The 57,671-nt window shown below is 33.1% G+C and carries 57 protein-coding genes (2 of these 57 cut by a window edge); 18 read left to right on the plus strand and 39 right to left on the minus strand.

Features of this window, described 5'->3' with window-relative positions; translation table 11 throughout:
• Positions 1-1,401 carry the 5' portion of a DASS family sodium-coupled anion symporter gene (locus DUZ96_RS03645; protein ID WP_258774307.1) on the minus strand. The gene continues 51 nt to the left of window position 1, outside the view, so the window shows 1,401 of its 1,452 coding nt (coding positions 1-1,401); its start codon is at positions 1,399-1,401; the stop codon falls past the left edge of the window.
• A gap of 472 nt (positions 1,402-1,873) precedes the next feature.
• On the opposite strand from DUZ96_RS03645, the gene DUZ96_RS03650 reads away from it, so the two are divergent.
• On the plus strand, positions 1,874-2,248 hold the full coding sequence (locus DUZ96_RS03650; protein WP_258774308.1) for a Na(+)-translocating NADH-quinone reductase subunit F: 375 nt from the start codon (positions 1,874-1,876) through the stop codon (positions 2,246-2,248).
• A 32-nt stretch (positions 2,249-2,280) separates the two neighbouring features.
• Positions 2,281-3,261, plus strand: a complete 981-nt coding sequence (locus DUZ96_RS03655; protein ID WP_114300605.1) for an FAD:protein FMN transferase — start codon at positions 2,281-2,283, stop codon at positions 3,259-3,261.
• Here the strand turns inward: DUZ96_RS03655 and DUZ96_RS03660 are convergent, their stop codons facing one another.
• From DUZ96_RS03660 to map, 3 genes are read right to left on the minus strand one after another with little or no spacing between them, the layout of a single operon-like run.
• Positions 3,262-4,026, minus strand: a complete 765-nt coding sequence (locus DUZ96_RS03660) for a class I SAM-dependent methyltransferase (RefSeq protein ID WP_114300755.1) — start codon at positions 4,024-4,026, stop codon at positions 3,262-3,264.
• A gap of 6 nt (positions 4,027-4,032) precedes the next feature.
• On the minus strand, positions 4,033-4,356 hold the full coding sequence (locus DUZ96_RS03665) for a cupin domain-containing protein (protein WP_114300606.1): 324 nt from the start codon (positions 4,354-4,356) through the stop codon (positions 4,033-4,035).
• On the minus strand, positions 4,353-5,171 hold the full coding sequence (gene map / locus DUZ96_RS03670) for a type I methionyl aminopeptidase (protein WP_114300607.1): 819 nt from the start codon (positions 5,169-5,171) through the stop codon (positions 4,353-4,355). Before map ends, DUZ96_RS03665 begins: the two co-directional genes overlap by 4 nt.
• Positions 5,172-5,295: 124 nt before the next feature.
• Between map and DUZ96_RS03675 the strand changes: the two genes are divergently transcribed.
• A complete protein-coding gene (locus DUZ96_RS03675; protein WP_114300608.1) occupies positions 5,296-6,561 on the plus strand; it encodes an acetyl-CoA hydrolase/transferase family protein in 1,266 nt (421 codons plus the stop codon).
• On the opposite strand, the gene DUZ96_RS03680 is transcribed toward DUZ96_RS03675, so the two are convergent.
• The 3 genes from DUZ96_RS03680 to DUZ96_RS03690 all read right to left on the minus strand — a co-directional run bounded on the left by DUZ96_RS03680 (position 6,562) and on the right by DUZ96_RS03690 (position 9,664).
• Positions 6,562-6,972: a BT0820 family HAD-type phosphatase gene (locus DUZ96_RS03680; RefSeq protein ID WP_114300609.1), complete on the minus strand. Its 411-nt coding sequence runs from the start codon at positions 6,970-6,972 to the stop codon at positions 6,562-6,564. It lies immediately after the preceding gene.
• A 41-nt stretch (positions 6,973-7,013) separates the two neighbouring features.
• Entirely contained in the window at positions 7,014-8,531 is a 1,518-nt protein-coding gene (gene gpmI / locus DUZ96_RS03685; RefSeq protein ID WP_114300610.1) for a 2,3-bisphosphoglycerate-independent phosphoglycerate mutase, read from the minus strand.
• 365 nt (positions 8,532-8,896) lie between these two features.
• Positions 8,897-9,664, minus strand: coding sequence for a M48 family metalloprotease (locus DUZ96_RS03690; RefSeq protein ID WP_114300611.1), 768 nt, complete (start codon positions 9,662-9,664; stop codon positions 8,897-8,899).
• A gap of 137 nt (positions 9,665-9,801) precedes the next feature.
• Here DUZ96_RS03690 and DUZ96_RS03695 point away from each other — a divergent pair, with 137 nt between their 5' ends.
• The gene (locus DUZ96_RS03695; protein WP_114300612.1) at positions 9,802-10,227 is read left to right on the plus strand and encodes a GNAT family N-acetyltransferase; all 426 of its coding nucleotides are present in this window, start codon (positions 9,802-9,804) and stop codon (positions 10,225-10,227) included.
• A gap of 2 nt (positions 10,228-10,229) precedes the next feature.
• Here DUZ96_RS03695 and pepE read toward each other — a convergent pair whose 3' ends face one another.
• On the minus strand, positions 10,230-10,937 hold the full coding sequence (gene pepE / locus DUZ96_RS03700) for a dipeptidase PepE (RefSeq protein WP_114300613.1): 708 nt from the start codon (positions 10,935-10,937) through the stop codon (positions 10,230-10,232).
• Positions 10,938-11,074: 137 nt separating this feature from the next.
• Between pepE and DUZ96_RS03705 the strand changes: the two genes are divergently transcribed.
• The 5 genes from DUZ96_RS03705 to DUZ96_RS03725 all read left to right on the plus strand — a co-directional run bounded on the left by DUZ96_RS03705 (position 11,075) and on the right by DUZ96_RS03725 (position 15,952).
• A complete protein-coding gene (locus DUZ96_RS03705) occupies positions 11,075-11,890 on the plus strand; it encodes a hypothetical protein (RefSeq protein WP_114300614.1) in 816 nt (271 codons plus the stop codon).
• A complete protein-coding gene (locus DUZ96_RS03710) occupies positions 11,877-12,674 on the plus strand; it encodes a hypothetical protein (protein ID WP_114300615.1) in 798 nt (265 codons plus the stop codon). The genes DUZ96_RS03705 and DUZ96_RS03710 overlap by 14 nt, the downstream gene beginning before the upstream one ends.
• A 43-nt stretch (positions 12,675-12,717) precedes the next feature.
• Entirely contained in the window at positions 12,718-13,224 is a 507-nt protein-coding gene (locus tag DUZ96_RS03715; RefSeq protein WP_258774309.1) for a DUF6702 family protein, read from the plus strand.
• 66 nt (positions 13,225-13,290) lie between these two features.
• Positions 13,291-15,585 (plus strand): M1 family metallopeptidase, encoded by a 2,295-nt coding sequence (locus DUZ96_RS03720; protein ID WP_114300616.1) that lies wholly within the window; start codon positions 13,291-13,293, stop codon positions 15,583-15,585.
• 76 nt (positions 15,586-15,661) lie between these two features.
• Positions 15,662-15,952, plus strand: coding sequence for a twin-arginine translocase TatA/TatE family subunit (locus tag DUZ96_RS03725; protein WP_114300617.1), 291 nt, complete (start codon positions 15,662-15,664; stop codon positions 15,950-15,952).
• Here the strand turns inward: DUZ96_RS03725 and DUZ96_RS03730 are convergent, their stop codons facing one another.
• From DUZ96_RS03730 to kynU, 9 genes are all read right to left on the minus strand, one after another.
• Positions 15,953-16,594 (minus strand): O-methyltransferase, encoded by a 642-nt coding sequence (locus DUZ96_RS03730; RefSeq protein ID WP_114300618.1) that lies wholly within the window; start codon positions 16,592-16,594, stop codon positions 15,953-15,955.
• The gene (locus DUZ96_RS03735) at positions 16,594-17,679 is read right to left on the minus strand and encodes an amidohydrolase family protein (protein WP_114300619.1); all 1,086 of its coding nucleotides are present in this window, start codon (positions 17,677-17,679) and stop codon (positions 16,594-16,596) included. Before DUZ96_RS03735 ends, DUZ96_RS03730 begins: the two co-directional genes overlap by 1 nt.
• Positions 17,672-18,208 carry a 3-hydroxyanthranilate 3,4-dioxygenase gene (locus tag DUZ96_RS03740; RefSeq protein ID WP_114300620.1) on the minus strand — a complete coding sequence of 179 codons (537 nt, stop codon included), beginning with the start codon at positions 18,206-18,208 and terminating at the stop codon, positions 17,672-17,674. Before DUZ96_RS03740 ends, DUZ96_RS03735 begins: the two co-directional genes overlap by 8 nt.
• A gap of 33 nt (positions 18,209-18,241) precedes the next feature.
• A complete protein-coding gene (locus DUZ96_RS03745; RefSeq protein WP_114300621.1) occupies positions 18,242-19,024 on the minus strand; it encodes an SDR family oxidoreductase in 783 nt (260 codons plus the stop codon).
• Between the two features lie 81 nt (positions 19,025-19,105).
• The gene (locus DUZ96_RS03750) at positions 19,106-20,548 is read right to left on the minus strand and encodes an aldehyde dehydrogenase (RefSeq protein WP_114300622.1); all 1,443 of its coding nucleotides are present in this window, start codon (positions 20,546-20,548) and stop codon (positions 19,106-19,108) included.
• 16 nt (positions 20,549-20,564) lie between these two features.
• The gene (locus DUZ96_RS03755; RefSeq protein WP_114300623.1) at positions 20,565-22,073 is read right to left on the minus strand and encodes a M20/M25/M40 family metallo-hydrolase; all 1,509 of its coding nucleotides are present in this window, start codon (positions 22,071-22,073) and stop codon (positions 20,565-20,567) included.
• Positions 22,074-22,093: 20 nt separating this feature from the next.
• Positions 22,094-22,498, minus strand: a complete 405-nt coding sequence (locus tag DUZ96_RS03760) for a RidA family protein (protein ID WP_114300624.1) — start codon at positions 22,496-22,498, stop codon at positions 22,094-22,096.
• A gap of 5 nt (positions 22,499-22,503) precedes the next feature.
• A complete protein-coding gene (locus tag DUZ96_RS03765; protein WP_114300625.1) occupies positions 22,504-23,922 on the minus strand; it encodes an NAD(P)/FAD-dependent oxidoreductase in 1,419 nt (472 codons plus the stop codon).
• The gene (kynU, locus tag DUZ96_RS03770) at positions 23,912-25,186 is read right to left on the minus strand and encodes a kynureninase (RefSeq protein WP_114300626.1); all 1,275 of its coding nucleotides are present in this window, start codon (positions 25,184-25,186) and stop codon (positions 23,912-23,914) included. Before kynU ends, DUZ96_RS03765 begins: the two co-directional genes overlap by 11 nt.
• Positions 25,187-25,293: 107 nt before the next feature.
• On the opposite strand from kynU, the gene DUZ96_RS03775 reads away from it, so the two are divergent.
• Positions 25,294-25,713 (plus strand): (4Fe-4S)-binding protein, encoded by a 420-nt coding sequence (locus DUZ96_RS03775; protein WP_114300627.1) that lies wholly within the window; start codon positions 25,294-25,296, stop codon positions 25,711-25,713.
• 143 nt (positions 25,714-25,856) lie between these two features.
• Here DUZ96_RS03775 and DUZ96_RS13050 read toward each other — a convergent pair whose 3' ends face one another.
• Entirely contained in the window at positions 25,857-26,285 is a 429-nt protein-coding gene (locus DUZ96_RS13050; RefSeq protein WP_258774310.1) for a hypothetical protein, read from the minus strand.
• 289 nt (positions 26,286-26,574) lie between these two features.
• Here DUZ96_RS13050 and DUZ96_RS03785 point away from each other — a divergent pair, with 289 nt between their 5' ends.
• On the plus strand, positions 26,575-27,375 hold the full coding sequence (locus DUZ96_RS03785) for a class I SAM-dependent methyltransferase (RefSeq protein ID WP_114300757.1): 801 nt from the start codon (positions 26,575-26,577) through the stop codon (positions 27,373-27,375).
• Between the two features lie 26 nt (positions 27,376-27,401).
• Here DUZ96_RS03785 and msrA read toward each other — a convergent pair whose 3' ends face one another.
• From msrA to DUZ96_RS03800, 3 genes are all read right to left on the minus strand, one after another.
• Positions 27,402-28,064 (minus strand): peptide-methionine (S)-S-oxide reductase MsrA, encoded by a 663-nt coding sequence (msrA, locus tag DUZ96_RS03790; RefSeq protein ID WP_114300628.1) that lies wholly within the window; start codon positions 28,062-28,064, stop codon positions 27,402-27,404.
• 131 nt (positions 28,065-28,195) lie between these two features.
• On the minus strand, positions 28,196-28,981 hold the full coding sequence (locus DUZ96_RS03795) for a zinc ribbon domain-containing protein (RefSeq protein WP_114300629.1): 786 nt from the start codon (positions 28,979-28,981) through the stop codon (positions 28,196-28,198).
• Positions 28,982-28,983: 2 nt separating this feature from the next.
• Positions 28,984-30,078, minus strand: coding sequence for a Nif3-like dinuclear metal center hexameric protein (locus DUZ96_RS03800; protein WP_114300630.1), 1,095 nt, complete (start codon positions 30,076-30,078; stop codon positions 28,984-28,986).
• A 40-nt stretch (positions 30,079-30,118) separates the two neighbouring features.
• Between DUZ96_RS03800 and lpxK the strand changes: the two genes are divergently transcribed.
• A complete protein-coding gene (lpxK, locus tag DUZ96_RS03805; RefSeq protein WP_114300631.1) occupies positions 30,119-31,117 on the plus strand; it encodes a tetraacyldisaccharide 4'-kinase in 999 nt (332 codons plus the stop codon).
• On the opposite strand, the gene DUZ96_RS03810 is transcribed toward lpxK, so the two are convergent.
• From DUZ96_RS03810 to DUZ96_RS03840, 7 genes are read right to left on the minus strand one after another with little or no spacing between them, the layout of a single operon-like run.
• Positions 31,114-33,351: an ATP-binding protein gene (locus tag DUZ96_RS03810; protein WP_114300632.1), complete on the minus strand. Its 2,238-nt coding sequence runs from the start codon at positions 33,349-33,351 to the stop codon at positions 31,114-31,116. The two genes, lpxK and DUZ96_RS03810, sit on opposite strands and share 4 nt — an antisense overlap.
• A gap of 28 nt (positions 33,352-33,379) precedes the next feature.
• Positions 33,380-34,396, minus strand: coding sequence for a type I glyceraldehyde-3-phosphate dehydrogenase (gap, locus tag DUZ96_RS03815; RefSeq protein WP_114300633.1), 1,017 nt, complete (start codon positions 34,394-34,396; stop codon positions 33,380-33,382).
• The gene (gene lipA, locus DUZ96_RS03820; RefSeq protein WP_114300634.1) at positions 34,396-35,268 is read right to left on the minus strand and encodes a lipoyl synthase; all 873 of its coding nucleotides are present in this window, start codon (positions 35,266-35,268) and stop codon (positions 34,396-34,398) included. Before lipA ends, gap begins: the two co-directional genes overlap by 1 nt.
• Before the next feature lie 51 nt (positions 35,269-35,319).
• Positions 35,320-36,564, minus strand: a complete 1,245-nt coding sequence (locus DUZ96_RS03825) for an Nramp family divalent metal transporter (RefSeq protein ID WP_114300635.1) — start codon at positions 36,562-36,564, stop codon at positions 35,320-35,322.
• Positions 36,564-37,109, minus strand: coding sequence for an RNA polymerase sigma factor (locus tag DUZ96_RS03830; protein WP_114300636.1), 546 nt, complete (start codon positions 37,107-37,109; stop codon positions 36,564-36,566). The genes DUZ96_RS03825 and DUZ96_RS03830 overlap by 1 nt, the downstream gene beginning before the upstream one ends.
• A complete protein-coding gene (locus DUZ96_RS03835; protein ID WP_114300637.1) occupies positions 37,100-38,209 on the minus strand; it encodes a glycosyltransferase in 1,110 nt (369 codons plus the stop codon). The genes DUZ96_RS03830 and DUZ96_RS03835 overlap by 10 nt, the downstream gene beginning before the upstream one ends.
• 6 nt (positions 38,210-38,215) lie before the next feature.
• Positions 38,216-38,419, minus strand: a complete 204-nt coding sequence (locus DUZ96_RS03840; RefSeq protein ID WP_114300638.1) for a membrane or secreted protein — start codon at positions 38,417-38,419, stop codon at positions 38,216-38,218.
• Positions 38,420-38,543: 124 nt separating this feature from the next.
• On the opposite strand from DUZ96_RS03840, the gene aqpZ reads away from it, so the two are divergent.
• Positions 38,544-39,230 (plus strand): aquaporin Z, encoded by a 687-nt coding sequence (gene aqpZ, locus DUZ96_RS03845; protein ID WP_114300639.1) that lies wholly within the window; start codon positions 38,544-38,546, stop codon positions 39,228-39,230.
• A 50-nt stretch (positions 39,231-39,280) separates the two neighbouring features.
• Here the strand turns inward: aqpZ and DUZ96_RS03850 are convergent, their stop codons facing one another.
• The 4 genes from DUZ96_RS03850 to DUZ96_RS03865 form a co-directional block, all read right to left on the minus strand.
• Positions 39,281-40,072: an anti-sigma factor gene (locus DUZ96_RS03850; protein ID WP_114300640.1), complete on the minus strand. Its 792-nt coding sequence runs from the start codon at positions 40,070-40,072 to the stop codon at positions 39,281-39,283.
• 11 nt (positions 40,073-40,083) lie between these two features.
• Positions 40,084-40,617: an RNA polymerase sigma factor gene (locus DUZ96_RS03855; RefSeq protein ID WP_114300641.1), complete on the minus strand. Its 534-nt coding sequence runs from the start codon at positions 40,615-40,617 to the stop codon at positions 40,084-40,086.
• A 176-nt stretch (positions 40,618-40,793) separates the two neighbouring features.
• A complete protein-coding gene (murB, locus tag DUZ96_RS03860; RefSeq protein ID WP_114300642.1) occupies positions 40,794-41,807 on the minus strand; it encodes a UDP-N-acetylmuramate dehydrogenase in 1,014 nt (337 codons plus the stop codon).
• Positions 41,807-42,997, minus strand: coding sequence for a pyridoxal phosphate-dependent aminotransferase (locus DUZ96_RS03865; RefSeq protein WP_114300643.1), 1,191 nt, complete (start codon positions 42,995-42,997; stop codon positions 41,807-41,809). The genes murB and DUZ96_RS03865 overlap by 1 nt, the downstream gene beginning before the upstream one ends.
• A 115-nt stretch (positions 42,998-43,112) precedes the next feature.
• Here DUZ96_RS03865 and DUZ96_RS03870 point away from each other — a divergent pair, with 115 nt between their 5' ends.
• A complete protein-coding gene (locus tag DUZ96_RS03870) occupies positions 43,113-44,468 on the plus strand; it encodes a pepsin/retropepsin-like aspartic protease family protein (RefSeq protein WP_181855221.1) in 1,356 nt (451 codons plus the stop codon).
• Between the two features lie 32 nt (positions 44,469-44,500).
• Here DUZ96_RS03870 and DUZ96_RS03875 read toward each other — a convergent pair whose 3' ends face one another.
• Positions 44,501-44,929 (minus strand): DUF1573 domain-containing protein, encoded by a 429-nt coding sequence (locus DUZ96_RS03875; protein WP_114300645.1) that lies wholly within the window; start codon positions 44,927-44,929, stop codon positions 44,501-44,503.
• 185 nt (positions 44,930-45,114) lie between these two features.
• Between DUZ96_RS03875 and DUZ96_RS03880 the strand changes: the two genes are divergently transcribed.
• Genes DUZ96_RS03880 through DUZ96_RS03895 form a run of 4 tightly spaced genes read left to right on the plus strand, consistent with a single transcriptional unit; the run spans position 45,115 to position 50,976 of the window.
• Positions 45,115-47,745 carry a valine--tRNA ligase gene (locus tag DUZ96_RS03880; RefSeq protein ID WP_114300646.1) on the plus strand — a complete coding sequence of 877 codons (2,631 nt, stop codon included), beginning with the start codon at positions 45,115-45,117 and terminating at the stop codon, positions 47,743-47,745.
• A gap of 9 nt (positions 47,746-47,754) precedes the next feature.
• Positions 47,755-48,234 carry a gluconokinase gene (locus DUZ96_RS03885; protein WP_114300647.1) on the plus strand — a complete coding sequence of 160 codons (480 nt, stop codon included), beginning with the start codon at positions 47,755-47,757 and terminating at the stop codon, positions 48,232-48,234.
• A gap of 2 nt (positions 48,235-48,236) precedes the next feature.
• Positions 48,237-49,640 (plus strand): decarboxylating NADP(+)-dependent phosphogluconate dehydrogenase, encoded by a 1,404-nt coding sequence (gene gnd, locus DUZ96_RS03890; RefSeq protein ID WP_114300648.1) that lies wholly within the window; start codon positions 48,237-48,239, stop codon positions 49,638-49,640.
• Positions 49,633-50,976: a GntP family permease gene (locus DUZ96_RS03895; protein ID WP_114300758.1), complete on the plus strand. Its 1,344-nt coding sequence runs from the start codon at positions 49,633-49,635 to the stop codon at positions 50,974-50,976. The genes gnd and DUZ96_RS03895 overlap by 8 nt, the downstream gene beginning before the upstream one ends.
• A gap of 41 nt (positions 50,977-51,017) precedes the next feature.
• Here DUZ96_RS03895 and rodA read toward each other — a convergent pair whose 3' ends face one another.
• The 6 genes from rodA to purH all read right to left on the minus strand — a co-directional run.
• Positions 51,018-52,298, minus strand: coding sequence for a rod shape-determining protein RodA (rodA, locus tag DUZ96_RS03900; RefSeq protein ID WP_114300649.1), 1,281 nt, complete (start codon positions 52,296-52,298; stop codon positions 51,018-51,020).
• 3 nt (positions 52,299-52,301) lie between these two features.
• Positions 52,302-54,242, minus strand: coding sequence for a penicillin-binding protein 2 (gene mrdA / locus DUZ96_RS03905; RefSeq protein ID WP_114300650.1), 1,941 nt, complete (start codon positions 54,240-54,242; stop codon positions 52,302-52,304).
• Positions 54,239-54,745 (minus strand): rod shape-determining protein MreD, encoded by a 507-nt coding sequence (locus DUZ96_RS03910; RefSeq protein WP_114300651.1) that lies wholly within the window; start codon positions 54,743-54,745, stop codon positions 54,239-54,241. The genes mrdA and DUZ96_RS03910 overlap by 4 nt, the downstream gene beginning before the upstream one ends.
• Positions 54,738-55,559 (minus strand): rod shape-determining protein MreC, encoded by an 822-nt coding sequence (mreC, locus tag DUZ96_RS03915; protein WP_114300652.1) that lies wholly within the window; start codon positions 55,557-55,559, stop codon positions 54,738-54,740. The genes DUZ96_RS03910 and mreC overlap by 8 nt, the downstream gene beginning before the upstream one ends.
• Positions 55,560-55,569: 10 nt before the next feature.
• A complete protein-coding gene (locus tag DUZ96_RS03920) occupies positions 55,570-56,598 on the minus strand; it encodes a rod shape-determining protein (protein WP_114300653.1) in 1,029 nt (342 codons plus the stop codon).
• A gap of 111 nt (positions 56,599-56,709) precedes the next feature.
• Positions 56,710-57,671: the 3' portion of a bifunctional phosphoribosylaminoimidazolecarboxamide formyltransferase/IMP cyclohydrolase gene (purH, locus tag DUZ96_RS03925; protein WP_114300654.1), read on the minus strand. Its footprint extends 568 nt past the window's final position; the window shows 962 of its 1,530 coding nt (coding positions 569-1,530); its start codon lies beyond the right edge, outside the window — the gene reads right to left on this strand; the stop codon is at positions 56,710-56,712.

Below are 57,671 nucleotides of genomic sequence, written 5' to 3' on the forward strand. Positions count from 1 at the left end.
AGAAATGACATTCAGAAAAAAACCAACCCTAGCCATATCCTTTACTTTTATATAACCACTTGCAAATACTATTGCATTAGGAGGTGTTGCCATGGGGAGCATAAATGCACAACTACTGGCAATTGTTACAGGAATGAGTAAATGTAACATCGGAATATCTAGTCCAATTGCAATACCTGCAACCACAGGAGCTAGTACTGCCGTTAGGGCAACATTACTCATAAGTTCGGTCATGAATAACATTAAAATTATCAGGAAACTTGCTGTGAGTAAAATGCTTATATCGCTATTAGAAATTGAAGATGCAACTAAATCAACTATTCCCGTAGTAGACATACCTTGAGCTAATGCTAATCCGCCACCAAAGAGTATTAATATGCCCCAAGCAAGTCTACTTGTGTCTTTCCATTCTAAAATAAATTCACCACCTTTTAAATTGAATGGGATGGTGAACAAGGCTAATGCTCCAAAAATACTAATCATCGTATCGTTAAGCTTAAGTAGTGGGAAAATTGAATTAATTAGAGTGCGAAATACCCATAGCGAAACAATAATTGCGAAAGTGATAAGTACTTGTCTTTCTCTTGGTGTTACTTTTCCTAAAGATTGTAGTTCATTCTTTATGATACCATGTGTAGCTTTAAACAATAATCCTTTATTAGGAAATAAATTGATAAGAACCACATATATAATCCCAATTAATAGCATTGAAAAGGGAAGGCCAAGCATCATCCAGTTTACAAAGGATATTTCCGTATTATATTCATTTTCTAAAAGTCCAATAAGAACAGAATTTGGTGGTGTTCCTATTACCGTGGCTATACCACCAGCGTTCGCTGAAAAGGCAATACCCAACATAACACTCAAAGCAAAATTGCGATCTTTTTTGGTAAATCCGTCTTCATCATCAATAAGCATTTTAATTACTGACATAGCAATTGGTAACATTACAACGGTACTTGCCGTATTGCTAATCCACATACTCATAAAGCCCGTAGCAATCATAAACCCTAAGATTACACGATTTGGAGATGTTCCGGTTTTACTAATTATTGTCAATGCAATTCGTTTATGAAGATTTACTTTCTCCAAGGCTAATGCTAATACGAAACCACCGAAAAATAAAAATACAATTGGGCTTCCATAGTTTGCTCCCACATCACCCATAGGCATAATTTTAAGTAGTGGGAATAAAAGAAGTGGTAAGAGTGATGTAACTGAAATTGAAACAGCTTCGGTAATCCACCAAATTACCATCCAAGCGGCTATTGCGATAACACTATCTGCTTGAGAATTTATAATCTCTAAATTTGAAAAAGTTAGAATTAAAAATAAAATTGGACCAATTAGTAGCCCAACACGTTTAGACGGAGTGTAAGAATTCATCGCATTAAATGTCATACTACTTATTATTGAATTGCATCAAGTTCTTTTTTAATATTAGAAAGAAGTCTTTTTTACATCTTTTATGACTAATAAATTATTAGAAAGCGATTCGTTAATCCAATAGTGGCCAGCTACATTTCGCTATAATAAGTCCTTGTTATCCAATATGCCCTTAATTGCACTCTCTAGGTTTTTATGTGTAAATAATTGCCTAGTATTTGGGTCTAACCGAAAGGCTGGCGTTTCTTGTACCACTTCGATATCTATTGATGTAATCCAATCTTTATTAACGCTATCTGATTTTTCTATTATATCAATGTAGCCAATAATTGTTTTGTACTTCTAAGTTATGTTTTAAAATTAGGTATTTTTTATTTATAAAGGCTAATTAATCAGTATTAAGAAGTTGTTATTTTGCAATTGAGTCTTCGTACAGTACCCTGATATTTAAGATAATTTTAAGTAGTCAACTTTGTATCTTTACAAAATGAAAGCACTAACAACACAAGAATTACATAACCTTGCAATGAATCACGTGGGTAAGGACTTGGAATCTCGTGGTTTTGAATTTGTGGCTGTTAATAGCAAATTAAAAAAACACCCACAATTTGTTTGTATAGACAAGAATAAGGAGTGGTTTTTTGTAATTGTCAGAGCAGTGATGTTACCTGAAAACCCAAATAATTATGATGTTGTTTGGATGGAAACCTTCAAGAAACATGCTTTTGATAAAAATGCAAAGGTGCTATATGCAGGTGTTGGCTTGGGTAATCCTAATGGTGAGGATTTACCAATTTACCTTAATGAAGAGTATCTAATAGAATACAATGGAATTCAGGTAATTGAAATGAATTTAAATTAGGAGATGCATTAGCTGACCCTCAAAATTAAAATATGAAAAATATATCGTTTGCCTTATTTTTTTTAATGGTCATTTGTTGTAAAACGAAGCCTCAAGAAAATATTAAACTATCTGGTCCTGTTTTTGGTACAGCATTTAATATTCAATATCTGTCAGATGACAATACAAACTATATTAATGAAATAGATAGCTTGTTTAGTGTTGTTAATCAATCGCTTTCCACTTATGTTTCAGATTCTGATATTTCAAAAATAAACAGAGGTGAACTGGATAATGTGGATTTACATTTTATAAATATTTTTAAAGCTTCAAAAGAAATATATGAAAAAACCAATGGAGTTTTTGACCCAACAATTGGTAATGTTGTTAATGCGTGGAATTTTGGTGCTGAACAAAACAAGTTTCTTACTGATAGTACAACTATAGACAGTTTAATGGCATTTGTTGGTTTCAATAAATTGTCGCTTTATAAAAACAAAATTGTTAAACCAAAGGAGACTTATTTAGAATTTAATGCCATTGCAAAGGGTTATGGTATAGATATAATTGCTAATTTTTTAGAATCAAAAGGAATTGAAAATTATCTTGTTGATATTGGTGGTGATATGCGTGTTTCTGGATTAAATGTAGAACGGAATAAACAATGGCAAGTAGGCATTGACGATCCAAATTTTGATGGGACACAGTCTTATTCTAAGGTTATTGCTTTAAAAGACCAAGCAATGGCAACTTCTGGTACATACCGTAAATTTAAAGTTGACGAAGATGGGAATAGATATGCGCATATAATTAATACCAAAACCGGTTATCCTACCAAAACAAATATTCTGAGTAGTTCAGTAATTGCTGGAGATTGCATGACGGCAGATGGTTATGCAACGGCATTTCAGGCTATGGGAGTTGAAGGCGTAAAACAGTTTGTAGAATCAAACCTAGAGTTAAAAGCTTATCTCATTTATCTTAATGATAAGAACGAATTACAAACACTTGCTTTAAATGGGTTTCCGGAATAGTTATTTTCTAACCAAAGGAATTAACTCACCTTTAGCCAATCTGTATATATCAATTTCAGATTCAGACAATTTAGATGTATAATCTATAACCTCTACCGTAAAACCAATAGATCTTAGCTTATCAAAATAATCTCGACCGTACACCCTAACGTGGTCGTATTGCCCAAATATTTCTGTGCGTTCTTTCTTATCAGTTATTGAGTCGTCTTCAAAGGTTATTTCTCTATTTAAATCTTGAGGAATTTGAAATATTCCCCAGCCTCCTGGTTTTAGCACACGATAAAGTTCTTGCATGGCTCTAGTGTCATCATTAATATGTTCTAAAACATGATTACATAAAATAACCTCGTAACTATTGTCTTCAAAAGGGAGATTGCAGATGTCTGCTTTAATATCAGCGATTGGCGATAAAAGATCTGTGGTTGTATATTCTATATTGCTAAGTGACCTGAATCGTTTTAAAAAACATTGCTCTGGTGCAAAATGTAAAACTTTATGTTTCGAGCTAAAAAATGTTGTTTCATTTTTAAGGTAGAGCCATAAAAGCCTGTGGCGTTCTAAAGACAGAGTTGATGGTGATAAAACGTTAGGTCGTTGTTCTCCATAGCCATAAGGTAAAAATCGTTTAAATGATTTTCCATCAATTGGATCTATAAAATTATTACCTTTTAAAATCCAAGCTAAAACGGGACGAATGGCATAACTCATCCTAATGAGAAATGGTCTAGGAAATACGTTTAAGAAAAATTTGAAAACTGATTTCAAAATCAATTATTTATAATCTTCTCTTACAGGATTGAAGATGTCTAATATTTTACAAGGTGTTATTGCTTTACCTGAATGCTCAACATTTGATGGAATTACAAGAACCGAACCTGGTTTGTGAATTTTGATTTCACCTCCAATATTCATTTCAAATTCACCGTCTATAATTTGTGAAACTTGCTCATGAATATGATTATGTAGCGGTATTTCTGAACCAGCCTCAACTTCCCAAAAAGCAATGGTCATGTTCTCTGTATGAACAAATCTTCCTTTGTATCCTTTAATAATTTCTTTTGGTTCAATTTCAGAAATTAGTTGATTAACCATCATAGAACTAGAGATTTTTGTCTAAATTCATCTTCTTCGTTAGTAGTTATACCCAATACTTCATGTACATACGCAAACGTAGATAAGATTTCCGGCTTTCCATCAATAATCGCAACATCATGCTCAAAATGAACGCTTGGCTTGCCATCTTGGGTTACTATTGTCCACCCATCTTTTAATTGCTTGACTTTATGTGTGCCCATATTTATCATAGGTTCTATAGCAACGACCATTCCTTCAATGAATTTTTTTCCCCGGCCTCGTCTACCATAATTTGGCATCTCCGGATCTTCATGCATTTTACGACCTAAACCATGACCTACTAATTCTCTTACTACTCCATAGCCATGAGCTTCGCAATATTGTTGGATTGCATAACCAACATCACCTACGCGATTTCCAATTTTTAGTTGCCTTATACCTTCGTAAAGTGACTCCTTTGTTATTTTAATGAGTTTTTTAGTTTCTTCTGCAATATTACCAATTTCAAAGGTGTAAGCATGGTCGCCATAAAACTCATTCATTAATGCACCACAATCTATAGAAACAATATCACCATCCTCCAGAGGTTTGTCTGTAGGTAATCCATGTACTACTGCTTCGTTAACACTGCAAAGTAGGGTAGAAGGGCAGTCATACAATCCTTTAAAACCAGGTAAAGCACCATGATCTCTAATAAATTCTTCTGCAATTTTATCGAGATGATTAGTTGTAACTCCTTCCTTTACCTCTTTGGCCAACATACCCAAAGTCTTGGACACAATTAAGGCACTCTGACGCATCAATTCAATTTCCTCTCTGGTTTTTACAATTATCATAACTCATAAATTAAGTGGCAAAGATAGGTAATTATGACAATTTTTAAATTTTATAAAAACATGATAAATCACAGTCTTTTTATATCTTTTGTGAGGTAAGTTTGTAATCTAAAAAAATAATTCAATGTATAGAACAGTAAGCGCAGAAGAGGCACTAAAAGTTGTAAAATCTAATGATAAAGTATACTTACAAGCTGCTGCGGCAGTACCTTCAGTATTGGTAAAAGCATTGGCAGACAGACATGAAGAATTAAGAAATGTAGAGATTTGTCAATTGCACACCGAAGGAGAAGCACCATATGCAAATCCCGAATTGGCAGAAAGTTTCCACGTGAATTCTTTTTTTATAGGTAGAAATGTACGGCATACACTTCATGCAGGAAATGGGTCTTATACTCCTGTTTTTTTAAGTGAGTTGCCTCTTTTGTTCAAAAGAAATATTATTGATCTGAATGTAGCATTAATTCACGTTACTATCCCAGATAAACACGGGTATTGTTCCTTAGGGGTATCAGTTGAAGCAACTTTAGCGGCAATTGATAACGCAGATTATGTAATTGCACAGGTAAATAAACAAATGCCCAGAACCTTTGGTGATGGTATTATACATGTTACTGAAATTGATTCTCTTGTTGAAGTTGATGAACCGCTTCCGGCGTTTTCAGTATCCAAACCATCTGTGGTAGAAACTAAAATTGGTGATTTTGTTGCAGAACTTATTGAAGATCGAAGTACCTTACAAATGGGTATAGGGAATATACCTAATGCTGTTTTAACAAGATTACGTAATCATAAAGACTTAGGATTGCACACAGAAATGTTTTCTGATGGTGTGATTGATTTAATTTTAGAAGATGTTATTAATGGTAACCACAAAGGTGTAAATCCAGGTAGAACATTAGCTACATTTTTAATAGGATCAAAACGTTTATATGATTATGTAAATGATAATCCTTTTGTAGAAATGCGTTCGTCCGATTATGTTAATGATGTTTCTGTGATAAAACAAAACCCAAGAATGGTAGCAATAAATTCTGCGGTTGAAGTGGATGTTACAGGTCAGGTTTGTGCAGATTCAATTGGTTCAAAAATGTATTCTGGTGTTGGTGGACAAATGGACTTTATTAGAGGTGCATCTCTGAGTGAAGGAGGTAAAGCAATTATAGCATTACCATCAGTAACAAAACATGGTATTAGTAGAATTGTACCGACATTAAAACCTGGTGCGGGTGTGGTTACAACAAGAGCACATATACATTATGTTGTTACAGAATATGGTGTTGCAAATCTTTACGGAAAAACTATAAAGGAACGCGTTAAAGCACTTGTGAATATCTCTCACCCGGACCATAGAGAAGAAATTGATAGAGCTTATTTTGACTTAGTTTAATTATTTAAACCAACCAAATAGACCACCTTTCCGCCTAGATGCTCTAATATCAGGTATCTCATTGGTTATCATTTGATATATTTCACCCCAACCAAGGATACCGCCTATATTTCTATCATCAATAAAAAGATCAGCATGGATTTTTCTACTTCGACTATAGTCGTATTTTTCTTCAGGAAAGCTAGCATTTACAGCATAAAATTCTATTCCGTTTTCTTTACAGAAATCTACTGCTTCTTTTAATTTAGTCCCATTTCTATATGTCCAAAGAATTAATCTATGACCATCATCTTGTAGCCTTTTAAGAGTTTCGAAAGCGAAAATTCTTGTTTTACCAATTTGAGGGTAGGCATCTTCTACTATGGTACCATCAAAATCAATTGCTATTATCAGTCGTTCATTAAAATTCATTGCTAAATCAATTACAATATAAATATATCAAATTACCACATTTAAACAAGGCTATGCCTTGTCATTGAGTCTGGTTGGGGAATTCCCAATAATTTTAAGATAGTTGGTGCGATGTCCCCCAAAATACCATCTTTTACTTCCTTCAAATCTTTATCTATTAGTATAACCGGAACAGGATTCGTAGTGTGTGCTGTATGAGGTGTTCCGTCAGTATTTACCATGGTTTCACAATTTCCGTGATCTGCGATTAAAATTGTGGTATAATCATTTTCTAATGCTGATGTAATTACGTCTTTAACACATTCATCAACAGCTTCACAAGCTTTAATTGCCGCTTCCATAACTCCTGTATGACCCACCATATCACCATTTGCAAAATTTAAACATATAAAGTCTACATCACCTTTTTCTAATTCTGGTACAAGTGCATCTCTTAGTTCATAAGCACTCATTTCTGGTTTTAAATCGTATGTGGCAACTTTTGGTGAATTACGTAATATTCTGGTTTCATTTTTAAAAGGTTCTTCTCGTCCACCAGAAAAGAAAAAGGTTACGTGAGGGTATTTTTCAGTCTCCGCGATTCTAATTTGATTTTTGTTATGCCTATCCAGAATTTCCCCTAAAGTCTCACTCAAATTATCTTTGTCAAATACAATATTAATACCTTTAAAATTATCATCATAGTTGGTTAATGTAACATAATGAAGATTTATTTTATGCATATTATATTCGTGAAAATCTTGCTGGGATAAAACTTGAGTAAGTTGTCTTCCTCTATCGGTTCTAAAATTGAAAAATATAACTACATCGTCTTCTTCGATTTTAGCAGTTGGGTTATCTTGTTCATTATTAATAACTATGGGTTTAATAAACTCATCAGTGATGTTTTCTTCATAGCTCTCTCGTATAGTTGAAAGGATATTAGTTGAATTTACCCCTTGTCCATGTACAATAGCATCATATGCAAGCTTAACACGTTCCCATCTTTTATCTCTATCCATTGCATAATAACGTCCAGTAACTGTCGCAAGTTTACCAGTTGTTTTTTCTAAGTGATCTTCTAAATCTGAAATAAAACCATAACCTGATTTTGGATCAACATCTCTACCATCAGTAAATGCATGAACAAATACATCTTTTAAGCCATAATCATTCGCTGCATCAATTAATCCAAATAAGTGATTTATGTGAGAATGAACGCCACCATCGCTTACCAAGCCTAGTAAATGAACATTTTTATTATTGAGCTTTGCATAGCTAAATGCTTCTTTTAATACAGTTTCGTTTTGCAGTGTATTGTTTTCAACAGCAAGGTTTATTTTAACTAAATCTTGATATACAATACGTCCAGCACCTAAATTCATATGTCCAACCTCGCTATTACCCATTTGACCTTCGGGAAGACCAACATGCAATCCATCAGTTCTTAAACTTGCGTTTGGATATTTTGTATAAAGTGAATCTATAAATGGTGTTTCGGCATTATCTATAGCAGATACTTTAGGGTCCGGAGATTTACCCCAACCGTCTAATATCATTAAAATAACCTTCTTATTCATATCTTTAATATTAAGGATATCAAAGATACTATATCATAGTTGATAACAAATTTCAATCGTAAAATTTTTTATAATCTTCATTTACCCATTCAAATGGTACTATAGTTTTTAGAATGTCTTAACATATTTGTTTTAAAACTGTTAATTATCTGTTATATAATGGTTCTAATTGTAACAGACGGTAATTTTAAGCGTTTAATAGATGAAAGATATGATTACAAAGAATGTTGTTTTTTTGCTTTAACTGAGTTAATTAAGTAAAAGCAGATATTAATGAAACGGTACAGTTCTTGAAAAAGTATAAAAATATAAGTGTCTGCTTAAGACAATTATTTGAGTTAGTTAGTTAGAAAATGCGTCTTTACTTAAGACGCATTTTTGTATTTTTTAATTGACTCTTTTATGTGTTCAATCCTATTTTCAGGATCTGGGTGTGTGCTTTGAAATTCTGGAACTCTATTTGGCCCAGCTGCGCTTTTTAAAATTTTCATTACACCAATCATTTCTTCAGGATTATATCCAGCATCAATCATAAAATGAACTCCCAATTCATCACTTTCCAACTCATCATCTCTACCATTTTTTAAGAGCGTTCCTTGCCCAATTTGTTGAGCAACAGCACCCATATCTATGGCGCCAGCTCCCACAATCAGGGTTTGCCAATATTTTGAGTCGGTTATTCTTTCGTTAGAATGTTTTCCCAGTACATGTCCTATTTCATGCCCTAATACACCTGCTAATTGATCTTGATTTTCCAACTTAGAAAATAGGGCATAGGTTATAAAAATTTGACCTCCTGGTAAGGCAAATGCATTAATTGTTCTCTCGTCGGCTAACAAATGAAATTCATACTTATAAGGTGTATTTTTAGCAATACTGCTTTGTACTAACGTATTACCTATATCATCTACAAGCGCTTGATACCTATTGTCTGGGTGCAAACCACCATGTTGTTGTGCCATGCCTGGTGCACTTTGCAGTCCAATAGCAATTTCCTGTTCTGGAGATAGTGAAATGGCTTGTGTACGTCCAGTATATGGATTAACCTCTTGTTGGTTACAACGACGAACAAAAGCAAAAGCGACAATAGCTAGACCAATAATCAATCTAACTTTAAAATGTCCTCTTCTCATATTAGAATATGTTAGTTGTATTCAATTTACAAAAGTTTGACACAAATTTTATTGAAAAAGTCATCTTAATTGGCATTAAAATATTGAATTAGTGCGAATATCATTTAATTTTAGCAATACTAAACAATTTATAAAAGATGGATTTTCAGTTTAGCATAATTCCAAAAAATGAGATCGAATCAGTTGTGCCTTTGATTTATGATTTGAATGAAGCAAAAATATCAACGGAAATTTTACGAGAAAGATTTAATGAAATGATTGAACAGAATTATGAATGCGCTGGTATTTATTTAGGAAATAACTTAATAGGTGTTTCCGGTCTTTGGTATTGTACAAGGCATTACGCGGGTAAATCTGTAGAGATTGACCATGTATTTATAAACCCCGAATATAGAGGATCTGGTTTAGGAAAAAAGTTTATGTATTGGATCAATAATTATGCAATGAACAAAGGTTATAAGACTATGGAACTAAATACATATGTGCAAAATTATCCTTCGCATAAGTTTTACTATAATGAAGGTTTTGAGATATTAGGATATCATTTTTTGAGAAATTTGTAGAATTATTTTAAAAAGTCTAAATCGCTATTGGTCGCAATTTCATAGGGCTTTTTATGTTGTTCAAATATTATTGCATCTAGATTACCTCGAAGGATAATATAATTATTTTTTATTTCTAGCCAACTTCCTTCACGTAAACCAATTACTGGTTGCGTATTGAATGCATGAAACTCTTTTATTCGGGTTTCACGGGTTTCGCCCATATGCTTACTACTTAAATCTGGATCCAAGTAATGCGGATTTATATTAAAGGGGACTATGCCTAAAGTTTTGAAACTTGGAGGGTAAAGAATTGGCATATCATTAGTAGTATTTATGGTTAAACCACAAATATTGCTGCCAGCACTGGTACCTAAATAAGGTGTGCCATCTTCAATAGCACTTTGTAGACTTACCAAGACATTATTACTATATAATTGATTTACTAATACAAATGTATTGCCACCACCTGTGAAAATTCCTTTAGCATTTCTAATTGCATTTTGTGGGTCATTAAATTCGTGAATGCCCTTTACTTTTTTACCGATTTTTTTGAAGGCAGCATTTGCAATGTTGGTATATTCGTCAAAACTGACGCCACCTGGCCTAGCATATGGAATAAATAGAATTTCGTTGCAGTCTGTGAACAATAATTCTAATTCATCAAAAAGGTATTCTAAATAACCGCTACCATGCACAGTAGAAGTACTTGCTATTATTAAATCCCTCAATTCTTTTTTTTTACTAAGATAATTAATCTATAATAAAGCTGAAAAAGAAGCTAAATCACATTTAACAAAGAATTACCAACATTTTTTTATGAGAATTAAAGATTATGTTCGTAATTTAAATTTCTTAATGCTATAAAATGAAGAAAATAATAGTTACGCTTTTTTGTACATTTTCAATAATTGCATTTTCACAAGATATTGATCGTATAACTATTAATGGTAGAATTATAGTATCCGCTCAAGATAAGGAGGGTGTGACGGTTTATAATACGTCTTCCAATAAGGGTACTGTTACAGATGAAATAGGTGAATTTAAAATCGACGTTGCTATTAACGATGTTGTGGAATTTGGAGCACTTCAGTTCAAAGATTTTACGGTTGTTATTTCAGAACAAATTTTAGAATCTAAACAAATGACTGTGATTTTGGTAGAGGAGGTGAATAAACTTGACGAAGTTGTGTTATTACCTTTCGGCCTAACCGGAAATTTAAATGCTGATTTAGAAAATGTTAGAACCTATAATGTTAGTCTAGATGCTGTATATTTTGGTTTAGACCATATTGAGGATTTTCAGTTTTCAGCAGATTATAAAACAAAGGCTGAAAATGTTGCGTTTAATGAATACAATCCAAAAGTAGATAATATGCTAAACTTGGTAAATCTTGCAGGATTTTTAGTAAGCCAAGTGGCAGATATTGATGGTGAAGAAATGACTAATCAAGACAAAGCACTTAACAAAACACCTTTTAAAAACGCTTTAGAGCAATACAGTGTTAATTTTATTCATGTAAATTTTGATATTCCTCTTGATGAAATGAATGCTTTTGTTGACTATGTTGAAAATAAAGGTGTTGATGAATCCTTATTAGCAAAAAACAAGGAAGTTCAATTTTTAGAACGCATAAATCAGCTCAGTCAGTCTTATCTAAAATTTAAAGGTGATAAGAATTAAATTCGGTTTTACATTTTATTTTATTTTATATAGTCTTATTGTTTTTGGACAACGCAAAGACTTAAAGGGCAAGCTCATTGCAAATGGCGATGTGGAAGGTATTCATATATTGAATAAAACTGCTCCAAAATATACTGTATCAGAAGAGGACGGATCTTTTACTATACCAGCAAAGGTTTATGATACTTTATTTATATCTGGGTTAAAATATGAATCAAAAGAATTTGTAATAACAGACACAATTATAATTTCTGGCATATTAAGAATTGCACTAATTGAAAAAATCAATGAGTTAGATGAAGTCATAGTAGGTAAAATATTGACTGGTAGCTTAGAATCGGACCTTCAAAACTCTGATGCAAAAACAGAAGTGAATTTCTATGATCTTGGAATTCCTGGTTACATAGGTAAACCACTTACAATTAATGAGCGCAAATTGCATGATGCAGATGCAGGTCCTTGGGGATATGTTGGTTTGGGATTTGGAGTTAATTTTCATAAGCTGTTAAATAAAATAAGTGGTAGGACTAAAAAATTGAAAAAAATAGTTGATTTAGACGCAAGAGATAATTGTATTGAAAGGCTTAAAAGAGAGTATGAATCAATCATTTTTGAGAATAAATTTTTTGCGGAAAACATAAAGACTGAATTTTTTCTTTTTTGTCAGGAGGATGAGGGGTTTTTAGATTTGTGCAATAGGAACAATGATATTGAAGCTATTGAATTCTTAAAATTGAAGTTAAAAGCCTATAATAACATAAGAAAGTCTTCATCTAATGATTAATTTTGGAATAATTTTTTGATTAAGTCATACTAAGCCTTTAACAATGAGCAAAATCAAATCTCTATTTTTATTACTTGTAGTTCCCCTTTTTCTGTCGAGTGGTTACCTTCATGAGTATTATGTTAGTGTCACCAACATTGAATTTGTTAAAGAGGAAAAATCAGTTCAAATAATAACTCAAATATTTATTGATGATTTTGAGACCTTGATAAGGGAAAGATTTGATGGTAGGGTAACCTTGGGTGTTGAAAATGAATCAGTATTAGTCGAAGAATACATGCAACGTTACTTATCTGACAAATTGAGGGTAACATTAAATGGAATGCCAGTAGAATTCAATTTTATAGGTAAAGAATATAAAGACGATATTGCTTATTGTTATCTAGAGATTGTAAATATTTCAGAAGTAAAAAGTATTGAGGTGAAGAATAGGGTTTTGTTTGATGTTTTTACAGATCAACAAAATATTGTTCGACTCAAAATTAATGATAAAAACAAGAGTTTTTTATTGATTCCAGACAACGATAATTGCTTGTTAAACTTTAATTAAAACACTATTAAAGCTAAGTTTATTTAGCTATTTTCGTCATCATTTTTACAAACGACACTAATTTACATGAAAATTTTAAAGTATTACCTATGCGCTACAATGTTTATTTCTGCTAGTGCATTAGCACAAAACGAAATTAAACCAGAACGCAAACCAGGCCACACCAACGAAAATAAATTCAAACAATTATATGATGAATTTTCAACACCCAATATGTTTAGAACTGGGAGTGGAGCGCCTGGCCCAGCGTATTACCAGCAACAGGCTGACTATAAAATGGATATTGAAATAGATGATGACAATGCCAGATTATATGGTGATGAAACTATTACTTATACAAATAATTCGCCAGATGAATTAACGTATCTATGGGTCCAATTAGACCAGAACATGCGTGCTAGAGATTCAAAAACACCATTAATTAATAGTACAGGAATTGGTCCTGCAACCTCTTCGTCTCGAGCTGTTAGATCTTATTTAAAAGAGCGTTTCGATGGAGGTTTTAATATAGAGCATGTTAAAGATATTAACGGAAACGATTTGCCGTTTATGATTAACCGCACCATGATGCGAGTAGAATTACCTAAATCAATGCAAACTGGAGACAAATTTTCATTTCAAATAAAGTGGTGGTACAACATTAATGATCATGTTAGAGATGGTGGCCGTTCAGGTTATGAGTATTTCCCAGAAAATGACAATCGTATTTATGTCATATCACAATTCTACCCGAGAATGGCTGTATACAATGATGTTGAAGGATGGCAAAATTCTCAATTCTGGGGAAGAGATGAGTTTGCATTACCATTTGGAAATTTTGATGTAAACATTACTGTTCCAGCAGACCATATTTTAGATGGTACAGGTTATTTAACCAATAGAGAGGAAGTATTCACTAAAGAAATGATGAAGCGTTACAAGAAGGCGCAAAAATCTTACGATGAGCCTGTTGTTATTGTAACGGAAGACGAAGCAATAGTTACTGAAAAAACTAAGAGTAAGGATAAAAAAACTTGGAAGTTGTCAGCACAAATGGTACGTGATTTCGGGTTTGCAACATCGCGTAAATTTCTTTGGGATATGATGGCAGTGAAGTTAGAGACTAAGGATGTTATGGCTGTGTCTCTTTATTCTAAAGAAGGAAATCCACTTTGGGGGGAATGGTCTACAAAGACAGTAGCGAGTACACTAAAGAGTTATTCACGTATGACCTTTGATTATCCATACCATAAAGCCATTTCTGCACATGCTCCAATGGGTATGGAGTACCCAATGATAAGTTACAACTTTGGCCGTCCAAATCCAGATGGAACATATTCAGATCGCACCAAGTTCGGTATGATGAGTGTAATAATCCACGAAGTAGGGCACAACTGGTTCCCTATGATTATTAACAGTGATGAACGTCAATGGACATGGATGGATGAAGGTCTTGATACGTTCGTACAGTACATTGCAGAACAAGATTTTGGTGAGTGGTATCCAGACGCACTTTCACCTGGTCAAACAAAATATCCTTCTAGACGTGGGCCTGCAAAGAATATTGTAAGATATATGGGTGGAGATCAAGATTATATTGCTCCTATAATGACTAAGGGACTTAATACTTATCAGTTTGGTAGTAATGCATATTCTAAACCTGCGACTGGATTGAATATTTTGCGCGAAACAGTGATGGGAAGAGAGCTTTTTGACTATGCATTTAAAGAATACGCAAATCGTTGGAAATTTAAACACCCGACACCTGAAGATTTCTTCCGTACAATGGAAGATGCGTCAGCGGTAGACTTAGATTGGTTCTGGAGAGGATGGTTTTATACAACCGACTACACTGATATCGGAATTAAAGAAGTGAAGAGGTACGCCGTAACAAATACACCAAATGAAGAAGGCAAACAACTTGCTGAACGTTATAGAATGGATCCAAATAGTCTTGTTTATTTCATTGAAGAAGGAAAGGAGGGTTATGAAACAGCTAATAATAGTGCTGGAATCAGTGATTTACCAACAGTAAAAGAATATTTGATGGATAACTTCACGCCTGAACAAAGAAATGAAATGAAAACACCACCAAAGTATTTTTATGAAGTAACATTTGATAAACCAGGAGGATTAGTAATGCCTCTTATAGTTGAGTATACCTATGCAGATGACTCTAAGGAAAAAGTGACATATCCAGCCCAGATATGGAGATTAAATGATAAAGAAGCCCGTAGGGCAATAGCAAGTGATAAAGAAATTGTTGCTATTACTGTAGATCCAGATTTAGAAACTGCAGATGTAGATACATCAAATAATTCATGGCCTAGAGAAGTACAACAGAGTGATTTTGATAAATTTAAAAATCAAATTAAAAACTAAAGAAATAGTTATAATATTAAGCCGACTTTAACGAGTCGGCTTTTTTTATTACATAAAGTCACTCTATATTTGCAATGTGATACACCAAACTATATTTTTATTTATTGGAGGCACTGAAATAGTTTTTATACTATTTATAGTTGTACTGGTATTTGGAGCTGATAAATTACCCGAGATTGCACGAGGTATGGGCAAGGGTATGAGAACTTTAAGAGATGCTACCAATGATATTAAACACGAGGTTACTAAAAGTGCCAAGGAAAATAATATCGTAGATACTGATGTTACAAAAAATATAAATGAAGAGCTTAATAAAGTAAAAGACGACCTCGAGGATTTTACAGGTTCTTTAAAAAGGGACAATTAGTTACTTCTTTCTGCTAATAGTTAAACCATCACGAACTGGAAGTACTACCGTTTCAATTCTAGCATCATTTTTTAGAAGCTTATTGTATTCCAACACTGCCTTCGTTGAACTATCTTTAGGGTTTAAGGATTCTACTACCTTACCATGCCACAAAACATTGTCAGACAAAATTATACCACCTTTATTTAATTTGTCAATTACCAAATGGAAGTAGTTAGAGTAATTTGGTTTATCGGCATCAATAAAAACCAAATCAAACGTATGGTCTAATGTTGGTATAATATCAAGGGCATTTCCTAAATATTGTTTTATTTGATTTCCATAGCCCGATTTATCAAAATACTTGCGTTGAAAATCTACTAATTCCTCGTTAATATCAATAGTATGTAATTGACCCTCTGTATCCAGTCCTTCCGCAAGACAAATTGTGGAATAACCAGTAAATGTTCCAATCTCTAGGATTGATTTTGACCTAATTAATTTTGAAAGTATACTAAGTACTCGACCTTGGTAAGGTCCGCTCAGCATTATCGGTTGTAATACTTTTTGGTAGGTCTCTCTGGTAAGTTGTTGCAGAATAATTGGTTCTTCTTCAGTATGATTTACTACATATTTATCTATAGCCTCTGGTAAAAAATGCATTAACTTAAAATTCTATTTACTAATGATTTTTTTGCTTCTTCATCTTCACCAAAAAGCCATTGCAGAACATTATCCTCCCAGATAGCATCGCGTTCAGTCTCATTTATAATATCCCTGTCTATTGCAAGGTCTAGTATTTTTCCAGGATAGGATGATTGTTTCTCACTTTCCATTTCTCCTAGTGGATAAGGATCGTCCAAGCCCATTATAACTTGTTTCGAAGTCTGATTTTTTATTAATAATTCAAGCGATCCTGTATCATGAACTAATGTATCAAAGAAAATGTTTTTATGGCCAACGGCTTTTCTAGGATGACTTTTTTCCTCAAACAAGTCTGGTCTGCCATCAAAACCTTGGATTCTTCTACCCAAATTTATTTGTGCTAACTGCCCTCCATGAGCAAAACAAACACGCATGTTTTTATACTTCTCATAATAACCATTTAAAGTTAAAAAGTGGTAAGCATCGGCACATTGTGCAAGCATCCAAATGAGATGAAAACGCCAAGATGTATTTTCTAGTTTTATAAATTTTTCACCATCGTATGGATGTATTTCTACAGCGAGGTTGTATTTGTCAGCAAGTTCGAAAATTGGTTCATTTTCCTCATCGAAAATACAGCGCCATGTTCCAATAGTATCCATATAGTGAGTTGGTAAGCACAAAAGACGCATACCTAAAACTTCTACACATCGCTCAATTTCCCAACAAGCACCACGCACAAATCCAGGATGAACAACAAACCCACAAGTAAATTTACTTGGATTGTCACGTTGAATCCTAGCATTGAAATCATTTTGAAATCTTAAGGCTTGTTTCATTTCTTCTAAACGAAGACCGTTTCCATATAATTGAGATAGATTAAGAACTACTGCATGGTCAATTTTAAAATGATCCATCCATGCTAGCTTCTCGTCCAAGAAAAAACTCGAATCAGTAATTGGTCGATTCCAATCTTTTTGAAGCATAAATTTTCTGTCTTTATCCACCCAAAATATACCTTTATCTTTCATAAAATCAGGGATCTCTTCTGGATAAGGAAGAAGATGAGAATGACCGTTTATTCTTAGTTTTCTTTTAGTCATTTACTTCCACTTTCTTTGGAGGTTGCATAATCTCATCACAATTTGGGCAAGAGCGTTTATCCTTATCACCGTAGTAATTATCAAAGATACTAGGCATGTCTGTTTCTATATTGTCTAGTGTAAAGTCTTCTTCATACAGTTTTGTTGTACAGTTTTCACAAAACCAAAGCAAGGCATCTTTTACACCTTTTTCTCTCGGATATTCAATAACTAGACCCACTGTATTTGCGCCTCGTTGTGGTGAATGTGGTACTTTTGGTGGAAGTAAGAATATTTCACCTTCTCTAATGTGAATATCCTTAGGAGTGCCTTTGTCAATTACCTTGAGGACAATATCGCCTTCAACTTGATAAAAGAATTCTGGGGTTTCATTATAATGATAATCTTTTCTACTATTTGGTCCTCCTACGACCATTACAATAAAATCACCATCTTTCCAGACTACTTTATTACCTACAGGTGGTTTTAACAGATGTCTATTTTCTTCAATCCATGCTTTAAAATTAATGGGTGGATATAATTTGCTCATATCTTAATGATTTAATTAGGTAATTCTATAAAGTTACAAACTTTTTGTTCGTCCACCATCAACAGGAAGGTTAATTCCATTAATATAACTTGCTCTTTTACTTACCAAAAAAGTAATGGCATCTGCAAGTTCTTCAGGCTTGGCAAATCGTTTAGCAGGAATTGTATTTTTCATAGCATTAGCCGATTCTTCTATTGACTTGCCTGTTTTACCTGATTTGTTTTTAATAATTTCAGAAAGGCGCTCTGTACTTGTAGCACCAGGTAATACATTATTGACAGTAATACCAAAAGAACCTAATTCGTTAGCCAAAGTTTTACTCCAATTTGCTACAGCACCTCTAATTGTGTTGCTAACTCCCAAACCGTCTAAAGGTTGTTTAACGGAGGTTGAAATAACATTTATAATCCTTCCGAAACCTTCATCCTTCATAAACGGAACTAATGTTTGTGCTAACACATGGTTGCATTTTAAATGTTGCGTAAAAGCTTTCTCAAATTCTTCTAAATTTGCACTATAAACCGGGCCTCCTGCAGGTCCGCCAGTATTATTGATTAAGATATGGAATCCATGATTTTCAATAATAAAAGCTTTAACCTTTTCTTTTAACTCAATTGGATTTGAAAAATCTGCAACAATGTAATTGTGTTTGCGTTGCTGAGGTAATTCAGAAAGAGTAGTTTTTAATTTTTCTTCATTTCTTGCTATAAGGGTAATTATTGCACCTTCATTTGCAAGTGCAATAGCAGTAGCTTTTCCAATTCCGGCTGTGCTTCCACAAACAAGAACATGTTTATTGTTGAGTTCTAAATTCATATTTATAATCCACTAAACGTGGGTTTGTTTTTAAGTTAGTATTCTATAAAATTATAATTCCCTAATTAAGCAGGTACTTTACTAATATTTTATACAAACATTTTTAGGTTCAGTAAAAAAGCGCAACGCTTCAAAACCACCTTCTCTGCCAACACCTGAGGCTTTAACGCCACCAAAAGGTGTTCGTAGATCGCGCATCATCCATGTATTTACCCAAACTATTCCCGCTTGTAATTTGTCGCTCATGTGCATTGTCCTTTTTAGGTTATTTGTCCAAAGTGTGGCTGATAAACCATATTTCACTTTATTGGCCATCTTTAAAACGTCATCTTCAGTTTTAAAAGGCATAATCGTAACAACTGGACCAAAAATTTCTTCTTGATTAACTCTACATTCATCATCGGGAACTTCTATTACGGTTGGTTTTAAGTAGTAACCATTCTCATATCCTTCAACACTAACCTCTTCACCACCACAAAGGATTATCCCATTTTCATCTCTGGCAATTTGTATATATTCTTTTACTTTTTCTAAATGTGGTTTGGAAACCAAAGCACCAATATTAGTTTTAGTGTCAGACGGATGACCAACTTTTAGATTTTTGACCTTCTTCACAAAATCTGACTTAAACTGCTCGTAGATGGTGGCTTCAACAAAAATCCTACTGCCACATAAGCAAATTTGACCTTGGTTGGCAAAAGAAGATCTTACTGTAGTTTCTAACATTTCTTCATAATTACAATCTGCAAAAATTATATTTGGGTTTTTACCTCCAAGTTCTAAGGATAGTTTTTTAAACATAGGTGCTGCGACTTTGGCAATATGAGCACCAGTCGCAGTACCACCAGTAAATGAAATAGCTTTAATATCAGGATGTTCAACAATGGCTTGACCAGTTGTTGTCCCTAATCCATGAACAATATTTAAAACGCCTTTTGGTAAACCTGCTTCATTGCAGATTTCACCTAATAGATTGGCGGTCATTGGAGTTACTTCACTAGGTTTAGCAACAACACAATTTCCTGTTGCCATCGCAGGTGCAATTTTCCAAGTAAATAGATAGAGTGGGAGATTCCATGGTGAGATACACCCAACAACTCCTATAGGTTGACGCAAGGTATAGTTAACAGCATTTTGACCTACACTTTCGTGACTTTCACTCGAGAATTGCGTAATAGCATTACCGAAAAATCTAAAATTACTTGCTGCTCTTGGAATGTCTACTGTTTTAGCTAAAGAAATGGGTTTGCCATTATCCATACTTTCAGCTTTAGCAAACCGATTCAAGTTTTCCTCTAATAATTCTGAAATCTTAATTAGAACACGACTTCTTTCCTCTAGAGTTGTATTGCTCCAATTATTAAATGCAGATTTAGCAGCTTGATATGCATTTTCTACATCTTCTTTTGATGAATTTGGTATTTGCCCATAAACTTCACCATTTGAAGGGTCATAGTTTTCAATCCATTCATCCTTAATGGGACTTTCAAATTTACCGTTAATGTAGTTTTTGATATTGTTCATAATTATAGTTCACTGCCTAAATCTTACTTTGTAATATAGCAATACATGTTTTAATACCTTCTCTGATATTACCAATTCGTATGTTTTCATTAGGACTATGTTGATTATTGTCCATATTTACAGTAGGTACAATGATTGCAGGTACATCTAAAGTTTTAACAGCAGATATAATAGGTACAGTACCTCCCATAGTTCTTATAGAAATAGGTACCTCTCCAAAAATTTCAGTTAGGTTTTCTCTAAGTGTGGTTCCTAATTTAGAATTTAAGTTTGTTCTAAAAGCATTTACGCCATTAGACCTTGTAAACTTTACAATTTTAGAGTATTTAAGGCGTTCCTCATCAGTTGGGTCTCTGTCTAAAACAGTATAACCTAAATTTTCTATATGAGATTTCACTTTATCGAGTTGTACCTTTCCGTCTGTTTCTGCAACCAATCTAACATCAATATTTGCCATTGCTATTTCTGGGATAACCGTTTTGGGTTTGTTCCCTTTCCAAGACGTTTCAATTTGCCTAACATTTAAAGATGGATACTGCAGTGCCTCTTGGTAATTATTACCAACCTTTTCAGGTTGCTTAATACCCAACCTATTGTTCAGAACTTTTGTGTCATCAGGTACGTTATTGAGTATTTGCTGTTCTTCAGAAGAAAAATAAATACCAGAATAAAAATCTTTAATGAGAACTTTACCGGTTTCATCTTTCATACTCGAAAGAATACTTGAAAGTGAAAATACAGGATTTGGAACATAGTTCCCGTAATGCCCACTATGCTGTGACAGTTTTGCTCCATATGTCGTAATTGTACATGTGGCAATACCACGACAACCAAAGGTCAGTGTTGGCTTATTAGACTCATGTGCAGGCCCATCCATAATAATCATCGCATCTGCAGCATAACGCTCTTTATAAGTCTCAATAGTTGATAAAAATGCATTTGATCCATATTCCTCTTCTGGATCGAAGACAATTTTAATATTGAATTTCGGAGTTATACCCTCTGTATTTAAGAATTTTAATGCATTTAATAACATCACAATTGGCCCTTTATCATCTGCAGCTGCTCGTGCAAAAATTCGCCATTCGTTATCAATTCTTTGATTTATAGCGTCCCAGTTTAATGTTTTCCAGTTGCCTTTTTCATCTCTGCTTTTTAGAACTGGTATAAAGGGGTCTTTTTGATCCCAGTTATTCGCATCTACTGGTTGTCCATCAATATGAAAATAAAATAATACTGTACTAAACTCTGGATTATATTCTTTCTCTAATAAAAGTAGTGGAAGTGAAGAAGATTCTAATAAACTGACTTTAAAACCAAGTGTTTTGTAATTGTCTGCAACCCAATTTATATTCTTGAGCATTCGGTTTTTATTTTCTGGAAGGTTAGGAATGCTTACAAAATCTTTATGTTCTTTAATTATTTCCTTTAAATGTTCATCTATTAATTCGTCCCAGTTGGTTTGAGAATTTACAGAAAAGTTAATTATGAAAACTAGTACAAATAATAGAAATTTAAATTTCATGAAATAAAAGTTTATGTCAATTAAGACTTCTTATAAGCCATTACTTTGATTTCTACCACTAAATCTGGGTGTGGTAACTGATGTACTGCAACGGTTGTACGTGCTGGACCAGTTTCTTTGTCAAAAAATTCTGCATAAGCTTTGTTGTAATCCGCAAAGTCGTTCATGTTTACTAAAAAAGATGTTACATCCACAACATCTTTTAATGAAACACCTTCCTTAACTAAATTACGTTCGATATTTTTTAAAACTTCTTGTGTTTGTGTATATGCATTGAGTTTTTTGGTACCCATTTCATCAATAATATCCACTCCAGCAATTGAATTATCTGATCTGCGAGAGCTTGTGCCTGAAACGAAAATAAAATCACCTACGTGTTTTGTGTGTGGATAAGCTCCTCTTGGTGTTACTGTTTTTTCACTCATAATAATTAATGTAATCCAGCAATTTTATCATCTTCTAAAACTGCCTTAGTTTCATTTTGAATTTTTTCAAGAATCTGATGTAATTCGTCAATGTTAGACTCATCATAAGGTGTATTAATATCCCTATCAACTAACATGTTTAAAATGGCTTTGTCTTGAGCTCTTCCTTGTAGCATTGCTTCCCTATAACCAATTTCTTCATTAAAGGTAACTAAACTATATTTTGAAAAATAGGTATTCGGAAAATGATTTTCTAACGCCATTTCAATTTTACGTTTTTTCTGAAATAATGGGTTGGCTACATGGTCTTTCATTTCATGAAAATTATCTATTGCCAAATCTGCAATTGCATCGGTATCTTTTTTTCTAGTTTTACTAAACTCTGTAAACACCTTTTCCCAATCCCCCTCATGTTTCTCTATGATTGCATCAAATTCTACCACATCTTCAAATGAAGCATTCATGCCCTGGCCATAAAACGGAACTATAGCATGTGCTGAATCTCCCATTAAAAGTGTATTCCCTTTATAATGCCATGGTGTGCACTTAACTGTGCCCAAGGGTGCTGTTGGATTTTCAAAGAAATCTTCAACTAAATTTGGCATTAGTTGCAATGCGTCTGGAAATTCTTTTTTGAAAAACTCGGTAACGCGTTCGGGAGTTGTTAGATTATTGAAATTGTATTCGCCTTCATCATAACTTAGGAATAGAGTTACAGTAAAACTACCATCTAAATTTGGTAATGCAATAACCATAAACTCTCCTCTTGGCCAAATATGCAATGCGTTTTTATAAGTTTTGTAGTCTCCATTTTTATCAGGTAAAATGGCCAGTTCTTTATAACCATGGGTTAGATAGTTCTGCGAGAAGCTAAATAGAAATTTTTTACCTAAATAGTAACTCTTTCTCAATGCTGATCCTGCACCATCCGTAGCAATTATGCAATCTGCATTTTCAATAAATTCATCTTTAGTGAGATAATCTTTAAAGAGAGCTGTTGTATTTTCAAAATCTACAGACTTACATTTTTTATTGAAGTGAATTTTTACGTTTGGATGTTTTTCTGCCTCATCTAAAAGTAGCGCATTTAAGCCACCGCGAGAAATAGAGTTTATATATTCATGTGTGCGACCACTATAATTTGAAAGAAAGGTGTTTCCATCTTTGTCATGAAGCATTCTGCCATTCATTGGGATGCATAATTCTTGGACTTTCTTTTCTAGTCCAACCAGTTTTATACCCTTATTACCTCTATCCGAGAATGCTAAGTTAATGGACCGCCCTGCAGAAATATCTGTTTTACGTAAATCAGGGCGCATCTCGTAAACATTGACGTTATAGCCTCTTTGTCCCATGCGCAATGCCAGCAGGCTTCCGCAAAGGCCAGCGCCAATGATTAATAAGTTTTGTTGGTTATTTTTCATTTAAAATAAATTTCAATCTTTCAACCATGTTATAAATATCTTCATACGAGTTGTAAAGTGGTACAGGTGCACAACGTATTACATCTGGTTCTCTCCAATCGCTTATGACACCTGCTTTTGTTAATTTTTGATGTAAGCTTCTGTCGGCATTTTTCACTTGGATAGATAACTGGCAACCACGTTCATTTTCATTAGAAGGTGTAATTATCTTAATATTATCATTATTTAATTCGTTCAATAAAAATTCGAAATAAGCAGTTAAATCCTTTGATTTTGTTACCAAATTATCCATTCCTGCTTCTGCAAAAATATCTAAAGAGGCTTTTATGGCTGCCATTGATAATATAGGTGGATTACTTAATTGCCAGCCCTCTGCACCAGGAAGCATATCAAAATCATCACGCATTTTAAATCGTGTCGCTTTATTGTGGCTCCACCAACCAGTAAATCTATTAAGGTCTTTGTTGTATGCATGTCTTTCATGAACAAAAACACCACTTAAACTGCCAGGACCTGAATTTAGATATTTATAACTGCACCAAATTGCAAAGTCAGCTCCAGAGTTATGGAGATCCAAGCTTACATTTCCCGCACCATGGGCACAATCAAATCCAACAACACAACCATGCCTATGTCCCAAATCAGTGATACGCTTTAGATCAAAGAATTGACCTGTGTAATAATTAACTCCACCGACCATTATCAAAGCAATTTCATCACCATACCTGTCTAGGATTTTTTCTAGATCCTCATATCTCAGTAATTCCTCTCCTTCTCTCGAATTCCACAATATCAGACCTTCATTATCATCATAACCATGATGTCGCAACTGAGATTCAACAGCATATTTGTCTGAAGGAAAAGCATCACCCTCAATCAGTATTTTATATCTTTTTTTAGTTGGCTTATAAAAAGAAACCATCATGAGATGCAAGTTTGTAGTTAAGGTATTCATAACCACTACTTCAATTGGTTTTGCGCCAACAATAGATGCCATATTAACTGTTAGTAACTCATGATAAGATAACCATGGATTTTTTCCATGAATATGGCCTTCGACACCTAACTCAGCCCAGTCTTTTAGCTCTTGATTAATGTAAGATTGAGTTACTCTAGGTTGCAACCCTAATGAATTTCCACACAGGTAAATGGAATCATTTCCATCATTATGTTTAGGTATGTGAAATTGATTTCTAAAATGAGAAAGTTTGTCGTTTCTATCGAGTTCAAGAGCAAAGTCTAAACCTGTTTTGAAATTGGTCAACACTAAGAGATTTATCGGTTGTAAACAAAAATAAGAATTAAAGCTGAGGCAGTAAAGCTAATTCTTCACTCCTGAAAATTCATTATCTTTAAGGAAAGCGTAAAGTAATGGGAAAGATAAAAGAATATAGCAATGGCGAAGTTACGGTTGTTTGGGAAGCCGAAAAATGTATCCATTCTGCCATGTGTGTAAAAGGTTTGCCAAATGTTTTTAAACCAAATGATAGACCTTGGATAAATATTGATGTGGCAACATCTGATGACTTGGTTAATACGGTAAAAAAGTGCCCTTCTGGTGCTTTAAGTTTTTACTTGAATGACAAAACAGATATGACATCTCAAAAACTTGAAACCCAAGTTGAGATTTTGGAAAATGGTCCATTATTGGTATACGGAACGTTGTATGTTACGCATAAGGACGGTACAAAGGAAACCAAAAATAGAACCACAGCATTTTGTAGATGTGGAGCGTCTAAAAATAAACCATATTGTGACGGTGCACATGTGAAGCATGAATTTAGAGGATAAAAAAGCGCTTTGAATTCAAAGCGCTGGTGAAAATATATAGACGCCCTAAGGCGGAAAATGTAAGCTATACGTTTTAAGTCGGAATGACCACGTGAAACTTACATTATAGATCCCAAAAGTAATGCCAAAAATTTAATTCAGTGTTACTCTAATGTTATGCTTACGTCAGTAAAGTTTAAATTCCATTTACCATCATCTTTTTTGTGGTTTATGGCAATTTTAATTCCACCAAAGTCTTGATAATTTTCAAATCTTGTAGACATATACGGTATGTCAAAATTCTTTGGTCTATATGACCATTCTTTAATTAAAAATTTTTCATCATAAAAAATATCGTAGGCATCACCAGGTGTGTAGCCACCTTCAGTAGGATAGGTAATAGTTATCATAGCAAGATTTTCTTTACCTAAAGGTGATTCTTTTTTAACTGGTTCTGAAATGGAAGCTGTTTTATCCCAAACTAATTGAAAAGGTACTAAAAACCAATATTTATCATTTGTAAATGCTCTATCTGCGCCCATATGAGTACTATCTACTTTATACCTATTATAACTAACAACCGCGCTACCCATTACCATATTCACGTCATTGATTTTAGGGTTCCATATCCAAGAGCGACCCTTACCTTTTATGGTATCTCTATCTACTCTAAAAGTGAATCTAACTTCAGAGACTTTATTCCAATTTTCAAAACCATGCGCATTTGCAATTTTTTATGCAATGGTTAATTCATTTAGTTCTTCTGCTGTAGATTTTTTTGCTTCGGAATTACAAGAAGTGAATGCGATTAAACAAATTAAGATTACAAAGATGTATTTCATTTTAAAACTTGTTATAATTTAGATGCAAAATTACACAAGGATGGAAGAGCATACTAATTATTTTGAAGTTAATAAGGACACATGGAATAAAAAAGTTACTATACACGCTCAAAGCGAAATGTATGATATGGAAGCCTTTAAGATGGGTAAAACATCTTTGATGCCTTATGAATTGAAATCTCTTGGAAATGTAGAAGGAAAATCTTTATTGCATTTACAGTGCCATTTTGGACAAGATACGCTTAGCTGGAGTAGGATGGGAGCACAATGTATAGGTGTTGATTTAAGCGATAAAGGGATTAAGCTAGCACAAAAATTAAATCAAGAATTGGGTTTGGATGCTGAATTTACATGCTGTAATGTCCTTGACACCTCAAAATATATTGAGCATACATTTGATATCGTTTATACAAGTTATGGAGTTATCGGTTGGTTGCCCAATTTAAAGCCCTGGGCAAAGATGATTTATGAACGGTTAGAACCAGGTGGTTTTTTCTACATTATTGAATTTCATCCCATACTTTGGATGTTTGATTATGTTGATGGTAAAACAGAAATGAAATATCATTATAATCAAGATAGGGTGATTTATGAAGAATATGAAGGGACTTATGCAGATCAATCTTCAAAAATGCTTAGCAAGGAATACGGATGGAATCATGGTTTAAGCGAAGTAGTTAATGCGCTTATAGAAGCTGGTTTGAAAATTGACTATCTAAATGAATATGATGAAAGTCCTTATGATATTTTTCCGGATTTAGTGAAACAAAGTAATGGTCTTTATAAAATGAAAGATCAACTATTCCCAATGCTTTTTGAGATAAAGGCTACAAAAAAATAATGCCTGATTTTTGATCAGGCGTTCAATTAATGCTTTGCACTTTCTTTTAATAGTTCTGGGAATTTCTCCTTAAATCTATTTAATCTTGGTATCGATACTGCTCGTACATATCTTTGATTTGGATTCCTCTTTTCGAAATCTTGATGATAGCCTTCCGCAATCCAAAATTTCTGAAAAGGATAAACTTCTGCACCGATTTTTGCGTCAAGTCTTTTAGCTAACACCGTTTTTTTATCTAAGATGATTTTCTTTTGACCTTCATTCTGGTAGAAAATGATAGATCTATATTGTGATCCTCTATCTGGTCCTTGACCATTAAACTGAGTTGGGTCTTGAGATCCAAAATATACATCAACCAAGGTTGAAAAACTTACAATATTAGGATTGTAAATAACTTCTACCGCCTCTGCATGCCCTGTTCTTCCTGTATTACTCAATTCATAGGTTGGATTATCAGTAAAACCACCTGCATAACCGCTAATAACTTCGTCAACACCTTTCACGCTTTCATAGATTGCTTCTACACACCAAAAACAACCACTTGCAAAGTAGGCTTTGGCTAATCCATTTTCTAGAGGTACTTCAATAGGATCTGCATTAATTACAGCTTGTTGTTTTAGATTAGTTTGAGCTTGGTTATGACAGCTAAAACAGAGTAAAATACTTAATACGATTACTAATTTTTTCATTTTTGTTATTTCTTTTACTAAATAGACGAACAAAATTAATATTCCTTAAAACCAATTGTTTTAAAATTATATTAAATAAAAAAAGCCTTTGCATTAATGCAAAGGCTTTTCTAGATTTATAAATACTTAAATTATTTGCTCAATTTTGCAAATATCTTATCCATTTTTGCTTTTTCCTCTTCAGCTAATTGAGCATCAACCAAGATGCGTCCACTATGCTCATCAGTGATTACTTTTTTCCTTGAAGCAATTTCAACTTGTACCTGTGGAGGAATAGTAAAGAAAGAGCCACCTGAAGCGCCACGCTCGATAGGTACAACTGCTAATCCGTTTTTTACATTATTTCTTATTCTTAAGTAAGCATTAACCAAACGATCGTCTATCTTCTTTTGAAAATCCGCTGATTTAACTAATAATGCCTCTTCTTCCTTTTCAGTTTCTTTTAAAATCTCGTTTAATTCTCCTTTTTTGTGCTTAAGATGAGAATTACGATCTTTTAAACGGTCCTTTGTTTCAGAAATAACTTCTTTCTTCTGTTCTATTTGAACCTTAAATTCTTTGATGTGTTTTTCAGCCAATTGAATTTCTAGCTCTTGATATTCAATTTCTTTAGTAAGTGAGTTGTATTCTCTGTTATTTCTAACATTTTTTTGTTGCTCACTGTACTTTTTCATTAAAGCCTTGGCCTCTTCTATTAGGTTCTTTTTCCCTTTAATCTCGTCATCAATAACAGCTAAACTGTCATTTAATTTTTCTAACCGCTTTGTAAGCCCTTCAACCTCATCTTCTAAATCTCTGACTTCTAAAGGAAGTTCACCTCTGACATTTTTTATTTCGTCTACTCTAGAGTCAATTAATTGTAAATCGTATAATGCTCTTAATCTTTCTTCGACAGAAACTTCAGCTTTTTTTGCCATAATTATAAATACTTAACCGGATTTGTATTTGTCTTTGATAAAATGATTGCAAAACTAGTAATTTTTTTCGAGAGATAGTCTACTAAAAACGATTTTGTGAACTGTTCGCTTTCATAATGTCCGATGTCGGCTAATATGATTTCACCCTCTGCAGTAAAGAAATCGTGATATTTTAAATCTGCAGTTATAAACAAATCCGCACCAGAGGCTTTTGCTGCACCAATTGCAAAACTACCAGAACCTCCTAAAACTGCAATTTTTTTAATCTGTTTTGATGATAATTTTGAATATCTTATACATGCAGATTTGAATGTGTTTTTCACAAATTCTAAGCATTTAGTCACTTCCATTGGCTTACTTAACTCACCAACCATTCCCATACCAGTATTTGCGTCAGTGTTATTAAGCGTGAATATTTCATAAGCTACCTCTTCATATGGGTGCGTAGTTAAAAGAGCTTTTAAGACTTGTTTTTCGAGATGTTTTTTAAAGATAACAGAAATTGAGGTTTCATCTTCAGAATGAAACTCTCCTTTTTTACCCATTGACGGATTAGAATCTTCATTACCTAAATATGTGCCCTTTCCTTCTACATTGAAACTACAAGACTCGTAACTGCCTAAGCTTCCAGCACCAGCATTGAACAAGGCTTCTCTCAATTCTAATGCTTTTTCTTTTGGCACATAGGTCTGTAATTTTTTAATTGTACCCGTTTGAGGTATAAGAATCCTTTTGTTTTCCAATGCTAATTGATCACATATAATAGAATTAACACCTTCTATGGCATTATCTAATGCTGTGTGGATTGAAAAAATTGAAATATTATTCTTGATAGCTTTTATTACAACGCGCTCTACATACGATTTTCCAGTAATTTTTTTTAAAGCCTTAAATATGATTGGATGAAAACTAACGATAAGGTTACAGTTGTTTTCAATAGCCTCATCTACCACAGCTTCTAGAGTATCTAAAGTGACTAGGATTCCATTAACTTTTTGGTTTTTATCACCAACTAATAATCCTACATTATCAAAATCTTCAGCATAACTCAATGGGGCCAAATCATGTAGGTGATTAATAACATCTTGTACTATCATAATTAGTAATTTGTATCAAAAATAGCATATTTTAGTGGCAATGAAATTCATCCGAATTATATTATTTCCATTAATGCCAATATACTATATCATAACTTGGTTGAGAAACTGGTGTTATGATAATGGTATATTAAAGTCAAAATCTTATAATGTACCTATTATATGTGTTGGGAATTTAAGTACTGGAGGTACTGGAAAAACGCCTATGATTGAATTATTAATTTCTTTATTACATAAAAAGAAATCGGTTGCAACTTTAAGCAGAGGTTATAAGCGCAGTACCGAAGGATTTATTTTAGGTGATGAAAATGCTTCAGCCTCCTTAATTGGTGACGAACCATTTCAGTTTTTTAAAAAGTTTGATGACATAAAAGTAGCTGTAGATAGTAATAGACAGAATGGTATTTCTAATTTATTGAAATTGTCTTCTCCTCCTGATGTTATTTTACTTGACGATGCCTATCAGCACAGAAAAGTACGAGCAGGATTAAATATATTGTTGACCTCATTTAGTAAACCATATTATAAAGATTATGTTTTACCAACTGGTAACCTTAGGGAACCAAGATCTGGTAAAAATAGAGCTGATATTGTTGTGGTAACAAAATGCAAAATAGGAATAACGGAAACTGACAAAGAGGAATATAAAGAGCGCTTAAAACTAAAATCTAACCAAAGTATTTTTTTTAGTTATATAGATTATGCTGGGGATGTTATTGGGTTAAAAACTACCTTAAAATTAAATGAACTACCAAAATTTACATTGGTAACTGGTATTGCAAATGCTAAACCTTTAGTTGAATATCTTGCTAAACAAGATTTGACATTTGATCATATTGAGTATCCAGATCATCACAATTTTAAAACTTCTGAAATTGAAATGTTAAGTCAAAAGGAACTTATATTAACTACAGAAAAAGATTATATGAGATTGTCCGATAATGATAGCCTTAAAGAAATCCTATTTTATTTACCAATTCAGACGAAAATTGATGGTGTGGATAACTTCAAAAAGGAAATAAAATCATTTATTACTTAGAAAAAATTTGAAACGACTTCTTTACCTGTAAGTACATCATAAAGTTTGTTTTCGAAGTCTTCTTGCTTAAACGGTTTAGAAATAATGTCGTTAAAACCGGCCTCACCAAACTCATGCATCTTATCTTCAAGCGTTACGGCTGTTAGTGCAAAAATTGTTAATTCTTTATCAAAGGTTCTAATGATTTTTGTTGCTTCTAATCCACTTATTCCTGGCATATGAATATCCATTAATACAACTTTATAATCAACCGCACGAACTTGTTCCACAGCGTCTTCACCATTATCAACCACATCACAATGTAACCCCATTTTATTTAGGATCTTTTTTGTGACCATTTGATTTATTTTGTTGTCTTCTACAACAAGAATTTTTACTCCACTTAAATCTAAACCTTCCATTTTACTTGGTTTTTTGTCGTCTTCAACTTTTTTGATTTTAGACTCTTCAGCAACTTCTAATGGAATTTCAAAAAAGAATGTTGTGCCTTTACCAAGCTCACTCTTCAGATAAATCTTTCCTTTAAGAATTTGAATAAGTCCTTTTACAATTGATAAACCAAGACCAGTTCCGCCATACTTTCTGTTAATTTGCACAGAACCTTGAGAAAAACTTTCAAACATTTGGTCTTGTTTTTCTTTTGTAATACCAATACCATTGTCTTCAATTTCGAAACGCAAATTGCAGATCTTGTCTTTTTGATCTACTTTATGCGCTCTTACCCAGATGTCTCCATCTTTTGTGAATTTAATAGCATTACCAAGTAGGTTAATTAAGATTTGGGATATCTTAAGTTGGTCTCCAATGTAGGTTTCTGGTAGACCGTTATCATATTTAAAATGTAATTTTGTGCCGTTATCATTAGCTGAATTACTGAGAGCCGACATTACATTTTCAATTTTTGTTTTTAGGTTAAATCTTTCTGGATCTAGTTCAACCTTATTAGCTTCAATTTTATTTATTTGAAGTATATCATTTATAAATGTTAACAAATAATCACCTGAAAATTTGAGTGATTTTAAATGAGGTACCTGATGTTCTTTTGGATTTTCATCTAACAGCATACTTGTAAGACCTGTAACTGCATACAACGGTGTACGTAACTCATGGGTTACGGTAGATAAAAAGTTTGCCTTTGTTTTAGATGCAAGTTCTGCTTTTTCTTTTGCAACGATGAGCTCATCATTCTTCTTATGAAGCATGTTATTTGTCTTGAGCCTTATGTTGTTGTTTTTATAAAGAGACAAGGTTAGTAAAGATAAAATTGTGATTAATGCTATACTAAGAATAGTCGTAATTCTAGTAAAATTACTCTCAGCACTTACCTCTATAATTTGTGCTTTTAATTGAGCGTTTTCAGCATTTTTATATGCATTTATATATTTACCAGATATTCCTACACTTAAATTCTCTCTTTTTATGTGCAATAAAGAATCAGAAAGTTTAATGTGCTGTTTAAGATATAGTAATGAGTTTTTATAGTCTCCATCATTATTATAAATTTCGCTCAAAGTACTGTAGGCTGTATTAACGTTATCAATAAGGTTGTTTGCTTGTGCAATTTCGAGCCCTTGATTTACTTGAGCGTATGCTATGTCATGACTTCCTAATCCACATAATACCTTACCAGATTGTATAAATGCACTACTTAATAACCTTTGTTGGTCGTATTTTTTTGCTATTATCGTTGTTCTTTCCAGAAGTGTTTTAGCATCTTCATATTGTTCTAAGGCAATATGTGCCTTGGCTTCATTAAGAGTAACTTCTGAAACGTACTCTTCTAATCTTTCTTGCTCAAATAAATTTTTTGCGGATTTAAAATAATCCAGGGCATTTTCATAATCTTCCTGTGCACTTAAGAAAACTCCTTTAATATTATAACTTACTGCACGATTGCCATAATCATCTATTTCTCTTTGAATATTAAGTGCGTTGGTTAGCGATACGTTTGCTTGATTGTGCTCATTTACAAGAAATTGAGCTTTGGCAATCTTTGTATAAATAATGCCTTGACTAGATTTATCATCAATTTTTATTGCAACATCTAGTGCTTTGTTAAGATTATCAATAGCGTTAAAGTAGTCACCACGATCACTCTCAAGCTTAGCTTGATCTTCGTAGTTTTGTTGGCGTAGAGCAAGCATATCCACGTCTTCGACTTCATCTTGTTGTGCGAAAACTAGGCAACAAAAACTTGCTAAAAAAACAAATAAATAATATTTGATTCGGGACATTTCAGCTCTCTTAATTGAACAAATATAATTATTTATTCGACAAAAGTGATGTTTTCTCCGATAAATTGCAAATTAATTCTAAAATTCTTGAACTGTAACCTGTTTCATTGTCATACCAACCCACTATTTTCAACATGTTCCCAATGACAGAGGTCATCTGAGAATCAAATATGCATGAATGGGGATTTCCAACAATGTCAATTGATACAATTGGATCTTCAGTATATTGTAAAATGCCTTTAAGTTTTCCTTTTGCAACATTTTTGAAGAGGTTGTTAACTTCGTCTATTGTAGTTAGCTTTTTTACATTAATTGTAATGTCGGTAAGAGAGCCATTAGCGACAGGAACTCTGATACCGCAACCACCAATAACATCTGATAAATCAGGAAATATTTTTGTTAATGCTTTTGCTGCACCAGTTGTAGTTGGTACAATTGACTGACTCGCCGCTCTTGCACGTCTTAAATCCCGATGAGGTTGATCATGAAGGCTTTGGTCCGTAGTATAGGAGTGTACCGTAGTTATATATGCTTGTTTAATTCCAAAATACTCTTTAATAACAGCAATCATTGGAGCAGCATTGTTTGTTGTACATGAAGCATTTGAAATAATAGTATCATTTGTATCTATACTATTATCATTTATGCCTAAAACAATTGTTTTTATATTGTCTTCTATTGGAGGTACAGATAATATAACTCTTTTTGCACCATTATTAATATGTTGCTGTAATACTTCTTCTGATTTAAATTTACCAGTAGATTCAATTACAAAATCGGGTTTTACTTTAGACCAATCTATATCTCGTGGATGAGAGTGCTGATATAAAGGTATTTGCTGGTCATTAATTATAATGTGATTCTCATTATATGATATAGTCTCATTAAGAACACCATGAATGCTATCATACTTTAACAGATGACTTAATGTTTTAGCATCTGCCAAATCATTAATTGCAACAATTTTTATTTTGGGATTTTGAAGCGCTAACCTAGAAACACGTCTTCCTATTCTACCAAAACCATTTATGGCAATAGCAATCATTAATTAATATGTTTCTGAGCTTTATATGAAGATCTAACTAGAGCACTGCTTTCTACATGTCTAAACCCAAGACTGCGTCCAATTTCTTCGTATTCTTTAAACTCGTCTGGATTAATGAATCGTTTAACAGGTAGGTGCTTTTTACTTGGTTGTAGATATTGCCCAATGGTTACGACATCAACATCATTTTCCCTTAAATCATGTAAAGTTTCAATAACTTCTTCTCGCGCTTCACCTAGACCTAGCATAATCCCAGATTTAGTTCGTCGCTGACCTTGCTGTTTTAAATATTTTAAAACATCCATGCTACGATCGTATTTTGCTTGTATCCTTACTTCGCGAGTAAGGCGTCTTACTGTTTCAATATTATGTGAGACCACTTCTGGTGCAACATCAATGATTCTGTCTATATGACGTTCTATACCTTGAAAGTCTGGAATAAGAGTCTCAAGGGTAGTTTCTGGATTCATTCTTCTTACGGCTTTAACTGTTTCTGCCCACATAATGCTTCCCATATCCTTTAAATCATCCCTATCTACACTTGTTAAAACGGCATGCTTTATTTGCATTATCTTGATAGAACGAGCAACTTTTTCAGGTTCATCCCAATCTACAGTCTCAGGTCGCCCAGTTTTTACGCCACAAAATCCACAAGAACGTGTACAAATATTCCCTAAGATCATAAATGTCGCTGTTCCTTCTCCCCAACACTCGCCCATATTTGGACAACTACCAGAAGTACAAATTGTATTTAATTTGTATTTGTCAACAAGTCCTCTTAATTCGGTATATTTTTTACCAGTTGGTAATTTTACACGAAGCCATTTTGGTTTTCGCTCTGGTAATATATTTGAAGCAACTTTCGTTTCCATGCAATTTCAATTTCAGGAAGTAAAGATACGAAGTAATAAATTAAAATAATCTTAAATAGTTGTTAGGTACCAGATGCTGAATCCTATTAAAAATGCGATTCCAAACCATGATAAGATCCTTAGTTTTAAGTTTGGTTGCCATTCTTTTGGAGTGTGTTTGCTAGTAATAAGTCTTAAGTTTATTATGGCATAAAATGGAGCTGTAATAAAGGAAAGAATCGTGGCTATTTTAATCAATAATCCCATTTCTGATATAAAAGCAAAGAAAATAACCAACGTGCCAATTGTGAGAACTAATATCCAAAAGAAATATCCTCTAGGAAAAGATTTTCTAAGTAATAACTCCATACTGTTTGTCATTGCTCTAGGGGACGCATCCAATGTTGTAATGGTTGTACTAAACATTGTGGTCAATGCTGCAACTCCTATAATTATAAAAGCCCATTTGCCCAGAGTACTCGTATAAAGATCAATGAGTTGATTTGAAAACACCGAGGCTTTATCACTAAAAGTTTCTCCAGTATTATACATTACAAGGTATCCAAGAGATAAAAATGCAATACCAAGAATAATAGTACCTATATAACCAATATTAAAATCTAATAATGCTGTTTTTGGAGAGAATTTATTCTCGCCTTTCTTTTTTTCTACAGCCCAGATGGAATGCCAGACCGAAATATCTAATGGAGCAGGCATCCAACCCATAAAGGCGATTAAGAATGCAATTTCTAAAGAGTTTTGTGGCAATACTTGTCTTAAAGAAATTTCATTTGTGTTTTCTATAAGGGCAAAACCAACCGCAACCAATGTACTTATGGTTAAGATTATAATAATGAATTTAATGAGTTTGTCTAAAGCACTATACTTACCAATGAATAGAAAAAGTAGGCAAATACTTAAAATTATCATAGTCCAGATTTGAATACTAGATATACCAAGAGACTGACTATTTAATGCACTGATATCACCAAAAAGAGAATTTGCCAGTCCGGCAGTTACGATTGTAACTGCTGTTTGAATTGTAAACATTGTGGCCAAGTTTAAAATAAAGTAGACAATTAATATCCCTTTATTCAATTTATAATACCCTTGTAAGAGATTCTCACCAGTTGCGGATGCATACCTGGGACCAAACTGAAAGAATGGGTATTTAAACAAATTTACTAGCAATAGTGCCCATAATAGACCTAATCCGAAATCAGCACCAGCTCTTGTGGATTGAACCAAGTGTGATACACCAATTGCTGCACCTGCAAATAGTAGTCCTGGTCCTAATTTTTTAAATGTCTTGAACATTAGCTTTCGGTAATGATTTCAGCCAGTAGTTTTTTGGCTCTTAGAAGTTTTACCTTAACATTATTCATAGGTTCATTTAACTCTTCTGAAATTTCTTTGTAACTCAATTCTTGAAAATACCTTAAGTTAATTACCTTTTGGTAGTGAGGTTTTAATTTCTTTATATCCCTTAAAAGATTAGCCAAATTCTGTTCAGTAATAATTTTATCCTCAGGAGAGGGAGAGTCATCGATAATGTCGAAGTAGCTGTCCTCGTTATCTTTAGACGTATTTCTAATAGATTTTTTTTGTGATCTTACTAAATCAATATGGATATTTTTCGAAATGGTAATTAGCCAAGTTTTAAACTTATATTTATCATTGTAAGTATCAATTTTATCAAAAGCCTTTGAAAAGGTTTGAATGGTAATATCTTCTGCATCATTCTCATTTTTAGTACGCGTTAATTGAAAAGCATAAACATCATTCCAAAAGCTATCTAATAAGAAATTAAATGCAATCTGATCTTTTTGCTTTGCTCTATTAATTGCTTCTGTTAATTCCAATGCCTGGGTTTAGATATGAGATTAGCAATAAAGATAAATAATTGGGATATAACTAAAAATAAATCTAAAAGAGGAATGAAGACTATTAGGTCCCTTTCATTTAGTTTAGAAGACGTTAAGCCGGTACAAACTATTTGAATCAATATTCGAGATAAGAATAAAATAAGTATTAGCCAGTCGTAGTTAAAAATAAAACACATCAGTGATATTATCCAAAACATTATTTGACTGAAATAAAATAGACCTAAAAAGAACTTATGTTCAGGTTTGTACAATTTAGCAGTGCTAATATGCCTACGTTTTTGGTTAAACCAATCTATAAAACTTGCTTTAGGCTGAGAAATTGTAAAACTGTCCTTAGTGTAGCAAATAGCCGTATTTTGGCTTGTAGCTACTTCATTAATAAATAAATCGTCATCGCCAGACTTAATATGCATATGTTCCTTAAAACCAGAATTGTTAAAAAACAATTCTTTTCTGTAAGCCATATTTCTTCCAACACCCATATACGGTATCCCTAATTTGGTATAAGAGAAATATTGTAAAGCAGTCATTAAAGTTTCAAATCTAATAAGTTTGTTGAGTAGAGAGTATGACTTTTTTGAATAAGCTCCATAGCCTAAAACGATTGATTTTGTATTTGAAAAGTACCCACTTATATTAGCCAGCCAATCTTCAGAAACTGGAGTGCAATCTGCATCTGTAAAAACTAAGAAATCATTTTTTGCCGCCTTGATTCCAAGTGTTAATGCATATTTTTTGTTTCCCCAAAAAACCTCATTCACCTTCACATCCACCAATGAAATATTTTTATGTTTTGATTGAAATTCCTTCATGACTTCTAAAGTGTTATCCGAGGAACTATCATTAACCAAAACAATTTCAAAATTCCCATATTTCTGATTTATAATTGAAGGTAGAGATTCTTTTAGGTTCTCTTCTTCGTTCTTTGCACAAATTATTACTGATAGCGGAAGATTATGTTTTAATTTTTTATCTGTACTTTTTATAGCAAAGGAAAAAAGAAAGGATAGGTAATAGCCAGCTTGAATACTTAATACCGCAATAAACGCTACAAATAGTATAGTCGTTAAGCTCATTAAGTATTAAGAATGTTGAGGTTCTTTGCAGTCTTTGAATTGGTCTGGTGTTTTACCGCAGAACCCACAGGCTTCACCATCTTGATTAAGCATTGGATTTTGACTTGCACAGGTTCCGGCAAATTCACCATCTTTTTTTGCCCATATTTTAATTGCAATTCCTGCAACTGCCAAAGCCAATAAACCTAGTGTGAGTAGTAGTAGTTTCATGTCAAAAACTTAAATAGGGTATAAAGATACGCTTTTACTTTATTTTTTTAATTAATTTAGAATGTGACTTGTTGAAAAATCAATGTGTCATATTAATATTAATAACTAACTAATAGTATCAATTATGAAAAAATTATTCGCTGAGTTCTTTGGAACTTTTTGGCTTGTTTTTGGAGGTTGTGGTAGCGCTATTTTTGCTGCAGGATTTCCTGAATTAGGAATTGGCTTCGTAGGTGTAGCTCTTGCTTTTGGTTTAACTGTACTAACAATGGCTTATGCCGTAGGGCATATTTCTGGAGGACATTTTAATCCAGCTGTTTCTATTGGACTGTGGGCAGGGGGAAAGTTTAATGCTAAGGATTTAATAGGTTATATCATTGCTCAAGTTGTTGGTGCGATTGTAGCTGCCGCAGTTTTGTATCTAATTGTGTCAGGTAAGTCTGGATTTGAATCTGTAGGAGGATTTGCGTCTAACGGTTACGGCGAGTTATCTCCTGACGGTTATGGATTGACCTCTGTAATAATAGCGGAAATGGTCCTGACAGCATTTTTCTTATTGGTAATTTTAGGGAGTACAAATGCTAGGGCTCCAAAAGGATTTGCTCCAATAGCCATTGGTTTGGCATTGACACTTATTCACTTAATAAGTATTCCAATTTCAAATACATCTGTAAATCCTGCAAGATCTTTAAGTCAGGCTCTGTTTTCAGATGGAGCACATCTTGCACAAGTATGGGTATTTTGGGTGGCACCAATTGTAGGTGCAATTATTGGCGGAATAATCCATAAGACACTTTTTGAAAAAGAGTAGAAAACAAAAAGGCGCTTAAAAAGCGCCTTTTTTAATTCTTTAAATTAAGATTAATTATCCTTAAGTGAAATCTCAGCTACTTCGGTATTGTTTTCATTGGTTTCTTCACCTTTTATACCGATTTTAATACTTAATGCAAGTGCATCTTCCATATAAGGAATTGGTTTCAATTTACGATCAGATTCATCTAGAATACCCAGGTTTACCATTCTGTCTTGAAGCTCCGCCCAAATTTGGTAGTGTTGTTCTTCAGGCAACTGAGGTAATGTAATAACGTCAATCATAGACGTTTTATCAACCGGATTAATATATGCTACTGTTTTTAGGTTTTTAGCTCTTTCATTGCCTGTCAGCACATATTTTTTAGCATCTGGATTATTTAATTTCATTAATAGATCAGACAGTTCACCAAGTTTATTGTTGTTATTTTCAATATCACTTCTTAAGTCAAAAATTTCATCAATTACAACATTATTTTCATCAAGTAAATTTTGATTTTTTTGGTATAAAAAGAAGGATGTAACTGCAAATAAAACTGCAGCAGCACTTGCGGCAATACTGTACCATGGAGTTTTCTTATGCTGTACTAATTGTATAACCTTAGTTTGGTTTTCTTCATCTAAAGTTTTCAAAATGTCTTTTAGTACGTGTTTAGGAACATCTACAGCACCAGCTTTAGCTATAATTTCTAAATTCTTCTGAAGCTTATCATATGCTAAAGATGCTTCAGGGTATTTAGCAATAAAGTATTCAACTTCTTGAGTTTCTTTCAGAGAAGTTTCTCCTACTAAATATTTATTAAGAAGGTCAGACTTTAAAAATCTATGTAATTCTGTTTCCATTTTAAAAAATTTTAAGGGTCGTAAACTTTTTTCAATTCACGTAATCCTATTTTTAATCTAGATTTAATCGTACCCAAAGGAATGTTTAATTCATCACTTGCCTCTTGTTGTGTCATGCCTTCAAAAAACAAGGCTTTTAGCACAATCTGGTACTTTTCTTCAAGTCTGCCTACATGCTCTTTTAAATCCAAAACATCTTGGTTTAAATTGCTTGAAGGTAGAATATATACGTTAGAAGTGTTAATTTGGACTTCCTTGTGATACCTATTGTTAAAACTTCTAAGTTTATCTATGGCTGTATTTCTTGCAATTCTGAATAGCCAGGTAAAGAGTTTTGCTTTGCTAGAATCATATTTTCTCGCATTTTTCCAAACTTTAACAAATGTCTCCTGCAGTGCGTCTTCAGCAATTTCTTCATTAACGGTAATTTTTAAAATAACACCATAAAGACTGTTTGAGTAGTGTTCATACAAAAGATTAATGGCTCGCTCGTCCTCTTTTTCTAAAAGCTCTATAATTTTTTGCTCTATTGGTGTAATACTCAAAATGTTAATTTATTAAATGAAATATCTAAATTAGTATAATTAACGTAAATATACTTTTAACGCTAATTAAGTTAAAAATATTTAGAATAATTTTTTCCTTCATAAAAATTTGATTAATAGCATATTAAGAAATTATTCTAGATTCAAAAGTCACACGTTTGGCTGTGAATTTTGTATTATATAATATTCACCTCAGTCTCAATATTAATTTTAAAAATACGCTTTACTGTAGCTTTGATTAGTAATGCTAGTTTATGAATATCATCTCCTTTGGCATCGCCATAATTTACCAAAACAAGGGCTTGTTTTTGATGTACTCCGTAATTATTAAATCGTTTTCCTTTAAAGCCAGCTTTTTCAATTAGCCAACCTGCTGGAATTTTAATTTCAGTGTCAGAAACTTTGTATGAGGGAACTTCTGGGAAATTTAGTTTAAGTTCATTAAAATTTTCATTTGAAATAACGGGGTTTTTAAAAAAGCTTCCGCTATTACCTATTTCCTTTGGGTCTGGTAATTTACTCTGCCTAATATTTATTACAGCATCAGATACGTTTTGTATTGTTGGATCTATTATGCTTGATGAATGCAATTGGTCAAGGATAGCACCATAATCTAAATGAAGTTTATGATTTTTCTTCGAGAGTTTTAAATTAACACTTGTGATTATATACTTTCCTTTTAACCGTTGCTTAAAGATAGATTCTCGGTAATCGAATTTACATTCTTCGTTAGTGAAGGTCTTTAACTTTTGATTTTTAATATCAATTGCCTCGCAACTAACAAAGGCATCTTTAAGCTCAACACCATAGGCACCAATATTTTGAATAGGTGCAGTACCAATATTTCCAGGAATTAATGATAGATTTTCAACACCACCATAGTTTTGCTCTAACGTCCATAGTACAAATTCATGCCAGTTTTCACCTGCCATTGCTTTAACCGTTACCCAATTTTCATTTTCTTCAACTATGCTTATTCCTTTAAGATTAATATGGATTACTAAAGCTTCAATGTCTTTGGTAAGTAGCATATTGCTTCCTCCACCCAATATGAATAGTTTTTCTTCTTTGTACTTTTCTAAACACTGGGTTAATTCATCAATTGATGAAATATTACAATATGATTTGGCGTTGACATCAATACCAAAAGTATTGTATGGTTTTAATGAAATGTTTTGCTCAATTTTCATTAATCCTTGTATACTTTTAGTGCTTCTGCTAAAATTTTTACAGCAGTTCTGAGACTTTCTTCATTTAAAACATATGCAATACGAATTTGATTTTGACCAACACCTGGTGTAGAGTAAAATCCGGCAGCTGGAGCTACCATTACAGTATTATTATTATAGTCGAATGATTGTAGTAGCCAACGTGCAAAGTCGTCAGAATTTTTAACTGGTAATTCCGCAATACAATAGAATGCGCCATTCGGTTTTGCTACTGTAACGCCTTCTATTTTTTCAAGTTCACTTGTAAGAATGTTTCGTCGCTTAACATACTCAGTGATTACATCATCAAAATAACTCTGAGGCGTATCTAATGCTGCCTCACTTGCTATCTGTGCCAATGTGGGCGGACTCAGTCTTGCCTGTGCAAATTTTAATGCCGTTTTTATGACGTCTCTGTTTTTTGAAACCAAATAACCAATTCTAGCACCACACATACTATAACGCTTAGAAACAGAATCTACTACAATGGCATGTTCTTCTAATCCAGATTCTTGTAGAATAGAATAATGTTCAATACCATCGTAAACAAATTCGCGGTAGACCTCATCAGCAATTAAAAACAAATCATGTTCCTTAACGATAGAAGCCAATTTTTTAATTTCTTCTTTTGAATAAAGATATCCTGTAGGGTTACCTGGATTACAAATTAAAATTGCTTTGGTATTTGGAGTAATTAGTTTCTCAAATTCTTCAATTGGAGGTAATGCAAAGTTGTTTTCAATTTTTGATATTACAGGGACTACATTTATACCTGAGGATGTTGAAAAACCATTATAGTTTGCATAGAATGGTTCAGGGATAATTATTTCGTCACCTTCGTCCATAATACTTCCAAATGCAAATAACAATGCTTCACTACCTCCTGTTGTTACAATTATGTCATTATGCGTAAGGTCAATATTATTGTGTAGATAGTATTTTACAATTTTCTTTCTGTATTCTTCAGACCCTTCAGATCTTGAATATGCTAAAATATCCAATGAAGATGACTTAATCGCATTCATGGCAATTGTAGGAGTCTTAATATCAGGTTGTCCAATATTCAAATAATAAACCTTTTTTCCCTTTTTAGTGGCTTCTTCGGCATAGGGTACCAATTTTCTAATTGGTGATTGAGGCATGTTATGTCCTTTTTTCGAAATTTCTGGCATTTACAGATTTTTTAGGTTACAAAGTTCTGAAATTTCTTAAAGTTTATTTAAAAAATTACAATTAAAAAATGTCTTAAGTTAAAGATTCGTAACTTAAAATAAAATCACAGCTGTATTGAGGCTTTTTTACTTTTGTATAAAATTTTTCTTCTTTTCATTTAATATACTTCATTTAAATGCTCAAGATAATTTTATTTTAAATGATGATGTTAGTGAACGCATAAACTTTGAGTTTATAAGCAATCTTATTATAATTCCTATTGAAGTTAATGGTGTAGAATTGTCCTTTATATTAGATACAGGAGTTAGTAAACCTATTCTTTTCAATTTATCTCAAAGAGATTCTATAGACTTAAAAAATGCGAAGACATTTTATTTACATGGCTTAGGTGCAGAAGGTAAACTTAAGGCTCTACGATCTACCCAGAATACTTTTAAAATTGGTAATGTTGGTAGTGTCAATCAGGATCTATATGTTGTTTTTGATGAAGCGATAAATTTTACTCCAAGATTAGGAGTACCAGTTCATGGCATTATTGGATATGATGTGTTCAAGGATTTCGTGGTAGAAGTTAATTACAGTTCAAAATATTTGAGATTACATAAAGTCAATTCATTTAAACCTAAGAACTCAAAAAAATGGAAATCAATACCAATGTCAATTCATGGCAGAAAGCCCTTTATTGATACAAAGGTTACAGTAGATAAACAACAACAAGATGTTAAGTTACTAATTGACACTGGCAGTAGTGACGCATTATGGCTTTTTGAAGATAAATCTTTGGGGTTATTATCTAAGAAAAATATGATTTTTCATGACTATTTAGGGCAAGGATTAAGTGGCTCAGTTTATGGAAAGCGATCTAAAGTAGAGCAATTTACAATAAGTGATTTTATGCTATCAAAGGCAAATGTTGCATTCCCTGATTCAACATCAATAGACAAAACCAAAATTTTTAAAGAAAGAAATGGTAGTTTAGGTGGTGATATTTTAAAACGTTTTAATCTGTTTTTTGACTACAGCAATAGCAGATTATACTTGAAGAAGAATAGTTATTTTAAAGATGCATTTACTTATAATAACAGTGGTATTGTCTTAGAACACAACGGTTCTGTTTTTGTTAATGAAGAAATTAGGATGCCCTCCTATGATAATTTTGGTGATAATAGAAACGATAATTCAGTGCAGATTAATTTCACGATTAATTATATTATGAAATTGAAACCAGCCTATAAAATTGTAGAGTTAAGGGAGTCTTCTAATGCTTATCAATCCGGATTAAGAGTAGGTGATGTTTTAATAAATATTAATAGTAAGCAAGCCTATGATTTTAAACTACCTGAAATTAACAGAATTCTGCATGGTAAAACAGGTAAGCCAATTAGGTTGCGAATTGAACGGAATGGTCAAAATATGCTATTTAAGTTTAGGTTAGATGACGCTTTTAAAATAAATGAGCCCTCAAATTGAGAGCTCATGTAACTTAATATTTGCTGATTGACTTATTGCTCAATCATACTTTTACTTTTCTTTTCTAAGACACTCGTTTTACTTGGGTCTACAACCAAACCTTTAATCTTAAGTGCTACGGTAGGTCTTTCTGCATTAGAAATTACTGTAATTGTCTTTCTAATTGGATTAACTCTGTTAGTGTCATATTTTACTTCAATTTCACCAGTTTCACCTGGCATAATTGGTTCTTTCGGTTTTTTAGGTACTGTACATCCACAAGTAGACTTAACATTAGATATAATCAATGGAGCATTTCCTGTATTTGTAAATTCAAATACTCTTACACCATCAGCACCCTTTTCAATAGTTCCATAATCAATGATTTCTGTTTTAAACTCAATCTTTGCGACTTTTTTGTCTTGAGCATAAAGTCCAAGGCTCATCATTCCTAGAAATAAAACTGCTATTAATTTTTTCATCATTTAAATTTTAAATTGATATTATAAAACTACTTACTTTTTTAATGTCAACAAAATTAATTAGATGTAATGCATTGTATTTAACAGTATTTCACTGTATTGACGCATATATGTACACTAATAGTTTTTCAAAAAAAGAAATATAAGTACTTTTGTCAGTTACTTAGCAAAAATAATACCAAAATATGGAAATCCCATCAAAATATAATGCATTGTCAGTAGAGAAGAAGTGGTATGACTATTGGATGGAGCACAATTATTTTCATTCTGTTCCAGACGAAAGAGAACCTTATACCATTGTTATTCCTCCTCCTAATGTAACAGGAATATTACACATGGGCCATATGCTAAATAATACGATTCAGGATGTATTAATTAGACGAGCTAGACTATTGGGTAAGAATGCATGCTGGGTGCCTGGTACAGATCATGCCTCTATTGCAACAGAAGCAAAAGTAGTAGCTAAACTGAAACATCAAGGTATTGATAAAAATGACCTAACTAGAGATGAGTTTTTAAAACATGCCTGGGATTGGACTGAGGAATATGGAGGTGTAATTCTAGAACAATTAAAAAAGTTAGGTTGTTCTTGTGATTGGGATAGAACAAAATTTACTATGGACGATGATTTGTCTGAAGCAGTAATAGATGTTTTCATCAATTTATATAACAAAGGACTTATTTATCGAGGATTTAGAATGGTAAATTGGGACCCTGAGGCAAAAACTACATTATCAGATGAAGAGGTAGAATATGTTGAAAAACAAGGCTCGTTATATTATTTACAATACAAAGTTGAAGGAAGTGGCGAAACCCTGACAATTGCAACGACAAGACCAGAAACAATTTTTGGTGATACGGCGATTTGCATTAATCCAAATGATGAAAGATTCACTCACCTTAAAGGGAAAAAAGCAATTGTTCCAATTTGTAATAGAGTTATACCAATAATTGAAGATGAGTATGTGGATATTGAGTTTGGTACTGGTTGTTTAAAGGTTACACCAGCACATGATGAAAACGATAAAGTTTTAGGTGATAAACATAATTTAGAGGTAGTTGACATTTTTAATGTTGATGCATCACTTAATAGTTATGGATTGCACTATGAAGGCCAAGATAGATTTGTTGTAAGAAAGGCTATTGCAAAGGAGCTAAAAGATTCTGGTCAGTTAGTTAAAACTGAAAATTATATTAATAAGGTAGGTACATCAGAGCGCACAAAAGCAGTAATTGAACCAAAATTAAGTGATCAGTGGTTTTTAAAAATGACAGATTTGGCAAAACCAGCTATAGATGCCGTCTTAAAAACAGGAGATGTTAAGTTGTTTCCAAAGAAGTTTGAAAACACATATAGACATTGGATGGAAAATATTCGTGATTGGAATATATCACGTCAGTTATATTGGGGACAACAAATACCAGCGTACTATTATGGCGACGGAAAAAATGATTTTGTAGTTGCCAAAAATTTGGATGATGCTTATTCTCAAATTAGTGAGAATGGTATATCTATTAAGAAGGAAGATATACGCCAAGATAATGACGCTTTAGATACGTGGTTTTCTTCCTGGTTATGGCCAATGAGTGTTTTTGACGGTATTAGAAATCCTGATAATGAGGAAATAAAGTATTATTATCCAACAAATGATTTGGTTACAGGACCAGATATTTTATTTTTCTGGGTTGCACGAATGATTGTCGCAGGATATGAATTTAAAGGCGAACGTCCTTTTGAGAATGTATATCTCACAGGTTTGGTAAGGGATAAGCAACGTCGTAAAATGTCTAAATCACTTGGTAATTCACCTGATGCCTTAAAACTTATTGAACAATATGGTGCAGATGGTGTAAGAGTAGGATTATTATTAAGCTCGGCAGCTGGTAATGACTTGTTGTTCGATGAAGAATTGTGTGACCAAGGAAAGAAATTTGCAAATAAAATTTGGAATGCCTTTAGGTTAATTAAAGGCTGGGAGGTTGATAAGACAATTAGCCAACCAAATTCAAGCAAAATTGCTCTCGATTGGTTCGAATCGAAATTTCAAAAAACAATAATTGAAATTGAGGATCACTTTAGTAAATATAGATTAAGTGATGCACTCATGGCAACTTATAAATTGATTTGGGATGATTTCTGTGGATGGACTTTAGAAATGATCAAGCCAGCCTATAAACAGCCAATTGATGTGGCAACTCTAGAAAAAGTTATATCAATTTTCGAGGATTTACTTAAAGTTCTTCATCCGTTTATGCCATTCTTAACTGAAGAAATTTGGCAGTATATAGATAAACGATTACCAGAACAAGCTCTTATTATATCAAAGTGGCCTGTGAAAACAACAGTTAATGAAGGATTAATTAATGAATTTGATTTCGCTTCTGAAGTTATTTCTGGCATTAGAAATATTAGAAAACAAAAGAACATCGCCTTTAAAGAAACCATTGACTGTTTATTAATCAATAATGAGAATAACAATTCAACCTTTGATGAGGTAATAATTAAATTGGGTAATCTTAGTAGCTTTAAACTTATAACTGATGCTGTGGAAGGTGCTTTAACCTTTAGGGTAAAATCTAATGAGTACTTCATTCCAATGGCGGGAAGTATTGATGTTGAAGCTGAGGTAAAAAAACTCACTGAGGAATTAAATTATACTGAGGGATTTTTAAAATCCGTTCAGAAGAAGCTTTCTAATGAGCGCTTTGTAAATAATGCCCCAGAGCAAGTTGTAGCATCAGAGCGAAAAAAAGAAGCAGACGCTAAAGCTAAAATTGAAACTATTAAGGCGAGCCTAGCTAATCTGAGTGTATAAATAGTAATAATGATAATAATCGTTTTTGGAGTTAGTGGCTCTGGTAAGTCAACAATTGCGAAAGGCTTGTCAGAGAGATTGCGATTACCATATTATGACGCTGATGATTTTCATCCACAAGAAAACATTGATAAAATGTCTGATGGAAAAAGCCTTAACGATGAAGATAGATTACCTTGGTTATTATCATTGGCGGATAGCATAAATATCTGGTCACAAAGTGAAGGCGCTGTATTAGCCTGTTCGGCATTAAAAGAACAATATAGAGCTTTACTCAGTACGAATTTTAAGACTGAAATTTGTTGGATATTTTTAAAGGGATCAGCTGATTTAATCAAAAAGAGAATGGATCATAGAAAAGGGCATTATATGTCTTCTAAATTACTGAATTCTCAATTTGAGGATTTAGAAATACCAGATTACGGTCTTCATGTAGATATTTCTGAACATCCAGATTCAATCATTGATAAAATAATTTCAAATATATAAGAATGGAACAATCATTTTTTGGAGTTATTGGTTTAGGTGTAATGGGTCGAAGTCTTGGCCTCAATATTGTAAATAAAGGTTTTAAACTTTCAGTTTACAATAGAAGTACAGCAGGTGAAGAAACAATGGTTTCTGACTTTATGAAAGATGTTAATTCTCAAAATGAGGTTTTAGGTTTTACTGATTTGACAGAGTTTGTAAGCTCTTTAGAAAGACCGAGAAAAATTTTAATAATGATAAAGGCTGGTAATGCTATTGATGTAGTTATTGATGAGTTATTGCCGTTATTATCAGAAGGAGATATTATTATAGATGGCGGTAATTCCTTTTTTATGGATACTAACAGAAGAAAAAAGGAATTAAAAAATAAAGGTGTTAAATTCTTGGGATGTGGTGTTTCAGGAGGAGAAATAGGAGCCCTAAAAGGGCCATCACTAATGGTTGGTGGAGACAAAAATGCATATGAAATTGTTGCGCCAGTATTAGAAGCAATAGCTGGTAAGGATAAAAATAATAATCCATGTTGTACTCTGGTTGGAGATGAAGGATCTGGTCATTTTATAAAAATGATTCATAATGGAATTGAATATGTAGAAATGCAATTGTTAGCAGAAATATATGCGTTACTAAAGGAAGAGTATTCTAACGATGTAATAGCTTCAATCTTAAATCAATGGAATCAAACGGATTTATCGAGTTATCTTTTAGAAATTACATCTAAGATATTTCTTAAAAAGGAAAACGATGCATACATAATTAACACTATATTAGATAAGGCTGGTAATAAAGGAACTGGATCCTGGTCCTCTAAAATAGCTTTTGATTTAGGTTCTGTAAACACGATGATGTCATCAGCAGTATTTGCTAGATATATCTCATCATTTAAATCTAAACGTAGTCAACTATCACAGAATATAAAATCTGAAAATTCTAATAAAAATATTGATTTGAATGATCTTGAGATTGCTTATAGGTTTGCTAGAATAATAAATCATCATCAAGGTTTTGAACTCATTAAAAATGGATCTCAATCTTATAATTGGGATTTAGATTTATCTGAGATTGCACGAATCTGGACAAATGGATGTATCATAAGATCAGATTTTATGGAACGCTCTATTTTTCTTTTAAAAGGTGGTAAAAATTATCTTGATAATGAGGAAGTCATTTCTTTTTTAAAGAATAATGAATCAGGCATTATTAATATACTTAACACGGGTTTGATAAATCGAATAAGCCTAAATACCTTCTACACAGCTTATGATTATTGGGTGGCAATTACAACCAATAGATTGCCTGCAAATTTAATACAAGCTCAACGAGATTATTTTGGTGCCCATACGTATCAGAAAATTGGATTTAACGAAAATGAATTTTTTCATACTAATTGGAACAATCATGATTGACTTTTCACTTTTAGGTGCGGTTATAGTAGGTGTTGTTTTACTTTTGGTTTTAATACTAAGATTTAAAATCCAAGCATTTATTGCTTTACTATTAGCAAGTATCACCGTAGGTGTTTTATCTGGAATGCCACCATTATCTATAATAAAAACCATTCAAGAAGGTATGGGTAATACACTTGGATTTGTGGCTGTTGTAGTTGGTTTAGGTGCCATTTTTGGTGCAATCCTAGAGAATTCTGGTGGTGCTGAAGCGCTCGCTACATATTTACTGAATAAGTTTGGAAAGAAGTATTCATCTTGGGCATTAATGCTTACAGGCTTCATTGTAGCTATTCCAGTGTTTTTTGATGTTGCCTTTATTATACTAGTTCCAATGATTTATGCACTTCAACGTAAAACCGGTAAATCATTGTTGCTTTATGGTATTCCGTTGCTCGCAGGTTTGGCAATAACTCATAGTTTTATTCCTCCAACTCCAGGACCCATTGCTGTAGCAGATATTATAAATGCAGATTTAGGTTGGGTAATATTATTTGGAATTATTGTAGGTTTTCCAACAGCTATTTTCTGTGGGCCTTTATTTGCAAATTACATTTCAAAGAAAATAAATGTTGTCGCTCCAGAATTAATAGAGAATAATACATCAAATAAACAATTACCTCCTGTAATTTCAATAATGATTATTATAGCTATACCTATTGTATTGATAGTTTTGAATACTATTTTGAACAGTCCCATGATAGAGCAAGGTTCAATTTCTCAGACTATTTTAGATTGGATAGGTATGATTGGACATCCGTTTAGTGCACTGATTATTGCTAATTTAATTGCATGGTATTTATTAGGAGTAAAAAAAGGATTCACAATATCTCAATTATTAGATATATCAACAAAATCTCTTGGTCCAGCTGGCATAATAATATTAATTACTGGAGCAGGTGGAGTCTTTAAGCAAGTATTGGTAAATACAGGCACAGGTACAATGCTTGCTAACTATTTCGCTGATATGGGTATTAGTATTATTCTATTTGGGTTTTTGTCTGCGGCTATTGTTAGAATTTTACAAGGTTCTGCGACTGTGGCGATGATTACAGCTGCTGGTTTAACTGCGCCATTATTGATTAACGATATTTCAGAACCTCAAAAAGCACTCCTAGTTATTTCAATTGCCGCAGGCGCAAGCATAATGTCTCATGTCAACGATAGCGGTTTTTGGCTGGTTGGGAAATATTTGGGATTAAATGAAAAACAAACCTTTCAAAGTTGGTCAATGATGACAACAATTTTAGCGATTACAGGATTTTCTTGTGCATTAATCCTATCTTGGTTTGTTTAACCAATTTAATAGAATATTATAGATGAGAATCTTATGTGTTTTTACCACTCATTTATTTTATTGCTATCAAGTTTTATAAATATAAATAGTAGAATAGTGAATCCCCAAAGGCCAGAGCCACCGTAACTAAAAAACGGAAGTGGTATACCAACTGTTGGTATTAAACCCATAACCATACCTGTATTTATGGTAAAATGGACAAAAAGAATGGAAGCAACGCCATATCCATAAACTCTGCTAAATTGGGACTTTTGTGACTCGGCTAAATATAATATCCTTATAATTAAAGCCACAAACAAAATGACAACAAAACTGCTACCTAAGAAGCCCCATTCTTCACCAACAGTACTAAAAATATAGTCCGTATGTTGCTCAGGAACAAATTTCCCTGTTGTTCTTGTTCCTTGCAAAAACCCTTTTCCATATGTGCCTCCAGAACTTATGGCTTGTTCAGACTGAATAAGGTTGTATGCTTCTGCTTTTTTCATACGTTCTAACTTAGCGGGATCTTTCTCTAATCTTAACCAAAGACTTATTCTATTTTGCTGATGTGGTTTAAGTCCATGCTCATAGAATAATTTAACACCGTAGGCAAAACCTATACTTATTGCTAAAACCAAGATATATTGGATGAGTGACGCTCGCTTCTTTTTTCTCATAAAATAGCGTACCAATAGAATTACCGTAGCAATTATAGAAGTAACAATTAATCCATATTTTAAGGATAAAATCGCAAGAATTATTAAAGCTAATGCTACTATTAAGTAAACCTGCTGTAAACCTTCCCTGTAGAAAACAAAGAAGAATGCTAGATATACTATAGTACTACCTGCGTCATTTTGAAGTAAAATCAATATTGCAGGTATAAATATAATAGCAGCAACTCTAATTTGGTCTTTTAGAGTCTCCATGTTAGTTTGTAAGTCGCTAATATATTTTGCTACAGCAAGTGCGGTAGCAAATTTTGCAAATTCACTAGGCTGAATAGTCATACTGCCTATACCATACCAGGACCGCGCACCATTTACATCTTTACCAAAAATAAACAAGCCAAGAAGTGATAGGATGGCCACTATATAAATTATGCTTGCAAACCGCTCATAAAACTTGGCTTCAAAGGATAGTATTAGGATAATTAGAAAAAAGGTGAGTCCAATAAAAACCGTTTGTTTTCCATAGGGTTGTCCCATATCAAAATAGTTGGTAATTTCTCCAACATGCGAGGCAGAGATAATATTAACATAACCAAAAGCAACCAATAACAGAAATATGATAATGGTTATCCAATCAAATTTAAATCGTCTTTGATTTTCTCTTAGCATAGATTATTCTTTTGGAATATTTGCTTTAATCTGCAAAATATTTTGGTATTCTTCAGGCGAAACAGTCTCTAAAGTTGTTTGCCTGTTAATACCGAACGGTTCATCAGAATAAGGCTTGGCATACTCATGTTTTAATGTATGTCTCAAAACAAAATCTTCCATATCTGTTCTTGAAATCTCACCTTTTATATAGCTTTCAATCATTAAGCTAGCCATTCTACCTGCAAATCGACTACCGAAATAACCATTTTCAACAAAAACTGCAATTGCAATTTTTGGATTGTCTTTTGGTGCAAATGCCACAAAAATAGAGTGATCCGTTAATTGTGTCTTTTCACCATTTATTATTGCAAAATTTTCTGCCGTACCCGTTTTACCGCAGATTTCTATTCCAGGAATTTGAACCCACTTAGCTGTACCCTTATTATAAACGTCAAACATACCTTGAACTACAGGTTCAAAATGTTGTTTGTCGATGGTGGTATATTTAGGTGTAGTAAAATTTTCTGGTATTGACTCTCCCTCAATGTCCTTAATAATATGTGGTGTGTAATAAAACCCTCTATTTCCTATTGCAGCAGCCATATTGGCCAATTGAATAGGAGTTGCAAGTACTTCACCTTGACCAATTGCATTAGAAATTGTGAATGTGGTATACCATTTACTTTTGCCGTATCCTCTATCATAGGTTTTAGCGGTTGGTACTTTACCTGGTTGACCCACAGATAAGTCGTTATTAAGATAATTTCCTAGTCCAAAACTTTTTATATGTTTACTCCAGATATCCATTCCTTCAGCAGGACTATCGTATTTATCCATGATCTTTCTATAAACATTGGCAAAATATGCGTTGCAAGATTCGTAAATGCCTAAATTCATATCAGCTGGACTTCTATGAACGTGGCATCCCATTTTTCTGTTGCCATATCTATAGCCTAAGGAACAGGAAAACTTGTCGGTAGTATTTACAACCCCTTCTTGTAATGCAATTAATGCATTGAGTGTTTTAAACGGTGAACCTGGTGGATACATCGCTTGTAATCCTCTATCAAAAAGAGGCTTAGCAATACTATCTTTATATAGTTTTGTGAAATTCTTTGACCGATTCCTTCCAACTAAAAGATTTGGATTGTATGATGGACCTGATACCATTGCAAGTATTTCTCCAGATGCTGGCTCAATGGCTATGATACCACCACGTTTATTCTTCATTAATAGCTCACCATAAGCCTGCAGTTTTGAGTCTATGGTAATTTTTATGTCCTTTCCAGGAACAGGTAAGGTATCTAAGGTACCATCCTGAAATGGTCCTATATCTTTATTAAATCTATCTTTCTGGATAAATTTTATACCCTTAACTCCTCTAAGTGTTTTTTCGTAGGTTTTTTCAACACCTTGTTTGCCAATTAAATCACCCATATTATAATAAGGCTGTTTGGCTATAATACTTCTATTCACTTCACCAATGTCTCCAAGAACGTTGGCTCCAATTGTAGTTTGATATAACCTTAGGGAACGTTTTTGAATATAAAAACCTCGGTATTTTCTCATTTTCTCTTGAAGCACCGCATAATCAATTTTTGATAATTGAGCTACGAAAGGAGAAGGTAATCTAGGTGAGTATCTGGTGGCTCTATCGAGTTTTTTAAAATAGTCTTCTTTAGTGATTTTTAGATGAGTGCAAAATTCTTCAATTTCAATTGAGTCCAAGGGTTCTACGTCTCTTGGAATTACCATCACATCGTAGGATGGTTGATTTGCAACTAAAAGCTTTCCGTTTCTGTCATAAACATAACCACGTTTAGGATAATTATATTCTTTTTTAATCGCACTGTCCTCAAATACATTATACTCGTAGCCACCATACACTTGCAAGTAAAATAAACGTGCAATGAAAACTATTCCAACCAGGATTACAATTGTTAAGAGTAGTAGTTTTCTCATTTTTTGTTCCTACTGAATAAAACTATTATTAATATACTAAGGATTATGGTAAAAATACCTGAGAATAACGTCTTTTTCAGGATTAAAAGTATATTGGAAATGTTAAATACTTCAAGTGAAAAAAGTATAAAGTGGTGCAATAACGTTCCTAATCCCACATAAGTAATTAGACTACCAATATCTGTATTACTAAATTTCACACTTTGATGTTCATATAACATCCCAAATGACATTTTCAATAAGAGTGGCCTAGCATAAGCTAGAGTAACTGCAGCGGCGGCATGTACACCTCCAGAATCTGAAAACATATCAACTAACATGCCTAATAAAAAACTAACTAGAAGTAATACAATTCTACTGTCTCGAATGGGAAACAAAAAAATAAATACTATGTATATATATGGGTTAATATAACCCAGGAAATTAATATTATTACAAACAACCACCTGCACTAGTAGCAATGCAATAAATCTTAGACTAAGTTCACCAGAAAAACTAGTCATCTACGCTGCTTTCTAAGTTAATAATTTCCTCTTTATCTAAATTATTAATGATATAAACCGTACCTATATTTGTCATATCATTAAATAATTTCACTTCAATATTATATGTGTCACCGCTTATGTCAGTTTCAAATTTTTCAATCGTACCAATACCAATTCCTTTTGGAAATATTGCAGACTGACCACCTGTTTCTATCGTATCCCCAATTTTAATTGGAGCAAATTTTGAAACATCTACCAATTGAGTCAAATAAGGTGATTTTCCATCCCATTCTAATGAGCCAAAATGATTAGTAGCTTTAACTTCTGCATTAATTTTACTATTGGTATTTAAAATAGACAAAACAGTAGAATAATTGTTGGAGGTATTATCAATGATACCTATAATACCTTTAGGGGATATAACACCAAAATCTTCTTTTATACTATCCTTTTTACCTTTGTTTATTGTTAAGTAATTATTAGTCGATGAATAGCTGTTTTTGTATACTTCAGCTGTTGTTATTCTATAATTTAGCCTCGATTGTATTTTGTCTAAGGAGCTGGTATCTATCGGTTTATTTAAATTGAATAATTCATTTCTCAATCTCTTGTTTTCTTCTACTAAAATTTTGTTTTGATCTTTTAGATTGAAATATTTATCTATTGAATTGAACGTACCGTAAACGCCACCTGCCAATGCACTGGCAGAATTTATAAACTTACTTCTATGGTAAGAATGAGATTGAATGGTGAGGGCTAGGGAAACACTAAAAAGCAACAAAAACAATAGGAAAGTCTTGTTTCGTATAACAAAATTGATAATTTGTTGCATTATTTATCCTTTATTTAATCAATACGCTTTTGTATTTAGGTAAGTTTTTAAGCACAATCCCAGTACCTCTAACGACTGCTCTTAATGGATCTTCTGCTATATAAACCGGTAAATCTGTTTTTTGGGATAAACGCTTGTCAAGACCTCGAAGCATAGATCCTCCACCTGCTAAATAAATACCAGTATTATAAATATCTGCAGCTAATTCTGGCGGAGTTTGAGATAAAGTCTCCATTACAGAATCTTCAATTCTTAGAATAGATTTATCTAATGCCTTTGCAATTTCACGATATGATATTTGAACCTGTTTAGGTTTTCCGGTTAGTAAATCGCGACCTTGAACGCTCATATCTTCAGGAGGCAATTCTAAATCTTCTGTGGCTGCACCAATCTGAATCTTTATTTTTTCTGCAGTTCTATCACCAACATATAGGTTATGTTGGGTACGCATATAATAAATAATATCATTTGTAAAAACATCACCTGCAACCTTTACTGATTTATCACAAACAATCCCGCCTAAAGCTATAACTGCAATTTCAGTTGTTCCACCACCTATATCAACAATCATGTTGCCTTTAGGTTGCATAATATCTACGCCAATACCAATTGCGGCAGCCATAGGTTCATGGATAAGGTAAACTTCTTTACCATTAACTCTTTCACATGATTCTTTAACCGCACGCATTTCAACCTCTGTAATTCCAGATGGAATACAAACCACCATTCTTAGGGCTGGATTAAAAAACTTCTTTTTTAAAGCTGGGATATTTTTAATGAACAAACTTATCATCTGTTCAGAGGCATCAAAATCTGCAATTACTCCATCCTTTAAAGGGCGAATAGTTTTAATGTTTTCGTGGGTTTTACCTTGCATCATATTCGCCTCTTTGCCAACAGCGATAATTTTACCACTAATTCGATCTCTGGCAACTATGGAGGGGCTATCTACCACAACTTTATCATTGTGTATTATAAGTGTATTTGCAGTACCTAAATCTATTGCGATTTCTTCTGTAAGGAAATCAAAAAATCCCATACGCTATTTAATTATTTGGGTTACTCTTTTATCAAGTTTTTTGACTATCTGTAAATGTAATAAATTATACATTATTTCTACGATTTAAGACGTCGATTACGTATTTATTTTTTAATGTTTAAAATGACGTGTTCCGGTAAAGACCATGGCAACATTATTTTCGTTACAATAATTGATGCTTAATTCATCTTTAATTGATCCGCCTGGTTGAATAACAGCTGTAATACCTGCATTATCTGCTATTTCTACACAATCTGGAAATGGAAAAAAAGCATCACTTGCCATAACAGCTCCATTTAGATCAAAATTGAATGATTTGGCTTTATGAATAGCTTGATTTAGTGCATCAACTCGACTTGTTTGTCCAGTTCCACTAGCACAAAGCTGTTTATTTTTTGCCAAAACAATTGTGTTAGATTTGGTATGCTTACAGATTTTTGAAGCAAAAATTAAATCTCCGATTTCGTTTTGATTCGGTGAGGTTGAAGTAACTGTTTTTAAATCTTCAATACTGTCTGTTTTGCTATCTCTTTCTTGAACTAACGCTCCATTAAGACATGTTCTAACTGTACTTTTTGGTAACTCCACATCATTAAGGATTAAAAGGATTCTATTTTTCTTTCCTTTTAAAATTTCTAAGGCATCATTACTGAATGATGATGCAATTACAACCTCACAGAATAATTTATGTATTTCTTCGGCCGTTGCTTTGTCAATTCCTGTATTTGAAATTAAAATACCACCAAAGGCTGAAACAGGGTCACCTGCCAGTGCATCTATATAAGCTTGATAAACAGTATTTCGTTGCGCAAAACCACAAGCATTGTTATGCTTTAATATTGCGAATGTTGGTGCCTCACCTTTAAATTCTAAAATTAAATTTACTGCAGCATCAATATCCAAAAGATTATTGTAGCTGAGTTCCTTGCCATGAAGCTTTGTGAACATCGCATCAAAGTTACCAAAGAAAAATCCCTTTTGATGAGGGTTTTCACCATAGCGCAATACTTTGCCATTTGTTTCACTGATTTTTAACGCAGTATGATCATGGTTTTTATTAAAATAATTAAAAA

The sequence above is a fragment of the Winogradskyella sp. KYW1333 genome, assembly GCF_003335675.1.
GTDB lineage: Bacteria > Bacteroidota > Bacteroidia > Flavobacteriales > Flavobacteriaceae > Winogradskyella.

Bases quoted from the DNA above. Each gene is read 5' to 3' on its own strand.
- DUZ96_RS03650 (WP_258774308.1), top strand. From the start codon at position 1,874: ATGAAAGCACTAACAACACAAGAATTACATAACCTTGCAATGAATCAC.
- DUZ96_RS03655 (WP_114300605.1), top strand. From the start codon at position 2,281: ATGAAAAATATATCGTTTGCCTTATTTTTTTTAATGGTCATTTGTTGT.
- DUZ96_RS03665 (WP_114300606.1), bottom strand. From the start codon at position 4,356: ATGATGGTTAATCAACTAATTTCTGAAATTGAACCAAAAGAAATTATT.
- map (WP_114300607.1), bottom strand. From the start codon at position 5,171: ATGATAATTGTAAAAACCAGAGAGGAAATTGAATTGATGCGTCAGAGT.
- DUZ96_RS03675 (WP_114300608.1), top strand. From the start codon at position 5,296: ATGTATAGAACAGTAAGCGCAGAAGAGGCACTAAAAGTTGTAAAATCT.
- DUZ96_RS03680 (WP_114300609.1), bottom strand. From the start codon at position 6,972: ATGAATTTTAATGAACGACTGATAATAGCAATTGATTTTGATGGTACC.
- gpmI (WP_114300610.1), bottom strand. From the start codon at position 8,531: ATGAATAAGAAGGTTATTTTAATGATATTAGACGGTTGGGGTAAATCT.
- DUZ96_RS03690 (WP_114300611.1), bottom strand. From the start codon at position 9,664: ATGAGAAGAGGACATTTTAAAGTTAGATTGATTATTGGTCTAGCTATT.
- DUZ96_RS03695 (WP_114300612.1), top strand. From the start codon at position 9,802: ATGGATTTTCAGTTTAGCATAATTCCAAAAAATGAGATCGAATCAGTT.
- DUZ96_RS03705 (WP_114300614.1), top strand. From the start codon at position 11,075: ATGAAGAAAATAATAGTTACGCTTTTTTGTACATTTTCAATAATTGCA.
- DUZ96_RS03715 (WP_258774309.1), top strand. From the start codon at position 12,718: ATGAGCAAAATCAAATCTCTATTTTTATTACTTGTAGTTCCCCTTTTT.
- DUZ96_RS03720 (WP_114300616.1), top strand. From the start codon at position 13,291: ATGAAAATTTTAAAGTATTACCTATGCGCTACAATGTTTATTTCTGCT.
- DUZ96_RS03730 (WP_114300618.1), bottom strand. From the start codon at position 16,594: ATGCATTTTTTACCAGAGGCTATAGATAAATATGTAGTAAATCATACT.
- DUZ96_RS03735 (WP_114300619.1), bottom strand. From the start codon at position 17,679: ATGACTAAAAGAAAACTAAGAATAAACGGTCATTCTCATCTTCTTCCT.
- DUZ96_RS03740 (WP_114300620.1), bottom strand. From the start codon at position 18,208: ATGAGCAAATTATATCCACCCATTAATTTTAAAGCATGGATTGAAGAA.
- DUZ96_RS03745 (WP_114300621.1), bottom strand. From the start codon at position 19,024: ATGAATTTAGAACTCAACAATAAACATGTTCTTGTTTGTGGAAGCACA.
- DUZ96_RS03750 (WP_114300622.1), bottom strand. From the start codon at position 20,548: ATGAACAATATCAAAAACTACATTAACGGTAAATTTGAAAGTCCCATT.
- DUZ96_RS03755 (WP_114300623.1), bottom strand. From the start codon at position 22,073: ATGAAATTTAAATTTCTATTATTTGTACTAGTTTTCATAATTAACTTT.
- DUZ96_RS03760 (WP_114300624.1), bottom strand. From the start codon at position 22,498: ATGAGTGAAAAAACAGTAACACCAAGAGGAGCTTATCCACACACAAAA.
- DUZ96_RS03765 (WP_114300625.1), bottom strand. From the start codon at position 23,922: ATGAAAAATAACCAACAAAACTTATTAATCATTGGCGCTGGCCTTTGC.
- DUZ96_RS03775 (WP_114300627.1), top strand. From the start codon at position 25,294: ATGGGAAAGATAAAAGAATATAGCAATGGCGAAGTTACGGTTGTTTGG.
- DUZ96_RS13050 (WP_258774310.1), bottom strand. From the start codon at position 26,285: ATGGGTAGCGCGGTTGTTAGTTATAATAGGTATAAAGTAGATAGTACT.
- DUZ96_RS03785 (WP_114300757.1), top strand. From the start codon at position 26,575: ATGGAAGAGCATACTAATTATTTTGAAGTTAATAAGGACACATGGAAT.
- msrA (WP_114300628.1), bottom strand. From the start codon at position 28,064: ATGAAAAAATTAGTAATCGTATTAAGTATTTTACTCTGTTTTAGCTGT.
- DUZ96_RS03795 (WP_114300629.1), bottom strand. From the start codon at position 28,981: ATGGCAAAAAAAGCTGAAGTTTCTGTCGAAGAAAGATTAAGAGCATTA.
- DUZ96_RS03800 (WP_114300630.1), bottom strand. From the start codon at position 30,078: ATGATAGTACAAGATGTTATTAATCACCTACATGATTTGGCCCCATTG.
- lpxK (WP_114300631.1), top strand. From the start codon at position 30,119: ATGAAATTCATCCGAATTATATTATTTCCATTAATGCCAATATACTAT.
- DUZ96_RS03810 (WP_114300632.1), bottom strand. From the start codon at position 33,351: ATGTCCCGAATCAAATATTATTTATTTGTTTTTTTAGCAAGTTTTTGT.
- gap (WP_114300633.1), bottom strand. From the start codon at position 34,396: ATGATTGCTATTGCCATAAATGGTTTTGGTAGAATAGGAAGACGTGTT.
- lipA (WP_114300634.1), bottom strand. From the start codon at position 35,268: ATGGAAACGAAAGTTGCTTCAAATATATTACCAGAGCGAAAACCAAAA.
- DUZ96_RS03825 (WP_114300635.1), bottom strand. From the start codon at position 36,564: ATGTTCAAGACATTTAAAAAATTAGGACCAGGACTACTATTTGCAGGT.
- DUZ96_RS03835 (WP_114300637.1), bottom strand. From the start codon at position 38,209: ATGAGCTTAACGACTATACTATTTGTAGCGTTTATTGCGGTATTAAGT.
- DUZ96_RS03840 (WP_114300638.1), bottom strand. From the start codon at position 38,419: ATGAAACTACTACTACTCACACTAGGTTTATTGGCTTTGGCAGTTGCA.
- aqpZ (WP_114300639.1), top strand. From the start codon at position 38,544: ATGAAAAAATTATTCGCTGAGTTCTTTGGAACTTTTTGGCTTGTTTTT.
- DUZ96_RS03850 (WP_114300640.1), bottom strand. From the start codon at position 40,072: ATGGAAACAGAATTACATAGATTTTTAAAGTCTGACCTTCTTAATAAA.
- murB (WP_114300642.1), bottom strand. From the start codon at position 41,807: ATGAAAATTGAGCAAAACATTTCATTAAAACCATACAATACTTTTGGT.
- DUZ96_RS03865 (WP_114300643.1), bottom strand. From the start codon at position 42,997: ATGCCAGAAATTTCGAAAAAAGGACATAACATGCCTCAATCACCAATT.
- DUZ96_RS03875 (WP_114300645.1), bottom strand. From the start codon at position 44,929: ATGAAAAAATTAATAGCAGTTTTATTTCTAGGAATGATGAGCCTTGGA.
- DUZ96_RS03880 (WP_114300646.1), top strand. From the start codon at position 45,115: ATGGAAATCCCATCAAAATATAATGCATTGTCAGTAGAGAAGAAGTGG.
- DUZ96_RS03885 (WP_114300647.1), top strand. From the start codon at position 47,755: ATGATAATAATCGTTTTTGGAGTTAGTGGCTCTGGTAAGTCAACAATT.
- gnd (WP_114300648.1), top strand. From the start codon at position 48,237: ATGGAACAATCATTTTTTGGAGTTATTGGTTTAGGTGTAATGGGTCGA.
- DUZ96_RS03895 (WP_114300758.1), top strand. From the start codon at position 49,633: ATGATTGACTTTTCACTTTTAGGTGCGGTTATAGTAGGTGTTGTTTTA.
- rodA (WP_114300649.1), bottom strand. From the start codon at position 52,298: ATGCTAAGAGAAAATCAAAGACGATTTAAATTTGATTGGATAACCATT.
- mrdA (WP_114300650.1), bottom strand. From the start codon at position 54,242: ATGAGAAAACTACTACTCTTAACAATTGTAATCCTGGTTGGAATAGTT.
- DUZ96_RS03910 (WP_114300651.1), bottom strand. From the start codon at position 54,745: ATGACTAGTTTTTCTGGTGAACTTAGTCTAAGATTTATTGCATTGCTA.
- mreC (WP_114300652.1), bottom strand. From the start codon at position 55,559: ATGCAACAAATTATCAATTTTGTTATACGAAACAAGACTTTCCTATTG.
- DUZ96_RS03920 (WP_114300653.1), bottom strand. From the start codon at position 56,598: ATGGGATTTTTTGATTTCCTTACAGAAGAAATCGCAATAGATTTAGGT.